The sequence below is a fragment of the Shewanella algae genome (assembly GCF_009183365.2).
GTDB lineage: Bacteria > Pseudomonadota > Gammaproteobacteria > Enterobacterales > Shewanellaceae > Shewanella > Shewanella algae.
In genome coordinates this window covers 2123203-2180873 of sequence record NZ_CP068230.1, presented here as the reverse complement: position 1 = coordinate 2180873, position 57671 = coordinate 2123203, and the positions used below count along the sequence as shown (strand labels likewise).

The 57671-nt window shown below is 53.0% G+C and carries 50 protein-coding genes (2 of these 50 only partly in view); 23 read left to right on the top strand and 27 right to left on the bottom strand.

Annotation, left to right across the window (positions count from 1 at the left end; all coding sequences use genetic code 11):
• Positions 1-270: the final stretch of a cytidine deaminase gene (gene cdd / locus E1N14_RS09655; RefSeq protein WP_025009553.1), read on the top strand. Its footprint begins 627 nt before the window's first position; 270 of the gene's 897 nt are visible here — the last part of the coding sequence; its start codon lies beyond the left edge, outside the window; its stop codon occupies positions 268-270.
• A gap of 64 nt (positions 271-334) precedes the next feature.
• On the opposite strand, the gene E1N14_RS09650 is transcribed toward cdd, so the two are convergent.
• From E1N14_RS09650 to yceD, 11 genes are all read right to left on the bottom strand, one after another.
• Positions 335-1213, bottom strand: coding sequence for an NAD(P)-dependent oxidoreductase (locus E1N14_RS09650; RefSeq protein ID WP_062793482.1), 879 nt, complete (start codon positions 1211-1213; stop codon positions 335-337).
• A gap of 254 nt (positions 1214-1467) precedes the next feature.
• The gene (locus E1N14_RS09645) at positions 1468-1947 is read right to left on the bottom strand and encodes an acyl-CoA thioesterase (RefSeq protein WP_025009552.1); all 480 of its coding nucleotides are present in this window, start codon (positions 1945-1947) and stop codon (positions 1468-1470) included.
• A gap of 70 nt (positions 1948-2017) precedes the next feature.
• The gene (locus E1N14_RS09640) at positions 2018-2386 is read right to left on the bottom strand and encodes a hypothetical protein (protein ID WP_025009551.1); all 369 of its coding nucleotides are present in this window, start codon (positions 2384-2386) and stop codon (positions 2018-2020) included.
• Between the two features lie 160 nt (positions 2387-2546).
• Positions 2547-3785, bottom strand: a complete 1239-nt coding sequence (gene fabF, locus E1N14_RS09635) for a beta-ketoacyl-ACP synthase II (protein WP_028779317.1) — start codon at positions 3783-3785, stop codon at positions 2547-2549.
• Between the two features lie 192 nt (positions 3786-3977).
• The gene (acpP, locus tag E1N14_RS09630; protein ID WP_006081231.1) at positions 3978-4211 is read right to left on the bottom strand and encodes an acyl carrier protein; all 234 of its coding nucleotides are present in this window, start codon (positions 4209-4211) and stop codon (positions 3978-3980) included.
• 163 nt (positions 4212-4374) lie between these two features.
• A complete protein-coding gene (gene fabG, locus E1N14_RS09625; protein ID WP_025009550.1) occupies positions 4375-5121 on the bottom strand; it encodes a 3-oxoacyl-ACP reductase FabG in 747 nt (248 codons plus the stop codon).
• A 10-nt stretch (positions 5122-5131) separates the two neighbouring features.
• On the bottom strand, positions 5132-6058 hold the full coding sequence (fabD, locus tag E1N14_RS09620; protein ID WP_025009549.1) for an ACP S-malonyltransferase: 927 nt from the start codon (positions 6056-6058) through the stop codon (positions 5132-5134).
• 129 nt (positions 6059-6187) lie between these two features.
• A complete protein-coding gene (locus E1N14_RS09615) occupies positions 6188-7147 on the bottom strand; it encodes a beta-ketoacyl-ACP synthase III (protein WP_025009548.1) in 960 nt (319 codons plus the stop codon).
• Positions 7148-7156: 9 nt separating this feature from the next.
• Positions 7157-8185, bottom strand: a complete 1029-nt coding sequence (plsX, locus tag E1N14_RS09610; RefSeq protein ID WP_025009547.1) for a phosphate acyltransferase PlsX — start codon at positions 8183-8185, stop codon at positions 7157-7159.
• Between the two features lie 15 nt (positions 8186-8200).
• A complete protein-coding gene (rpmF, locus tag E1N14_RS09605; RefSeq protein WP_025009546.1) occupies positions 8201-8371 on the bottom strand; it encodes a 50S ribosomal protein L32 in 171 nt (56 codons plus the stop codon).
• 16 nt (positions 8372-8387) lie between these two features.
• Positions 8388-8912, bottom strand: a complete 525-nt coding sequence (yceD, locus tag E1N14_RS09600) for a 23S rRNA accumulation protein YceD (protein WP_025009545.1) — start codon at positions 8910-8912, stop codon at positions 8388-8390.
• Positions 8913-9187: 275 nt separating this feature from the next.
• Between yceD and E1N14_RS09595 the strand changes: the two genes are divergently transcribed.
• Both E1N14_RS09595 and E1N14_RS09590 read left to right on the top strand, forming a co-directional pair.
• Entirely contained in the window at positions 9188-9835 is a 648-nt protein-coding gene (locus tag E1N14_RS09595; protein ID WP_025009544.1) for a Maf family protein, read from the top strand.
• Between the two features lie 211 nt (positions 9836-10046).
• On the top strand, positions 10047-11060 hold the full coding sequence (locus tag E1N14_RS09590; RefSeq protein WP_062793483.1) for a PAS domain-containing protein: 1014 nt from the start codon (positions 10047-10049) through the stop codon (positions 11058-11060).
• Between the two features lie 96 nt (positions 11061-11156).
• On the opposite strand, the gene E1N14_RS09585 is transcribed toward E1N14_RS09590, so the two are convergent.
• Both E1N14_RS09585 and rluC read right to left on the bottom strand, forming a co-directional pair.
• The gene (locus E1N14_RS09585; RefSeq protein WP_025888407.1) at positions 11157-11801 is read right to left on the bottom strand and encodes an HAD-IA family hydrolase; all 645 of its coding nucleotides are present in this window, start codon (positions 11799-11801) and stop codon (positions 11157-11159) included.
• 21 nt (positions 11802-11822) lie between these two features.
• A complete protein-coding gene (rluC, locus tag E1N14_RS09580) occupies positions 11823-12788 on the bottom strand; it encodes a 23S rRNA pseudouridine(955/2504/2580) synthase RluC (protein WP_025009543.1) in 966 nt (321 codons plus the stop codon).
• A 588-nt stretch (positions 12789-13376) separates the two neighbouring features.
• Between rluC and rne the strand changes: the two genes are divergently transcribed.
• Both rne and E1N14_RS09570 read left to right on the top strand, forming a co-directional pair.
• Complete coding sequence (gene rne, locus E1N14_RS09575) at positions 13377-16832, top strand: ribonuclease E (protein ID WP_025009542.1); 3456 nt, start codon at positions 13377-13379, stop codon at positions 16830-16832.
• Between the two features lie 138 nt (positions 16833-16970).
• A complete protein-coding gene (locus E1N14_RS09570; protein WP_025009541.1) occupies positions 16971-18530 on the top strand; it encodes a SulP family inorganic anion transporter in 1560 nt (519 codons plus the stop codon).
• 57 nt (positions 18531-18587) lie between these two features.
• On the opposite strand, the gene E1N14_RS09565 is transcribed toward E1N14_RS09570, so the two are convergent.
• The gene (locus E1N14_RS09565) at positions 18588-19505 is read right to left on the bottom strand and encodes a bifunctional methionine sulfoxide reductase B/A protein (RefSeq protein ID WP_025009540.1); all 918 of its coding nucleotides are present in this window, start codon (positions 19503-19505) and stop codon (positions 18588-18590) included.
• A gap of 217 nt (positions 19506-19722) precedes the next feature.
• Between E1N14_RS09565 and E1N14_RS09560 the strand changes: the two genes are divergently transcribed.
• Positions 19723-20562: an isopenicillin N synthase family dioxygenase gene (locus E1N14_RS09560; RefSeq protein WP_025009539.1), complete on the top strand. Its 840-nt coding sequence runs from the start codon at positions 19723-19725 to the stop codon at positions 20560-20562.
• A gap of 76 nt (positions 20563-20638) precedes the next feature.
• Positions 20639-21580: a ribosome biogenesis GTPase YlqF gene (gene ylqF, locus E1N14_RS09555; protein ID WP_025009538.1), complete on the top strand. Its 942-nt coding sequence runs from the start codon at positions 20639-20641 to the stop codon at positions 21578-21580.
• Between the two features lie 130 nt (positions 21581-21710).
• On the opposite strand, the gene E1N14_RS09550 is transcribed toward ylqF, so the two are convergent.
• Both E1N14_RS09550 and E1N14_RS09545 read right to left on the bottom strand, forming a co-directional pair.
• Positions 21711-22181, bottom strand: coding sequence for a low molecular weight protein-tyrosine-phosphatase (locus E1N14_RS09550; RefSeq protein ID WP_037436514.1), 471 nt, complete (start codon positions 22179-22181; stop codon positions 21711-21713).
• A 55-nt stretch (positions 22182-22236) separates the two neighbouring features.
• Positions 22237-23205: a DNA ligase gene (locus E1N14_RS09545; RefSeq protein WP_025009536.1), complete on the bottom strand. Its 969-nt coding sequence runs from the start codon at positions 23203-23205 to the stop codon at positions 22237-22239.
• A gap of 418 nt (positions 23206-23623) precedes the next feature.
• On the opposite strand from E1N14_RS09545, the gene E1N14_RS09540 reads away from it, so the two are divergent.
• The gene (locus E1N14_RS09540) at positions 23624-23995 is read left to right on the top strand and encodes a diacylglycerol kinase (RefSeq protein WP_025009535.1); all 372 of its coding nucleotides are present in this window, start codon (positions 23624-23626) and stop codon (positions 23993-23995) included.
• 97 nt (positions 23996-24092) lie between these two features.
• On the opposite strand, the gene hdfR is transcribed toward E1N14_RS09540, so the two are convergent.
• A complete protein-coding gene (hdfR, locus tag E1N14_RS09535) occupies positions 24093-24938 on the bottom strand; it encodes an HTH-type transcriptional regulator HdfR (protein WP_025009534.1) in 846 nt (281 codons plus the stop codon).
• 111 nt (positions 24939-25049) lie between these two features.
• Here hdfR and E1N14_RS09530 point away from each other — a divergent pair, with 111 nt between their 5' ends.
• The 4 genes from E1N14_RS09530 (at position 25050) to E1N14_RS09515 (ending at position 28768) form a co-directional block, all read left to right on the top strand.
• Positions 25050-25484, top strand: a complete 435-nt coding sequence (locus tag E1N14_RS09530; RefSeq protein WP_025009533.1) for a MaoP family protein — start codon at positions 25050-25052, stop codon at positions 25482-25484.
• 20 nt (positions 25485-25504) lie between these two features.
• Positions 25505-26452 (top strand): ATP-grasp domain-containing protein, encoded by a 948-nt coding sequence (locus E1N14_RS09525; RefSeq protein WP_025009532.1) that lies wholly within the window; start codon positions 25505-25507, stop codon positions 26450-26452.
• A 286-nt stretch (positions 26453-26738) separates the two neighbouring features.
• A complete protein-coding gene (locus E1N14_RS09520) occupies positions 26739-27632 on the top strand; it encodes a hypothetical protein (protein WP_370628788.1) in 894 nt (297 codons plus the stop codon).
• A gap of 284 nt (positions 27633-27916) precedes the next feature.
• The gene (locus E1N14_RS09515; RefSeq protein WP_025009530.1) at positions 27917-28768 is read left to right on the top strand and encodes a class I SAM-dependent methyltransferase; all 852 of its coding nucleotides are present in this window, start codon (positions 27917-27919) and stop codon (positions 28766-28768) included.
• An 88-nt stretch (positions 28769-28856) separates the two neighbouring features.
• Here the strand turns inward: E1N14_RS09515 and E1N14_RS09510 are convergent, their stop codons facing one another.
• On the bottom strand, positions 28857-30446 hold the full coding sequence (locus tag E1N14_RS09510) for a M28 family metallopeptidase (protein ID WP_062793671.1): 1590 nt from the start codon (positions 30444-30446) through the stop codon (positions 28857-28859).
• A gap of 162 nt (positions 30447-30608) precedes the next feature.
• On the opposite strand from E1N14_RS09510, the gene E1N14_RS09505 reads away from it, so the two are divergent.
• Positions 30609-31634 carry a GGDEF domain-containing protein gene (locus E1N14_RS09505; RefSeq protein ID WP_025009529.1) on the top strand — a complete coding sequence of 342 codons (1026 nt, stop codon included), beginning with the start codon at positions 30609-30611 and terminating at the stop codon, positions 31632-31634.
• Here E1N14_RS09505 and E1N14_RS09500 read toward each other — a convergent pair.
• Genes E1N14_RS09500 through pdsO form a run of 3 tightly spaced genes read right to left on the bottom strand, consistent with a single transcriptional unit; the run spans position 31626 to position 35367 of the window.
• Positions 31626-32234 carry a class GN sortase gene (locus E1N14_RS09500; RefSeq protein ID WP_037436504.1) on the bottom strand — a complete coding sequence of 203 codons (609 nt, stop codon included), beginning with the start codon at positions 32232-32234 and terminating at the stop codon, positions 31626-31628. The two genes, E1N14_RS09505 and E1N14_RS09500, sit on opposite strands and share 9 nt — an antisense overlap.
• Positions 32235-32266: 32 nt before the next feature.
• Positions 32267-34579, bottom strand: coding sequence for a marine proteobacterial sortase target protein (locus E1N14_RS09495; protein WP_062793670.1), 2313 nt, complete (start codon positions 34577-34579; stop codon positions 32267-32269).
• Positions 34580-34593: 14 nt separating this feature from the next.
• A complete protein-coding gene (pdsO, locus tag E1N14_RS09490; protein WP_306440234.1) occupies positions 34594-35367 on the bottom strand; it encodes a sortase-associated OmpA-like protein PdsO in 774 nt (257 codons plus the stop codon).
• A gap of 218 nt (positions 35368-35585) precedes the next feature.
• Here pdsO and pdsR point away from each other — a divergent pair, with 218 nt between their 5' ends.
• The 3 genes from pdsR to E1N14_RS09475 all read left to right on the top strand — a co-directional run bounded on the left by pdsR (position 35586) and on the right by E1N14_RS09475 (position 39738).
• Positions 35586-36278 (top strand): proteobacterial dedicated sortase system response regulator, encoded by a 693-nt coding sequence (gene pdsR / locus E1N14_RS09485; protein ID WP_025009526.1) that lies wholly within the window; start codon positions 35586-35588, stop codon positions 36276-36278.
• The gene (pdsS, locus tag E1N14_RS09480; protein WP_025009525.1) at positions 36275-38446 is read left to right on the top strand and encodes a proteobacterial dedicated sortase system histidine kinase; all 2172 of its coding nucleotides are present in this window, start codon (positions 36275-36277) and stop codon (positions 38444-38446) included. Before pdsR ends, pdsS begins: the two co-directional genes overlap by 4 nt.
• Before the next feature lie 113 nt (positions 38447-38559).
• Positions 38560-39738 carry a cystathionine beta-lyase gene (locus tag E1N14_RS09475; RefSeq protein WP_062793669.1) on the top strand — a complete coding sequence of 393 codons (1179 nt, stop codon included), beginning with the start codon at positions 38560-38562 and terminating at the stop codon, positions 39736-39738.
• A gap of 52 nt (positions 39739-39790) precedes the next feature.
• Here E1N14_RS09475 and E1N14_RS09470 read toward each other — a convergent pair whose 3' ends face one another.
• Entirely contained in the window at positions 39791-39988 is a 198-nt protein-coding gene (locus E1N14_RS09470; RefSeq protein WP_025009524.1) for a PA3496 family putative envelope integrity protein, read from the bottom strand.
• Between the two features lie 568 nt (positions 39989-40556).
• Between E1N14_RS09470 and E1N14_RS09465 the strand changes: the two genes are divergently transcribed.
• On the top strand, positions 40557-43391 hold the full coding sequence (locus E1N14_RS09465; RefSeq protein ID WP_025009523.1) for a TonB-dependent receptor plug domain-containing protein: 2835 nt from the start codon (positions 40557-40559) through the stop codon (positions 43389-43391).
• A 61-nt stretch (positions 43392-43452) separates the two neighbouring features.
• Here the strand turns inward: E1N14_RS09465 and E1N14_RS09460 are convergent, their stop codons facing one another.
• Together E1N14_RS09460 and yegD are read right to left on the bottom strand one after the other, a co-directional pair.
• Positions 43453-43941: a CreA family protein gene (locus tag E1N14_RS09460; RefSeq protein ID WP_051546839.1), complete on the bottom strand. Its 489-nt coding sequence runs from the start codon at positions 43939-43941 to the stop codon at positions 43453-43455.
• Between the two features lie 29 nt (positions 43942-43970).
• Complete coding sequence (yegD, locus tag E1N14_RS09455; RefSeq protein ID WP_025009521.1) at positions 43971-45344, bottom strand: molecular chaperone; 1374 nt, start codon at positions 45342-45344, stop codon at positions 43971-43973.
• 476 nt (positions 45345-45820) lie between these two features.
• Here yegD and ppk1 point away from each other — a divergent pair, with 476 nt between their 5' ends.
• Both ppk1 and ppx read left to right on the top strand, forming a co-directional pair.
• On the top strand, positions 45821-47956 hold the full coding sequence (gene ppk1 / locus E1N14_RS09450) for a polyphosphate kinase 1 (protein WP_174840002.1): 2136 nt from the start codon (positions 45821-45823) through the stop codon (positions 47954-47956).
• 16 nt (positions 47957-47972) lie between these two features.
• The gene (gene ppx / locus E1N14_RS09445) at positions 47973-49463 is read left to right on the top strand and encodes an exopolyphosphatase (protein ID WP_025009520.1); all 1491 of its coding nucleotides are present in this window, start codon (positions 47973-47975) and stop codon (positions 49461-49463) included.
• Positions 49464-49521: 58 nt separating this feature from the next.
• On the opposite strand, the gene E1N14_RS09440 is transcribed toward ppx, so the two are convergent.
• The 3 genes from E1N14_RS09440 to E1N14_RS09430 all read right to left on the bottom strand — a co-directional run bounded on the left by E1N14_RS09440 (position 49522) and on the right by E1N14_RS09430 (position 53857).
• Positions 49522-50451, bottom strand: coding sequence for a hypothetical protein (locus E1N14_RS09440; RefSeq protein ID WP_025009519.1), 930 nt, complete (start codon positions 50449-50451; stop codon positions 49522-49524).
• A 251-nt stretch (positions 50452-50702) separates the two neighbouring features.
• A complete protein-coding gene (locus E1N14_RS09435) occupies positions 50703-52340 on the bottom strand; it encodes an alkaline phosphatase family protein (RefSeq protein WP_062793668.1) in 1638 nt (545 codons plus the stop codon).
• A gap of 14 nt (positions 52341-52354) precedes the next feature.
• On the bottom strand, positions 52355-53857 hold the full coding sequence (locus E1N14_RS09430; RefSeq protein ID WP_025009518.1) for an alkaline phosphatase family protein: 1503 nt from the start codon (positions 53855-53857) through the stop codon (positions 52355-52357).
• A gap of 674 nt (positions 53858-54531) precedes the next feature.
• On the opposite strand from E1N14_RS09430, the gene E1N14_RS09425 reads away from it, so the two are divergent.
• The 4 genes from E1N14_RS09425 to E1N14_RS09410 all read left to right on the top strand — a co-directional run.
• Positions 54532-55446 carry an alpha/beta hydrolase gene (locus E1N14_RS09425; protein WP_025009517.1) on the top strand — a complete coding sequence of 305 codons (915 nt, stop codon included), beginning with the start codon at positions 54532-54534 and terminating at the stop codon, positions 55444-55446.
• Positions 55447-55503: 57 nt separating this feature from the next.
• A complete protein-coding gene (locus E1N14_RS09420; protein WP_247600882.1) occupies positions 55504-56445 on the top strand; it encodes an alpha/beta hydrolase in 942 nt (313 codons plus the stop codon).
• Positions 56446-56519: 74 nt separating this feature from the next.
• The gene (locus tag E1N14_RS09415) at positions 56520-57224 is read left to right on the top strand and encodes a flavodoxin family protein (protein WP_025009515.1); all 705 of its coding nucleotides are present in this window, start codon (positions 56520-56522) and stop codon (positions 57222-57224) included.
• Positions 57211-57671: the 5' portion of an AraC family transcriptional regulator gene (locus E1N14_RS09410; RefSeq protein WP_037436471.1), read on the top strand. Its footprint extends 430 nt past the window's final position; 461 of the gene's 891 nt are visible here — the first part of the coding sequence; it begins with the start codon at positions 57211-57213; the stop codon falls past the right edge of the window. The genes E1N14_RS09415 and E1N14_RS09410 overlap by 14 nt, the downstream gene beginning before the upstream one ends.

Here is a 57671-nt window from a genome sequence, read left to right as displayed (position 1 = left end):
CATTGTGCGGTAGTACTGGAAACGGCTGATGGCGCCACCTTCTGTGGCCGTTACGCCGAGAACGCCGCCTTTAACCCATCCATGATGCCAATGCAGATGGCACTGTCGACCCTGCTGCGCCATAACCGCAGCTTCAGTGAAATCAAACGGGCACTGCTGCTGGAATCGGCCGATGGCAAAATCTCTCTGGTGGGAGCCAGCATGGACGCCCTGCACGCTGTGGCGCCTGTAGAGCTGGAACATATAGTGGTCAGCCCCGAGCCCAACTGATAGCAGACTCAAAACCCAAAAAGGACAGCAGAAGCTGTCCTTTTGTTATCTCCAATCGCCTGCCTTACTTGCTACGGCACTTCTCTTGGCGAGCCATCAGACTGGAAGTATCCCAGCGGTTACCGCCCATGGCCTGTACTTCACCGTAAAATTGATCAACCATGGCGGTCAGCGGCAAATGCGAGCCATTGCGTCTGGCTTCATTGAGGGCTATGCCTAAGTCTTTGCGCATCCAGTCCACCGCAAATCCAAAATCATACTCACCCTTCAGCATGGTCTTGTGACGATTTTCCATTTGCCAGCTCTGGGCCGCGCCTTTGCTGATCACCTCAACTACCTTCTCGCCATCGAGCCCGGCGCTCTTGGCAAAATGCATGGCTTCGGCCAAACCTTGTACCACACCGGCAATGCAGATTTGATTGACCATCTTGGTCAACTGCCCGGCGCCAACATCTCCCAATAGTTCGGCGCAGCGGGCATAGGCAGCCATCACAGGTTTTACCCGCGCAAATACCGCCTCAGAGCCGCCGGCCATAATGGTCAATACCCCATTCTCGGCGCCGGCCTGACCGCCGGAAACCGGCGCGTCCATAAAAGCGATGTCCTTCTCGGCCAGCAAAACGGCCAACTCCCGCGCCACGTCGCATGAGGCAGTGGTGTGATCGACAAAGATACTTCCCGGAGCCATACTATGTACTGCGCCCTCTTCACCCAGTACGACCTGGCGTAAGTCATCATCATTGCCGACACAGGCAAAGACAATATCCTGTCCCTCGGCGGCTTGGGCCGGAGTCGCGCAGCAGCGCCCACCAAACTCTGCCGCCCAGGCTTCAGCCTTGGAGAAAGTACGGTTGTAAACAGTGACCTGGTGCCCCTGTTTTTGCAGATGCCCAGCCATGGGATACCCCATAACACCTAGACCGAGAAATGCGACATTCGCCATGATATTTCCTTGATTGTTTTAAGTGCGGGAACAGGCTGGCCCGATTGCCGACCATGCTTCAAAACGTTTGGCGTAAAGCCAAGGTTTTGGTTTAAAGCAAAATTCTTAGTTTAAACCAAAGCCGAGAGTGACAATTCGAGCCGATGTTTAAGCCGCATTTTGCCATGGGGCAGCGTAAAGGAGAAGTTGATACGGGCAAACTCAGCATCCCGCATACAGAAAAGAGCCACGAATGTGGCTCTTGAAATCAACACTTAAGGATGAACGTGCGCTTCCATTTCCGCGCCTATTTTCTTGCGCATCTCCATCAACTTGATTGCCGAATCCCTGAGCTCTATGTCTCTTGCCGATGTCGGCTGCCATTCAGGTACAGGCGTAGGTTTACCTTCATCGTCTACCGCCACCATGATGACGATACAGTGAGTGGTCAGATGGCGCTCCGAATCCTTGGGATCGCCGGCCTTTACGTCCAAACCTATGTGCATGGAGGTGCTGCCGGTATAGATCACCTTGGCGCTCACCTCCACTATATTGCCCACATGAATAGGTTTGACAAATCTGATCCCACCGGCATAAACCGTGATGCAGTATTTACCGCTCCAACCGGCCGCACAGGCATAGGCCGCCAAGTCAATCCACTTCATTACTGCGCCGCCGTGTACCTTGCCGCCAAAGTTGACGTCAGCGGGCTCGGCTAAAAACCTCAGGGTTATCTGTCTCTCTGTTCCTGCCATGGGATCCTCTCATCAGGCTTGGCGATCTGCTGACCGCACCTGGCTGAGAGTGTACGCGAAAATTTCGCAATCACCCAAACTTACATACCAGGAAACTTCCGCCAATCACCAGAGGTAAGGCCAGCCGATAGATCCAAAGCTGCAATTTGCTGCCGATAAAACGGGACAGATGAAACAGCGAGTAAATGCCCATCGCCAGCAGGAAGATGCCAAGCACCTCTACCCCGGCTATCACATCGGCATCGCCGCCGGCATAAACCGCTGCTGTCAGCAAGGCAAACCAGAGCACTGTATAGGCAGCTATGGCCAAACTAAAAGTGCGAACACCAATTTCCATCGCCGGTTGCCAGCGGCTGTTTTCGCCCCGCACCAACTCGGTTAAATTGGCAGCAATCGCTCCGACTACGGCCATAACAGGAAACATTGCAGGATTGAGCATAGTGAAAACTCCAGAATCATTTGGCGGGATTCTGGCGCTATATTCAGGGAATGCCAATAGAGATGAACAAAGGTTAATTCTGGGTTTAGCTTGAGAATATGACTAACTGATTTTAAAGATAAAAAAAGCGCCATCTGGCGCTTTTTCAAGAGGTTGAATCTTAAACTCGCTTCAGCAACAAAGAGCCATTGGTGCCACCGAACCCGAAAGAGTTACATAGCACATGCTCTACTTTGGTCTGACGTGCGGTATGGGCAACAAAGTCCAGATCGCAACCTTCGTCCGGATTGTCCAGGTTGATGGTAGGCGGAACTACCTGATCTTTAAGGGCCAACACAGAGAAAATGGTTTCCACTGCACCGGCAGCCCCGAGCAAATGACCCGTCATCGACTTGGTGGAGCTCACCATCAGCTTATAGGCATGATCGCCAAAGATGGACTTCACTGCCGCCGCTTCGGCCTTATCGCCTGCCGGCGTAGAAGTACCGTGAGCGTTAATATAATCTATGCTTTCGGGAGCCAGGCTTGCATCTCTCAGCGCATTTTTCATGGCTGCCGCAGCGCCGGCGCCATCGGCTGGCGGCGAGGTCATATGGAAGGCATCGCCGCTCATACCGAAACCAACCAGCTCGGCATAAATCTTGGCACCGCGAGCCTTGGCGCGCTCATACTCTTCCAGCACCAGTACCCCGGCGCCGTCGCCGATAACAAAACCGTCTCTGTCTTTATCCCATGGGCGGCTGGCCGCCTGAGGGTCATCATTACGGGTAGACAAGGCCTTGGCCGCGGCAAAGCCACCCACGCCCAGAGGACAAGTCACATCTTCTGCGCCACCGGCAACCATCACATCGGCATCGCCATAAGCTATGGTACGGGCTGCGAAACCTATGTTGTGAACCCCGGTGGTACAGGCAGTTGTCACCGCAAAGTTAGGGCCGGTCATGCCGTACATGATGGACAGATGACCGGCAATCATATTGATGATGGTGCTGGGCACAAAGAAAGGGGAAATTTTACGTGGGCCACCGGCCATCAAGGCGCTGTGGTTTTGCTCAATCAACCACATGCCGCCCATACCAGCGCCGATAGCGGTTCCGACTCGGGTCGGATCTTCTTTATCCATCTCCAATCCGGAATCACGCATGGCCTGAATGCCGGCAGCCATACCGTACTGAATAAAGAGGTCCATCTTGCGGGCGTCTTTACGGGACAGGTACTGCTCTACGTCAAAATCTTTGACTGAGCCTGAAAAACGGGTGCTGAATTCGCTGGCATCAAACTTGGTGATAGGCGCGATACCGCTCTGACCTGCCAGCAAGGCTTGCCAGGTGCTGTCCACTGTGTTGCCGACCGGGGTCACCAGACCCAGGCCAGTGATAACGACTCGACGTTTAGTCACTGTGTCCACCTTAGATTAACGGGTGAGTTACCATGATAGGCCAGGCTGTTGCAGCCTACCATTGCCGCCGGCCAGCAGCCGAATGGTCACAAGACACGATAATGCATCGGCTGATACTGGTACAACCAGAAACTGACGGGGCGAAAACAAAAACAGGCGGCAATTATGCCGCCTGTTTTCTGGAATTCTGGATTACTGATTCTTGGAAACGTAATCGATCGCTGCCTGAACGGTAGTGATTTTCTCAGCTTCCTCATCAGGGATCTCGGTATCAAACTCTTCTTCCAGAGCCATAACCAACTCAACAGTGTCCAGAGAATCTGCACCCAGATCGTCTACGAAAGAAGCTGCTGGCTTAACGTCTTCTTCTTTAACGCCCAGTTGCTCTACGATGATTTTCTTTACACGTTCTTCGATGTTGCTCATTAGTTTTCTTTCCTATTCAAATTACGCACTTGCGTAAGATTGCGAGTAGTTTATTAGATTTGACCAACATTGCAAGCCTAGAATTCGTGGTCTAACCACGATTTTAGGCCCTCAATTGCTGCAGATCACCACCCAATTGCGACAGTATCCCTGCCATTCGCCCTTAAACCATATACATCCCGCCATTTACATGCAAGGTTTCCCCTGTGATGTAAGCGGCGGCATCCGAGGCCAAAAAGAGCACGGCGTTGGCAATTTCCTGTGCCTGACCCAAGCGTCTCATTGGAACCTGGGACATGATGGCCTGTTGCTGATCTTCTGTCAGCTCATCCGTCATATCTGTCTGGATAAAACCAGGAGCAATAGCATTAACTGTAATTTGACGAGATGCAACCTCTCTGGCGAGAGATTTTGTAAATCCGATCAAACCCGCTTTGGCCGCAGAGTAGTTCACTTGGCCCGCATTGCCCATGGTACCTACCACAGAGCCGATATTGATGATACGACCATGACGTTTCTTCATCATTGAGCGCATCACTGGCTTGGATAACCTGAAAAGAGATGTCAGGTTGGTGTCCAGGATATCCTGCCACTCATCCTCTTTCATCAGCATCAATAAATTGTCACGGGTGATGCCAGCATTGTTTACCAGAATATCAACATCACCGGCTTTTTCTTTGATCGAGGCAAATAAATTTTCAACAGATTGTGGATCTGTGACATTCAGCACCAAACCATGGCCCTTATCGCCCAGATAAGCCGAGATGGCTTCAGCGCCACGCTCACTGGTTGCGGTACCGAATACTGTGGCACCGGCCTCGGCCAGAGTAGTGGCAATCGACTTGCCAATGCCACGACTGGCGCCGGTAACCAGGGCAATCTTGCCGCTTAAGTCTAATGTTACGCTCATGAAAAGCTCCTTATTCGATCAATGCAGCCAGAGAAGCGGCATCGTTGACTGCCTTGGCAGTAAGGGATTTATTAATGCGCTTGCAAAGCCCGGTCAAGACTTTACCCGGACCCACTTCATAGAGCTCAGTGACCCCCATGGCCGCCATGGCTTCAACGGTTTCAGTCCAGCGCACCGGGCTGTATAGCTGACGTACCAAGGCATCACGGATATCAGCGGCAGCTTGTGGCTGGGCGACATCCGCATTGTTAATCACGGGAATTTGCGGCTGGCTAAATTCGATGTTACCCAGTGCACTGGCCAGTTTATCGGCGGCAGGCTTCATCAAAGCGCAATGGGAAGGCACGCTCACAGGCAAGGCAACCGCCATTTTGGCGCCTGCTGCCTTACAGGCTGCGGCGGCGCGCTCAACCGCGGCTTTTTCACCGGCAATCACGACCTGGCCTGGGCTATTGTAGTTAACCGGGCTAACCACAGCGCCTTCGGCGCTGTCTTCACAGGCCTTGGCAATGGCGTCGTTATCCAGGCCTATGATGGCAAACATGGCGCCGGTTCCGGCAGGAACCGCTTGCTGCATCAATTGACCACGCAGTTCAACCAACTTAACTGCATCGGTAAACTTGAGCACCCCGGCACACACCAGCGCCGAGTATTCACCCAAACTGTGGCCTGCCATCATGCTGGGCGCGGATTTGCCGGCCGCTTGCCAGGCGCGATACAGGGCGACACTGGCGCTCAGCAAGGCAGGCTGGGTCTTGTCAGTCTCGTTAAGAGTTTCGGCCGGTCCCTGCTGCACCAGTTGCCACAAGTCGTAACCCAGTACTTCACTGGCTTCACGAAAAGTCTCGGTCACGACCGGATAGCCTTCGGCAAGATCGGCAAGCATGCCAACAGCCTGAGAACCTTGTCCCGGGAACACGAAAGCGAAGTTTTCCATATTCATTTACCTATGATTGCAGGCAGCAAAGCTGATGCCGCTGCCCGAGTCCACTGATCTGCCCGGCAGATCAACTTGTATGCATTGAGACGTCCCGCTCACTTACGCGAAGAAAGCAGGCACTGAATATCAGAAGCGAACCAAGGCGCTACCCCAGGCAAAACCGGCACCGAAGGCTTCAAGCAGCAAGAGTTGCCCGCGCTTGATGCGGCCATCGCGCACCGCTTCGTCCAGTGCAATCGGCACTGAGGCAGCTGAAGTATTGCCATGTTTGGCCAGCGTCAGCACCACTTTATCAAGACTCATGTCCAATTTCTTGGCTGTAGCATTAATAATGCGGAAATTGGCCTGATGTGGCACCAGCCAATCTATTTCTGACTTGTCGACGTTATTCAATCTCAGGGTTTCTGTCACCACATGGGACAACTGAGTCACGGCGACCTTGAAGACATCGTTGCCCTTCATGGTCATAAAGCCCACGGCTTCGGAGGTTTCTCCGGCTCTGGGTGGAAAGGCACATTTGAGCAGATCGCCCTGACGGCCATCGGCGTAGATATGGGTAGAGATGATCCCCGGCTCTTCACTGGCGCCCACCACGGCGGCACCGGCACCATCACCAAAGAGAATAATGGTGGTCCTGTCTTCCGGCTCACAGAGTCTGGAAAGCACATCGGCGCCTATTACCAGCACTTTCTTGGCCGCACCGGTTTTCACGAACTGATCGGCAACCGACAGCGCATAGACAAAGCCGGAACAAGCCGCAGCGACATCAAATGCCGGGATGGTATGAACCCCCAACATGGCCTGCACTTCACAAGCGGCTGCCGGAAAAGCGTTTGCCGCACTTGTGGTGCCGCAGATAATCATATCGAGTTCACCGGCTTCGATGCCTGCCATTTCAATGGCCTTCAGCGCCGCCTGATAACCCATAGTGGCAACCGTTTCACTGGCATCAGCGATCCGACGCTCAGAAATACCCGTGCGCTCAACAATCCACTGGTCACTGGTTTCCACCATTTTTTCCAGATCCTGATTGCTACGCACCTGCGCCGGCAGATAACTGCCAGTTCCAAGAATTTTTGTATGCATAAGGAGAAATCAGCTGTTTATATCTAAAAGTATCGACTCGAGACGCTGCTTGATCATCTCAGGGAGTCGACGTCTTGCTTCAGTGACTGCCAAGCTAATCGCTTGTAAATAGGCAGTTTCATCCGCATTCCCATGGCTCTTGACGACTATTCCGCGCAATCCTATCAGACTTGCTCCGTTATAGTGGTCGGGGTTCATCTGTTTGAGCACGCTTTGAATACTGGGAGCCAATAATTTGGCCAACATGCGTACAAAAAAGCCTCGGGTCAGCCCTTCCTTAAGCTGATGGATCAACAGTCTGGCAATGCCTTCTGAAGTTTTCAGGGTAATATTACCGACAAAACCGTCGCAGACAATCACATCGACTTTGCCTCGGTAAATCTCATCCCCTTCGATAAAACCTTGATAATTGATTTGAGGAGTATGTTGCAACAACTGGGCAGCCTGCTGCACCTGATCGTTGCCTTTGATCTCTTCGCTACCGACATTGAGCAGCGCAACCTTGGGTCTGGGTTGTTTGGTCACTGCTTCGCAGAGTACTGAACCCATGACGGAAAACTGGAACAGAGTATCTGAATCACAGGAAACATTAGCCCCGAGATCCAGCAGATAGACTGGCTTATGATTGATGGTGGGAAGACAACTGACCAAAGCGGGTCTGTCTATACCCGGCAGCGTCTTTAGTACAACCTTGGCCATCGCCATCAGCGCGCCGGTATTTCCCGCACTGACACACGCCTGGGCCTCGCCTCTATGCACAGCATCCAGCGCCTGACGCATTGAGCTGTCACGCCGGCAACGCAAAGCATGCACTGGCCTGTCGGACATACTGACCACTTCAGTGGTATGCCTGAGTTCTATTCTATCTGTAATGTCTTGCCCGGATTGGGCGAGATATGGCTGTATCTGGTCTTGGTCACCAACCAGAATAAACCTGAGATCTGGATATAATTTAAGTGCCTGCAGGGCTGCAGGCACAGTCACGTGGGGGCCATGGTCGCCACCCATCGCATCTAACGCAAGCGTCAGACTCGTCATAAGACAATCAACAACTTACTTGTTGATTACCTTTTTGCCACGGTAGAAACCGTCAGCAGTCACATTGTGACGACGATGCAGTTCACCGCTGGTAGCGTCTACAGACAGCTGAGCAGTGCTCAGTGCATCGTGTGAACGGCGCATACCGCGCTTTGAACGAGATTTTTTATTCTGTTGTACAGCCATTGATCTGTCTCCTGGATTACTTGCTCTTCAGTTTTTCTAACACTGCAAACGGATTTGGACGCTCCTCTTGAGCGGCTTCAATCTCGCCTATAGCCACATCCTTGGAACCTGTATGACATTCATCTACGTCATGAGTAGGTATCAAGGGCATAGCCAGTATCAATTCATCTTCAATCAATTGATGCAGACGAACTTCGCCAATTTCATTACACTCAATAGGGTCATACGCATCCGGGAGCTCATCGATTTCAGCTTCATTCCGGCAAGGACTGAAACTAAACTCGACCGTAACCTCTGTGGTAAATAGTGTCATGCAGCGTTGACATAGCAGAGTGAGCTCCGTCACAGCCTTCCCTTTCAGGTAGACTATCCCCTGTAAATCCACACCACACTCAATTGACACTGTCACATCGGAACAGTCGCCGGCACATAATTCATTCAATCGCTTCAGTTGCGTACCAGGAACAACACCTTGATAGCTAAGGCGGCTGGTAGCAGCACGAATGGGATCAATTGAAACCGGTATCTTTACTGTTTGCATAAGGCGCGCATATTATAGTTTGAAACCGCCGGAGTCAAAGGAAAAATGATGATGAGGCTCGCAAAGGAAACAAAACCTGTGCGCTCCCAGCCATCATAGGCCTGTTCCAACGGGTTCGAAATTGACGGACGCAGAATTCTACCCAAGCATAGGGCTCTTCACAAGCCGTTGCCGCGCAAAATAAAGCCAGTCATCTCATCCCAAAGCCACTCTTGCCAGGCATTGGCAAATTTGGCGACAATATCCGGCTCCCACATCGCTTTGGAACCCAAGATATGACCCACCAAGATGACAGCACCCAGGCTGCGGTATCAACCACAGAACCTCAGTTGATTTTAGCCTCAACCTCCAGCTATCGAAAGGCACTATTGGCAAAATTGGATTTGGCGTTTGAGTGTGTGGCTCCCGAAGTGGATGAAACGCCCCAGCCTGAAGAAACCGCCTTTGATTTGGTCAAGCGTCTGGCGGCAGCCAAAGCGCAGGCCGGGGCAAAGCAGCTATGCAACGCACTGGTGATAGGTTCTGATCAGGTCGCTGTGATTGATGGTCAAATCGTCGGCAAGCCACTGACTGAAGAGAAAGCCTGCAAACAATTACAGGCTGCCTCGGGGAAAAGCATCACCTTTTATACCGGGCTGGCGCTCTTTGACAGCCGCAGCGGCCAAACTCAGGTGGAAGTCGAACCCTTCACTGTGCATTTCAGAAACCTGAGCCAAGATGAAATCGCCGACTATGTTCGCCGCGAGCAACCGCTCTGGTGTGCCGGCAGCTTTAAGTGTGAAGGCTTGGGCATCGCCCTGTTTCGGGCCCTTGAAGGACGGGATCCCAACACACTAATAGGTTTACCCTTAATCCTGCTCATCGAAATGCTCTCCCGTCAAGGTATAAAAGTATTGGGAGATGCTGCGGCGCCAGGAAGATGAAGGCTCAGGCGCTGCCTCTTACCTGTACCTATTCTCTCCTACAGACTTGCCAAAGCACATGTGGCACTGTGATGCAAGATGATACGGGTGTCGGATGGGTCCGAATCTTATCTCAACAAGGTAAATTGAAGTGCGTCAGCGCGGCTTTCGCTCTACACTAATAACAATTAATCAACATATCTCTTTTGATGATCCCTTGTAGAGTGAAAAGATGACAGATACCGAAGAAGCCTTGGCTCTACTGGCTGCTCCCTGCACAGATAAACGCTTTTTTCAACGGGCACTGCGCGCACTCGCCTTGGTGACCCAATGTCGCTGGGCCGGCTTTGGCCGACTCAAAAACGATTCCCAAGGCGAGATCATCGCCTTTTGTGACAACAAACAGTCTCTGCCTGCTTTTGAGTTTGAATTGGCCGGCTCTCCCTGTGAGTCCCTCTATCAACAACAGGAAACCAGCACTCACATACTCCACGCCCGTGATCTGCAGAAACGATTTCCCCATTTTGCCATGATCCGCGAGATAGGCGCCCAGAGTTATCAGGCCGAGTTGATCCTCGGCAGTGATGGCAAACCGGTCGGCCATATTTTTGTACTCGACACCCTACCCCAGGCCGAAAGCGCCAAGTCAAAAGAGTTTTTCCGGATCTTGGCCCAGCGTATCGGTCTCGAATATCACAGAATGTTGGTCAGTCGCGAGCTCGCCATGCACAAGCAGATGATAGCCACCACAGATCATCTGTTGGCATTTATCGGTACCGATTACTGTTACCGTATGGTCTCCAAAGGGTATGAGCAGCTTTTCAACCGCGTTCAAGAGGAGATCATAGGTAAGCATATTGCTGAACTGCACGGTGTAAGCGCGTTTGAGAAGAAGATCCGGCCGCTACTTGAGCGGGCCTTTAACGGCGAAACGCTGGAAGCCAATCAGTGGTTGCATCCACCGCATCTGGCCGCGCCGATACTGATGAGTGTACGACATTCACCCTGCATCAATGATGCCGGCGAAATTTGCGGCGTCATAGTCTCATCGCACGACATCACCCGTCTGTCGGCGCTGGCCTTGTCCAGCCTGGGCACTGAGCCATTGGATCTTAATAGCGGGAGCCTTGGTGCAAAGGACTTGAGCACAAAGAACCTGAGCAAAGAGAACTTGAGCGCAGAGCCCCCAAACGCGAATAACCTGAGTCCCCAATTGGGCCAGGAGTTGAAAACCGCCAATTCCTGAACTTTCACTTCACTTTATTTAGTAGAATACAGAAAGTAAAAGGCCTGCAGATGCAGGCCTTTTCACTGTGCACTAGGGACTGTATTCCCGTAAGCATCATAGGTGATGTAAAAGCCCCAATGGCGTGTCGATAATAGCTTTGGGCGCTGCTTCATGTAAGCGTTCGCGACTATGGGCGCCATAACTGACCCCTATGGCATCCATACCGGCACTGGCAGCCATATTGAGATCGTGTACCGAATCACCCACCATCAAAGCTCTCTCAGGCGCTATCTTTAATTCAGCCAATAGCTGCTGCAGCATATCCGGGTGTGGTTTACTTCTCGCCTCATCGGCGCTGCGACTGGCATGAAAAAACTCTCCAAGCCCAGTTTCCCGCAGTACACGTTCAAGACCTGCCCTTGCCTTACCTGTCGCCACCGCCAGCAGATACTTCTCATTGCGCAGCTGTGACAGCAGTGCCGGAGTTTCACTGAAAAGTGGGCTAGGCGTGGTATCAAGCTGCAGGAACTGCTGCTTATATTCCTCCCTGAGCGCCTGATATTCGCCAACGCTTCCCGCTGGATAGAGGCATTGCAAGGCCTCTGTCATAGATAGGCCAATAATGTCACGTACTGCCTGCTCCGAGGGTATAGGCAAGGCCATTACCCTTGCCGTATTTTCCATACAGCGGACAATCTTGCCTATTGAGTCCATCAGGGTGCCGTCCCAATCGAATATCAGCAGCTCGTATGCCTTCATGGCCTGTTTCCTTATTCTTTGCTATACCCGAGTAAGTTTCTCCAACAACTCAAGTAACTCAGGATCCAAAGGAGCCTGCACTGTCATTTCAGTCTCTGTGTCAGGGTGAATGAACTTAAGTTGCGCCGCATGTAGAAACAGGCGATTCAACCCGAGTGCCCGCATACTGTCATCAAACTTTTGCTCACTGTACTTTTCGTCACAGGCAATAGGATGACCGGCATACTGGCAGTGTACCCGGATCTGATGAGTACGACCGGTAACCGGGCTGGCCTGCACCAGTGTGGCACCGTCATAACGCTGCAAAATTTTGAAGCGGGTTTCCGAGGCCTTGCCTTCGGTATTTACCCGCACAATGCGTTCACCCGATTTGAGCGTCAGCTTCAGCAATGGCGCCTTAACCACCTTGTCGTGCTTTTGCCACTCACCGCGAACCAGCGCCTGATAGTCTTTTTGCATCTGCTTGTGCCTGAGCTGGTCATGCAAGTGCTTTAGCGCGCTGCGCTTCTTGGCAACCAAAAGCACTCCGGAAGTATCTTTATCCAGACGGTGCACCAACTCGAGAAACTTTTGTTGCGGCCGCAGGGATCTCAGCGCTTCAATCACGCCGTAATCCACACCACTGCCACCGTGTACGGCGATGCCGGCCGGTTTGTTCAGTACCAGAATATGCTTGTCTTCAAAAAGAATTCTGTCTTCTAGGCGCGATACCCGCTCCAGGTTGGCGGAAGGCGCGGTGCGGTAGTTTTCTTCACTGACCCTAACCGGCGGAATGCGTACCTGGTCCCCTTCGGCCAACTTGTATTCAGGCTTTATCCTTTTCTTGTTGACCCTGACTTCGCCCTTGCGCACTATGCGATAGATCATGCTCTTGGGCACGCCTTTGAGCTTGCTGAGCAGAAAATTGTCAATGCGCTGGCCAACATTGTCTTCGTCAATGGTCACCAGGCGAACTTGCTGATTGGGTGATGGCGTCTCGGTATTCATAACACTTATGTTGCGGTTCGGGGCGCGCTATTGTACAACATGTTGAGGCTTTTGATTGCCGATTTTTTTGAATTCAGCTATATTTCAGCGGCGAACCCTGCGTATTGATGAGCCATTGCTCAATCTATGAACGGTTCGAACAGTGGAAAGCGCTTGAGCGATGTCTGACCTCCGAGGTCGCAAATAGTTGATTTGCAAACCGTACATAAAAGAACACTACTGAAAAAATTGTTTTTACGGTTAAACCTGGACGGAAACACGAAATTCAGACCACTTTCAAGCCGCCACTATGCTGTTTTCGAAAGTTAATGTTAACTCGTCATCAAACGACAAGGCTCGACTTCGGCATTACCGGATTATTATTGAAGAATTTATGGGGTTGGTTGATGTTTTACAACGAATTCCTTGTTTTTGTAATCATTGAAAAATAAGCCATAAATAGGATGCGACACGCAGCGAATGCGTCTAACAGCAATGCGCACCTCCCAGCCTGGAGGAACGCCGAGAGGCGTCGCCCGAATGAGACCAGGCCCGTAATGCAGCGACCAGTACGTTTGATGACCTCTTATTAAGAAGAATGACGTCATCATGAAACGGATGTTAATCAATGCGACTCAATCCGAGGAGTTGCGCGTTGCCCTGGTTGATGGGCAACAACTCTATGATCTGGATATCGAAAGCCCAGGCCATGAGCAGAAGAAAGCCAATATTTATAAAGGTAAAATCACCCGCGTAGAACCCTCTCTGGAAGCGGCTTTTGTTGACTATGGTGCCGAACGCCATGGCTTTCTGCCCCTGAAAGAGATCGCCCGCGAGTACTTCCCCAAAGGTTACTCCTTCCAGGGTCGTCCCAGCATTAAAGAAGTAGTCAGTGAAGGCCAGGAAGTCATAGTTCAGATAGATAAAGAAGAACGTGGTAACAAGGGCGCCGCCCTGACCACCTTTATCAGTCTGGCCGGCTCTTACCTGGTACTCATGCCCAACAACCCTCGCGCCGGTGGTATCTCCCGTCGGATAGAAGGTGATGAGCGCACTGAGCTGAAAGAGGCCATGGAAAACCTGGAAGTGCCCAACGGCATGGGGCTGATTGTCCGCACCGCAGGTGTTGGCAAGGCCGCCGCCGATCTGCAGTGGGACTTGAAGGTATTGCTGCACCATTGGACAGCGATTCAGGAAGCGGCCGAGAGTCGCCCTGCTCCTTTCCTGATTCATCAGGAAAGCAATGTTATCGTTCGCGCCATCCGTGATTACCTGCGCCGTGATGTAGGCGAAATTCTAATCGACCACCCACAAATTTATGCCGATGCCAAGCAGCATATCGCCCTGGTACGTCCTGATTTTGTCGACAGAGTCAAACCCTACTCATCTGAAGTGCCGCTCTTTACCCACTATCAGATTGAGTCACAGATAGAATCCGCATTCCAGCGCGAAGTTAGACTGCCTTCCGGCGGCTCTATCGTTATCGATCCCACCGAAGCACTGACCTCTATCGATATCAACTCCGCCAGAGCCACCAAGGGCGGCGATATCGAAGAAACCGCACTGAACACCAACCTGGAAGCCGCCGACGAGATTGCCCGTCAGTTGCGTCTGCGCGACTTGGGCGGCCTGGTGGTTATCGACTTCATCGATATGACTCCGGTCAGACACCAACGTGAAGTGGAAAACCGTCTGCGTGACGCAGTTCACCATGACCGTGCCCGTGTGCAATTGGGCCGTATTTCCCGCTTCGGTCTGATGGAAATGTCCCGTCAGCGTCTGCGTCCGTCTCTGGAAGAGTCCGCCGCTCACATCTGCCCACGCTGTAACGGCCAAGGCACCATTCGTGGTACCGAGTCGCTGGCACTGTCGATTCTGCGCCTGATGGAAGAAGAAGCCATCAAGGAAAACACCTCTCAGATTGAGGCCATAGTGCCTGTGGATGTCGCGGCTTACCTGCTGAACGAAAAGCGCAAGGCCATACGCATCACTGAGCAGCGCCATGATGTTGAAGTCTATGTGATCCCGGATCCACACATGATGACCCCGAACTACCGCGTGGTACGTCATCGCAAGGACGACCAGATCTCTGAAGTCAGCTACCAGCGTGTGGAAGAGCCGGAAAACAAACTGTATGAGCCACGTAAACTGGAACGTGCTGCTGCACCCAAGCCAGCCTTGAGTGGTTTTGCTACACCTCTCAAGCAGGAAACTGCCGAAGCACCACAGACAGCCAAACCGGCGGCCAAAGCCGCAACGACTGAAGCGGCCAAGCCCGGAATAATTTCCCGTTTCTTCGCCGCCCTGGGTGCCATCTTCTCCTCTTCCGAGCCACAAGCCGACAAGAAGCAGGAAAAGAGCACTAAAGACAATCAGGAAGGCAGCGGCCAGAACAACCGCCGTAACCGTCGCAATGACCGCAACGACAGACGTCGCAAGAGTGGTGATGACAAAGACGGTAACCGCGATTCACGCAGCCGCAACCGTAAATCGTCCGCCAATGAGCGCCCTGCCCGTGATAAAGACGAGCAAGGCAACAAGCGTCAGGCAAACGATACCGGCAAGCCAACCCGTGGTGACCGTAACGACAAGGCTCCCAAGTCTGAAGCTGTGGATGAACGCAAGAGCCGCAGCAAGGCCCGTGACGAAAGCGAGCAGGAACCAAAACAGGAAGCCGCCCGTGAGCGTCGCCAACGTCGCAACCTGCGTCGTAAGGTGCGCATTGAGGCCAGCGATGCACAGGAAACCGTTGACAATACAGCAGAGGCAACCAGCGCCGAAGTGAAAGCCAGCGCCCAGGCCAAATCTGAAGTAAAGGTTGAGGCAAAAACCGAGGCCAAGCCAACTCGCACCAAAGAGAGCGATGCCAAGGATAACGCCGAGCAAACTGACAAGCCGCGTCGCAGCCGTCGTAAGCCTGCCGCAACTCAGGCTGAGTCCAAGGAAATGGAAGTTCAGGCCGAAGTTGAAGCCAAGTCAGAAGCCAAGAGCGAAACCGCTGCCGAGCTGAAGGGTGAAGAGTCAACTCAGGTTGCCACTAAAGCCCAAGGTGCAGAGGTTTCACAAGACATTCAGGCAAGCGCCGAAGCCAGCCCTGTTGCCAATGCCGAGCAAATCGCTGAAACCAGTGTTCAAGCTAGTGGTGTTCAAAGTGATGCCGAAGCCATTGAGGGCGCTGAAGAAGACGACAAGCCCAAGCGCGAAGGCCAACGCCGTAGCCGCCGCAGCCCTCGTCATCTGCGCGCAGCCGGTCAGCGTCGCCGCCGTACTGAACAGGAAGGCGAAGAGTCTGAAAGCACTGAAAAGGCAAGCACTGAAAAAGCAGCCTCTGAAGTAGCAAATAACGCTAAAGAAGCGGTTGTCGCCGAGGCATCAGCGCCTGCCGCTGCCGTTGAAGTCGCCGCTGAGCAAGCAAAGCCTGCCGACAAAGCTCAAGAGCAAGCTGAACCTCAAGTTGTTGCCAAGCCGGCTCCTCAGGTTGAAGCCAAAGCTGAAGCAACAGCCGAAGCTCAGGTTGAGACCAAGCCTCAAGCCGAGGTCGCTGCCAAGGTAGAAGTCGTTGCCGATGCAAAAGCCGCCGAAGTCGAGGTAAAAACTGAGCCCAAAACAGCAGAAGCCGAGCCAGTGACAGCGCCTGAAGCCCAAGCTGAAAAAGCTGAAGTTGCAAAAGAAGCTGCGCCATCAAAAACGGCAGAGAAAGCGAGCGAAGCGCCCAAGGCAAAAGCTGCTGAAGAGATTGCATCCAAGCCCAAGGCAGAAACTGCATCGGCAAGCGTCGCCGCCTCTGCCCCTATGGCCAAGCCGGCTGCTATCAGCCGCCCTGCGCGTCAGGCAAGCAATGAAGCCAAGGAAAGCCCGGCAGCAACACCTGCAACAACCCAGGCAAGCGCCGCACCAAGAGTCAGTCGCTTCAGCACTATGGTTGGCTCAGATACAACCAAGCCACAGGTGGATCAACGTGCTCACGTTGAAGTGCCCAAAGGCCGTGAGTATCAGGCCAATGGCGAAAGCGCGCCACGCAAGAGCCATGGTAACAGCGCCGAGTCAGATATGGCCCGTCCCTGAACCTAAGTGTTGCTGAGAAAAAACCATGCCCTCGGGCATGGTTTTTTATTTTGATCTGCTTCACACTTCTGTCACAACAGAAATTTTGCTAGTATGCGCAACTTTGTTTTTAACCCTCAAGATGGGATCCCAAGCTGAATGTTTGAACTGATACGCCATAAAACCAGCAGTCACAAGGCGGATATACTCTCCGGCCTAACGGTTGCTATGGCGCTGGTGCCCGAAGCGGTAGCCTTTGCCTTCGTTGCTAAAGTAGAGCCTATGGTGGGCCTTTATGCCGCCTTTATTATGGGACTGATCACAGCCCTCATCGGCGGCCGTCCCGGCATGATCTCAGGCGCCACCGGCGCGATGGCCGTGGTCATGACCAGTCTGGTGGTGTCCCACGGAGTCAGCTATCTGTTTGCCGCCGTGGTGCTGGCCGGAATAATTCAAATTACCGCCGGAGCACTGCGTCTTGGTAAGTTCATTCGCATAGTGCCTTATCCTGTGATGATAGGCTTCGTCAACGGCCTGGCCATAGTAATATTCCTGGCGCAACTGGGGCAATTTCAAGTCAAAGTCGGCGAAGAGGAGATGGCCTGGCTACCCGGTGCAGATATCTGGCTGATGCTGGCGCTGATAGCCATGACCATGGCTATCATACATTTTCTGCCTAAGCTGACCACAGCCGTGCCTTCATCCCTGGTGGCCATACTGGCAGTAACCGCTCTGGTGGTGGGCCTGGATCTGGATACCCGCAACGTGCTCGATTATTTGCGCAATATGAGCGGTAATCCTGAGGCTACTATCGCCGGCACACTGCCAAGCTTTGCCATTCCGGCCGTGCCCTTCAATCTGGAAACCCTTTATATCATAGCGCCCTATGCCGTTATCCTGGCAGCTGTTGGCCTGATTGAATCTCTGCTGACCCTGACTGTGGTCGATGAGATGACCCAGACCCGCGGCCGTGGCAACAAGGAATGTGTCGGCCAAGGCGTGGGTAACGTCACCAGTGGCTTTTTCGGTGCCATGGGTGGCTGCGCCATGATTGGTCAGTCGATGATTAACATCAACTCAGGGGGCCGCGGTCGTCTTTCCGGGATCACCGCCGCCCTCACCTTGCTGTGCTTTATTCTGTTTGCCGCCGCCTTTATCGAGATGATCCCGCTGGCCGCCTTGGTCGGGGTCATGTTTATGGTGGTGCTGGGGACCTTTGAATGGGCCAGCTTTAAAGTGATGCGCAAGGTGCCCAAGCACGATGCCTTTGTTATCGTGCTGGTGACTGTGGTGACGGTATTTACCGATTTGGCGATTGCGGTATTTGTCGGGGTGATAGTATCTGCGCTGGTATTTGCCTGGGAGCATGCCAAACAGATCAGTGCTCAAAAGAGTATAGATGCCAACGGTTGGGCGGTTTACCGCCTCAATGGCCCACTGTTTTTCGGCTCGGCGGCTTCGTTCCTTGAGTTGTTTGATGCCAACAATGACCCCAAGGATGTCGTGGTCGACTTCCAGTCATCCCGGGTCTGTGACCACTCGGCTCTCGATGCCATAGACACCTTGGCCGAGCGCTATGTGAACCAAGGCAAACGCCTGCATCTTCGTCATCTTTCCAACGACTGCAAGCAGTTGCTGCACAAGGCCGGCGATCTGGTGGAAGTCAATCAGATTGAAGATCCCAGATACAAGATTGCCGACGACAAGTTAGACTCGTAAATTAACACTGTCCAGACCATAGAAAAACGGCAAGCTGAGGCTTGCCGTTTTTTTATTCTACTTCAGCTTGGCACTGAAACGCCGTCGCACCTTATCCAGCTTGGGTTTAATCACCAAGGCACAATAGGGCTGCTCACCATGGAGCGCAAAATAGTCGTTATGATAGTTCTCCGCCGGATAGAAACCATCAAAGGCGGTCAACTCTGTCACTATCGGCGCGCTAAAGACGCCTTCCTCATCCAGCGCCTTAATCATAGAGGACGCCGTCTCAATCTGCTTATCCGAGTGCGCGAAAATCACCGAACGATACTGAGGCCCCACATCGTTGCCTTGGCGATTCAAGGTGGTGGGATCATGACTGGCAAAAAATACCTCCAACAGCTCGGCATAGCTGATGACAGTGGGGTCAAAAACTATCTGCACCACTTCGGCATGGCCGGTTGCGCCGCTGCATACCGCCTTGTAGTTGGCATCTTTTGCCGCGCCGCCGGCATAGCCGGAAGTCACTTGCGTAACCCCGGCCAAACTTAAAAATACCGCTTCTGAGCACCAGAAACAGCCGCCGCCCAGGGTGGCCGTCTCCAAACGCTTTTCAGTTGCCGGCTGCTGAGCCTCGGCATCATCTATGGCCTCAAAGACCATGGAGACAGAATTGACGCAATGTCGCAAGTTCTTGGCCGTTAACCCCTCTCCTTCAAACACATGTCCCAGATGACCACCACATTGACTGCAAACGATTTCGGTTCTGCGACCATCGGCGTCGGGTATCCGGGTGACGGCACCAAAGATTTCATCGTCAAAGGCGGGCCAGCCACAATGGGCATTGAATTTATGCTCGGACAAATACAAGGGGGCACCGCATTTACGGCACAGATATCGCCCCTTGGCATTGTGTTGATACAGCTCTCCACTGAAAGGGCGCTCTGTGCCTTTTTCCTCTATGACATAACGCTCAAACTCGTTCAGGGGTTTCATTTAACGCTCCTCGATTGCTCTGCGTAACCCATAAGACCCGAATTGCAGTGGTTACCGTTCACTCTAGTTACACAGAGCCATAAAAGTGACTTGGATCACTTTACGTTGCCCCTATAAAGACATCAAGGTAGACTTGCGCCCGGGTCACCCGACTGCCAACAAAATGTCCTTAGAGACACGAGTATCGGGTCAATAAAAATAACCAAGAAAGATGATGATGAAACTGGAAACCATAGACTATCGCGCCGCAGATGCTGCCGAGCGCTTTGTAGAATCCCTGCGCAGCACCGGCTTTGGCGTGTTGCGCAACCACCCTATTTCACAACAGTTGGTGCAGGATATCTACCGCGACTGGCAGGAGTTCTTCAACAGTGAAGAAAAACAGGCCTTCATGTTCAAGCCGGAAACCCAGGATGGTTTCTTTCCTGCGAGCATTTCAGAAACCGCCAAAGGCCATACGGTCAAAGACATCAAAGAGTACTTTCATGTCTACCCCTGGGGCCGCATTCCAGAGCAATTGCAGGACAATATCCTCACCTACTACCAAGAAGCCAATGCGCTGGCCGCCGAGCTTCTGGACTGGGTCGAGGCGCACTCGCCTGCCGAGGTGGCAGCCAACTACCGCACTGCGCTGTCGCAAATGATAGCCAATAGCCACAAGACGCTGCTGCGGGTGCTGCATTATCCGCCAATGACAGGTGATGAGACCCCGGGCGCCATTCGCGCCGCCGCCCATGAAGATATCAACCTGCTTACCGTATTGCCCGCCGCCAACGAGCCCGGGCTGCAGGTGAAGAGCCTCGACGGGGAATGGCTGGATGTTCCCAGCGATTTTGGCAACCTTATCATTAACATAGGCGATATGCTCCAGGAGGCTTCCGCCGGTTACTTCCCATCGACCACTCATAGGGTGATCAACCCGGAAGGTGCCGATATGAGCAAGTCGCGGATCTCACTGCCGCTGTTCCTGCACCCTCGCCCCGACGTTGTGCTGTCAGAGCGCTATACCGCCGACAGCTACCTGATGGAGCGCCTGCGCGAACTTGGGGTTATCTAGCGCCTGCGGGCGCTTTTTTCAGTTCGGAATGTTACAATAGCGCTCTTTTTTCAGTTTTCAGCAGGATAAGAAATAGATGGCGATTCAATGGTATCCGGGACACATGCACAAGGCCCGCAAAGAGATAGAAGAGGTGATGCCTCAGATAGATCTGGTGATCGAAGTGCTGGACGCCCGAATACCCTACAGCAGTGAAAACCCCATGGTGGCCAAGCTGCGCCAGGACAAGCCTTGTATCAAGTTGCTGAATAAGTCTGATCTGGCCGATCCCGAGATAACCAATCGCTGGATTGAGTACCTGGAGCAGGAACAAGGAGTGCGGGCACAAGCCATCACTACCCTGCAACCTGCCATGGTCAGAAAGATCCCCGAGCTGTGCCGCAAACTGGTTCCCGTGAGCGAAGGTGCGCTCAAGGATATTCGCACCATGATCATGGGCATCCCCAATGTGGGCAAGTCCACCATCATCAACACCCTGGCCGGCCGGGTGATTGCCAAGACAGGTAATGAACCTGCGGTGACCAAGGCGCAACAAAGGATCAACCTTAAAAACGGCATAGTGCTGTCCGACACGCCGGGGATCCTTTGGCCCAAAGTGGACAATGAAGCCTCGGGTTATCGCCTGGCGGTCACAGGTGCCATCAAGGATACCGCCATGGAGTATGAGGATGTGGCCCTGTTTGCCGCAGCTTACTTCCTGCATGCCTACCCGGAGGCGATGATGGAGCGTTATAAGCTGACCTCCCTGCCCGCCACCGACATCGAACTGCTCGAAGAGATAGGCCGCAGGCGCGGCGCCCTCAGAAGCGGCGGTCATATCGATTTACACAAGGCCTCGGAACTGCTGTTACATGAGTTCCGCTCAGGGAAAATCGGCCAGCTGTCCCTGGAAACGCCGGAAATGGCCCAGGCAGAAGAGGTCGAAGTGGCCAAGCTGCTGGCGGAGAAAGAGGCCCTGAAGCAGGCAAAGAAAGAAGCCGACAGGCTGAAGCGCTCCGGCAAACGCCATCAGGGTTAAGTTTCCCTCAAGAAGCAAACTTAGCGAAAACAGGCCGCCATTGTGGTCTGTTTTTGTATGTCACTTATCCAACCAATTATCCAACTAAATCCCGCATAAGCTTTATGACTTAAGTCCTTTGCAGAACCGCTCACCGCGCCGGCGGGATACTCCTGGGCCTGGCGGCCTGGATCCTGGCAAACAGCCCGGCAATACTCAACTCCAACAGATCCAAAACCTGTTCAAATCCGCTGTCGCCACCATAGTAAGGATCCGGGACTTCCCTGATGGGAGTATCGGCAAAGTCCAGCATCAAGGCCAGCTTGTGTTTGTAAATCTGGGGACAAGCCTCATGTAGGGCCTGAAGATTCTCACGATCGGCCGCCAGAATAAGATCGAAATGGGCAAAGTCCCGCGTACACACCTGCCTGGCTTTGATCCCTGAAAAGTCCAGCCCGCGCCGCTCACCTGCGGCGCGGGCGCGCCTGTCCGGTGACTCCCCAGCGTGATAGCCTATGGTACCGGCAGAATCCAACTCCAGTGTCAGTCCCATGGCCTGAGCCTTGGCCCGGGCCACAGCTTCAGCGCTTGGTGAGCGGCAGATATTGCCCATACAAACCATCAAGATACGGTTGATTTCGCCCTCGCTGACACTTGGTACGCTTTGAAATTCCACCTTAAGGTTCCTCATTGGCTGACTCGGCAGGATTGCGTTCCGCAGCCGGGTCGGCGGCAGAGACTTTTGCCTCAATAGCCTCTGCCGGGAAACTGAGTCGATAGTCGGATCTTACCCTAAGGAAGCGGGCAAACCTAGGCTTGCCGCCCGAGGTCAGCCCGGAGAAAGCAAAGGTCACCCAGGTTCCGGGAAGTGGCGGTGAAGCCCTCTCGGCATCGGTGAAACCTGTTCCCAGACGAAAGCTTACCCCAGCCTCGGTTTCCACCAGCAAGGCGCCCATCATGCCTTGATACTTGCCCTTTCCCGGAAGTATCGCCAGTACTCGCGCCTCGGCATCTTCCACAGGTTTGAGTTTTAACAAGGCATCACTGCGCCCCGCCAGATACATGGCATCGATGCGGTGCGCCATCAGGCCTTCGCCCCCTTTGGCCACCACCTGTTGTAACCACAGATGTAACTCTTGCGTGCTGTTGAGACGCCGCTGCTCGATGACATAGAGATAAGGGGTCAGTTGGTGATACTGCTTGAACGCCTGATAACGTTCGGCAAAAGCCATTTTCAGCCCGGGGGCATCGAACAGATAAAAACCCAGCTGGCGCCAGGAGTCTGCTTCGCCTAAACCTCTGGCCAGCAGCGATGCAGTATCAAAGCTGTGATAGCCGCCCCAAAGCTCTCCTTCGAGTGCCACGGCAGGAAAGTCCTTCACAAACCAAATTGGTGCAGGAATCACTCTGCCCGAGCGGCTCAGCAAACGCCTGCCGTCCCATCTGGCGCGAACACCATCGAGTTTTTCACTGACAAGAAAATCCTTGATTTCGGCCTTCTGTTGTTGCCAACGACCGGCCAGCTCCGGGGCCGGTAATTCTCGTTCGGCGGCCGGAAACGAGAGCAGAAAAGTTTGCAGCAGTAACAGCATGGCCGGAAAACGCTTAAGATATGCTGTTGTCGGTAAAGATTGCGGATATTGCATAAGCCCTCCCTGGCTATCGACCAATTGCCTGCTACATCCTATAGCAGAGACCAAAACTACAAAGATCAAAACTACAAAGAGTATAGAAAGTCGTGGCGGTTATGGTGACAACTAGTGTAACGATTATTGAAACGGTCCTCCCCCTTTGCCAAACCTTCCGCCTTGGCATAATAACGGCCAAACACCCGTGGTAGGTGCAGTAACTGTTATATCAGCGGCAAGATGAGCTGCTATAATGCCGCCGCACCTTGGAAACCTCAGCGCCACTGCACTAATAGTCAAATTAGTCACTAGTGACCAACGCGAGGTCAATAAAGGAAGCGACAAGTTGCAACCCCATTAGCCCAGGAACCTTTCACGGTTCAGCGGGTCTTTATACAGCAACCGGCCATAGCCACAGATCAAGAATTGAGAGAATATGAAACCCGCCAACAATCACGGACTGAAACGCATTTTCCGCGCCACCGGCTTTTCCATCAAGGGCTTATGCTCAGCCTGGAAACATGAAGCCGCCTTTCGCCAGGAAGCCGTACTGGCATTGTTAATGATCCCGCTGGCGTTATATCTGGATGTGGCCAAGACAGAAAAATTACTGCTGATAGCGACGGTATTTATCGTCATTATTACCGAGCTGTTGAATTCGGCCATTGAAGCGGTGGTCGACAGAGTGGGCGATGAAATTCACCCCTTGAGCGGCCAGGCCAAAGATATTGCCTCGGCGGCAGTCTTTATCAGCCTGTGTTTATGCGGCCTGACCTGGGCCGTGGTTATCTGGCCTTTGGTGTTCTAAAGCGCTTTGGTATGTTGAATGCACGCTTTGGTATTTTGAATGCTTCAGTAGTAAGGCAACCGGGCATCAAGGCAAAACGCTCAATGCCCGGCCAAATTTAGAACTGACTTCTGAGGTAGTTGACCGCTTGCAGTATCTGCTCCAATCGGTCGTTGCCCGGTAAGTAGGCTACGTAAACATTGCGCCTGAGCGGTGTCTTATCATCAATCACAAACAGCTCCCCTTTCGCCAGATAAGGTTCAATCATGTTTTGCGGCAAAAATGCACTGCCACCATTATTGAGCAGAAAGTCCAGCGCAATACGAGCCGAGCCGGTATGCAGCACAGGAATGGGTAACTCGGCATAGTCTCTGGCATGTTGGATATTGAATGCCGTGCCCCAATCGACCTTGATGTAATGCCTGTCCGTTAGTTCATCGACGGAGGAAGCCGCCTCTGTGCTCACCAGATGCAGCGACACCTCTCCTATCTGCAACAACTCAAACTCTTCCAGCTTAGGGGGGTCAAAAGCAATGGCCAGATCCAGCGTCCGGTCCATCAACTGTTTGGTCATGGCCGCCGGTGCCAGAATTTCGGTGCGCAGCGCCACTCCGGCAAGCCCCTGATGTAAACCTTGCATATATCCCTGCAGATAAGCGTCCCAGATATTGGGCGCCGCGCCGATAACCAATTGCACCGATTGGTGTTCACTCAGGGAGATATCCTGTTTGGCCCGCTCCCAGGCGGTCAGTACCGCTTCGGCATGCGCCAGCATCCGCACCCCGGCCGGGGTCGGTTGTATGTTGTTTCGCTGCCGTTCAAACAGCTCGACCCCGAGAATGCTCTCCAGCTGCTTAACCCTGAAAGATACGGCACTGCGGGTCAGATAGAGGTTTTCAGCGGCCTTCCCAAAATGGCGGGTATGGGAAACTTCCAGAAATGTCTTGAGTAAATCCGTGTCCATAAAAAATTCTTTATCGTCATAGACAAATTTTTTTGATTTATAAATCAATCATACTAGCCAATACTCTGCTTGCAAATCTCCTCAAGAACCATTTTTGTAAGGAATATCGCCATGTTGACCACGACTCCTTCACCATCGGCACTGCAGAGTGCATCTGTGCAACAAGCCGCCAATGAGAGTTTCGTCAGCGAACGCCGTTTCTATGACGACAAGAACTTCCCCAAGGGCTTTCGCCGCAGCGGGGATTTTACTTACAACGAAGCAGAATTACTCGAAAAACATGGCGTTGCCATGCAGGCTCTGGCGGAGGGACGCCAAGCCCCCCGGAATCCGGAGGAGAGTCATTTTGTTGAAGTTGTCCGCGGAAATTCCGCTCCCGGTAGCTTGTTGGAAAAGATCTGGGTAAAGTATGTCAAGTTGGCTTCTGGGAAGCCTTTCTACGCAGTAGTCGGCACCACTTTAGTGAAAAAGGCCGATGCTGAGTATATCGACGATATGATAGATGACGATGTTCAGGATGAGCCTGAACTTGAGGATGACCAATGAAAATTAGGGTTTGCGACTAAATGCGTGGTTGGATTTTATATAAAGAGACCGCGACTCAGCTAAAACCTGAATTGTATGAAATAAACCGATTGTTGGAGGCCGCCAAGGCCGACAATATCGAACTTGAGGTCTATGCTCCCGATGAGTTTGACCTCACAGTGACCCGAGAGGACAACAAGAGTATTTTACTGAACGGGCAACCAGTAGAGTTGCCCGATTTTATTATTCCCCGTATGGGCTCGGGTACCACCTATTTTGCCTTGGCGATTATCCGCCACCTGGAACGTCTTGGTGTTTATTGCCTCAACTCTTCCAAGGCGATAGAAACCGTTAAGGACAAGCTGTTTTCCCAGCAACTGTTGGCCGAAAAGAATCTGCCAACACCCAAGACCATGCTGGTGAAATTCCCGGTTGATGTTGACCTGGTTGAACGTCACTTGGGTTTCCCTGTGGTGATCAAGACACTCTCCGGCTCACAAGGCAGCGGCGTGTTTCTGTCACACAAGGCACGTGAGTTCGATGATCTGATGCAACTTATCGAGGCCACCAACAAGAATGCCAACATCATTCTGCAGGAGTTTATCTCCAACAGCCATGGCCGGGACTTGCGAGTCTTCACCATAGGTGGCCGGGTAGCAGGTTGCTACGAGAGACGCGGCCAAGAGGACAGTTTCAAAGCCAATGTCAGCGCCGGTGGCTCAGCCAGCCCCTTTGCGGTCACACCTGAAATAGAGTGGCTGGCAACCCAGACAGCCAACATACTGGATCTGGATGTTGCCGGGATAGATCTGCTGTTTGACAACGGTCACTACAAGATTTGCGAGGCCAACTCCTCGCCGGGCTTTGAAGGACTGGAGTCCTGTCTCCACCTGGATATAGCAGCACAAATACTGCACTTTATCCGCATCCGTTTGGGCATGTTCAACAAGGATTCCAAGAAAAGCGACAGCAGCGAGTCCGAGGCCTGATCCGAACACGAGCTTTAATATCAGACTGAAGCGCTCCTTTATGGGGCGCTTTTTTGTGGTAGATCATAAAAAACCACACATTTGTAAACATTCTATTCACAAAAACCATCATTCTGGTTTAGACTCTTTGCAGTCGCGCGGATTTTCAGCATTCGAAAATACAAGAAGTGTCATCCTACAAACTAGAGCTGGCAAGCACTCAAACCGCGCACGTGCCGATTTATCCCGGAAAAGGAATCTCTGAGAAGGCACTTGGATTATCTGAGTAACGAAAAGAGATTACCCATTGTTGACACCACACTCTATTAACAATTCAGGTTTGAGACTGTCGCTGACACTCGCCCTGCTCTGCTGCGCCACTACCCAAGCCCAAGCCGGCGAGTGGAGCTTGAATATTGGTGGTTTCTACTCTCAGTCCGACACCAATATGCAAGTTACCGATCCCTTGGTCGGCAACGATTTCGATCTGGATTTTGAGTCTGATCTGCAGTTGGCGGAAAACGAGTTTCTGCCTCTGTTTGAATTGGGATACCGTTTCAACGATAGACACCACATCTATTTTGACTGGAAACAACTACACCGCAGCGCTGAAACTCAAGCGGTCAGTCGACCATTTCAGGTCCAGATTGACGATACCGTCTATGATGTCAAGGCCGGTGGCCAGCTGGGCACCACGCTCAATATCGATATCGCCCGCATCGGCTATGGCTATGATCTGTTTCAAGGCAACGGCTATAACATAGGGGTCAGTGTAGGGCTGCATACCATGTTCATTGAAAGCAGCTTCGAAGGTTCAATCGGGGCCTGTGCCACCTCAGAGCTCAGCGGCAATATCTGCAGCGCCCAGCCCATTCCCAGACTGGTGGATGAAAGCGTTACCGCACCTTTGCCGAATATTGGCCTCTTTGGTGACTATGAGCTGGCACCCGGTTGGCAATTTAATTTGCATGCCCAATATTTTTCCGTGCGCCTTGATGATCTCAAGGGCTCACTGGTCGATATCAGAGCCGGCATGAAAACCACCCTGAGTGATCGTTGGGACATCACCTTGGCCTATAACTATTACAAAGTGGATGTGGATGTGCGTCAGAGCGCATCGGACGCCGCGGTAAAAGTGGCCGACTACAACCTCTACTATAGTTTTATCGGCCCTATGTTATCGATCAGCTACCGTTTCTGAACTTGTTCTCCGCTTGACGGTACAATCACGCTTTTTCCTGACGCTTTTTCCTGACGCTTTTTCCTGACGCTTTTTCCTGCCCCCTTTCCCTGACCATAGTCGCTTATTGGCAGCTCGAGTCAAAGCTGTCATCCACTATCTTTTGCCGACAATCACCAAGTATTCCAGTCCTCTCGCCTGCCAAGCCTCTCAAAAAGTGAGTTTGATAAAAATCCACTCTTGCTCACAGTTACGCATTTGATAATGGTTATCATTTAACAGAAGGGATGAGGGAGGAGGCAAAGATGAGTAACAAGCTGGCAGTCACAGGGCTAAATGATCCTATCGCCCAAACACTTTTTATCCCGCTCTATATGAAATCGTGCCAATCCAAACTGAAAGATGCCTTCTTCTCAGATCCTTGGGCCTGCGCGCTTATCGAACAATTTGATTATGACTTCTCAAGTTTTGACCAATCTGTATTGAGCTCAGTAGGGGTCGCCATCCGCGCGGGTTACTTTGACAGACTCACGGCGGATATTATCGCTACGGCACAGTCCTGTGTTGTAGTCAACCTCGGAGCCGGGCTCGATGCCCGCTTTCAGAGGGTTCAAATGCTGATGGGAAACACGATGGAAGACAAGGCCTCGTTTTACAACCTGGATCTGCCTGAAGTGATTGCCCTCAGAGAGCAGCTCCTTCCTGCGGACAGTTGTGAGACATGCATCAGTGCTTCTGTATTTGATAGCGATTGGATGGATGAACTCAATGCCCGTCATCAGGGCGCAACCTTTGTTTTTATTGCTGAAGGCCTGCTGATATACTTCGACAATTGTCAGGTACAACAGTTGCTTCAAGAACTGGCCAGCCGCTTTCCTGGTTGCCATATTCTATTCGACGGTATCAGTCGCTGGATGAGGGACAATTCAGATAACCACGACAGCGTAAAATATGCCGGTGCCGGTTTTAAGTTGGCGCTCGACTCGCCACGGGAGATTGAGCAATGGCATGGAAAGCTAAAGGTGATTTCAGTCGCGCATTACGCCGATTTCAAAGAGTGGAAACGAGTAGGTTTCTTCAATTATCTGCTGTCCAAATACATACCCAAATACTTCCACTCCAGCTTTCTGGTGCATGCCTGTGTCGAGCAGCCATGAAAAACAAAGGCTTTCCATTAATTACGCTTTCAAGTGACAAGAAGCATGGACAGGTGTAACCCTTTTTGAGTCACACCTGCCACCAAACTCAGCGCTGATCCTGAGCCCGGCGCTTCTTGAAGTCCGAATCTTCAAGCCATTGGGGCCAGTCATTGTTATTGGCCAACCGCGCCAGGATATCGCTTATCAAGGCCAAGTCCTGCTGAACCCCATCCAGACTCCAGCTTGGGTCATAATCATCGGCTGCCTTATGATATTTGTGGGCAATATAATCCGGGTCTGTATCCCCCAAACTCATAAACAGCAAGCCGGGTACCCCTTCCTTGGCCAGAGCGAAATGGTCCGAGCGGAACATCAAGCCATTTTGCGGTCGGGGATCGGCCTTGACGCTGCGTCCCTGCCCTTTGGCGGCATCATTCAAATACTGCTCCAGCTCTGACACACCCTCACCATAACGCAGGATGTAATCCACGCCTTTACCCATATTCATGCCGTCTATATTGAGAAATGCCACCAGCTGCTTGGTGGGAACCGGGGGATTTTCGGCAAAGTACTGGGCGCCAATGAGTCCGGTTTCCTCGGCAGTAAAGGCGCTGAACAGAATCGAGCGTTTCGGGGCATCAATGCCCTTTTGCTGTTTGAAGTGCTTTGCCAGTGCCAGAACACCGGCCACACCTGAGGCGTTATCCACAGCGCCGTTGAGCACCACTTCCTTGCCATCTTCAATGGTCTTTCCCAGGTGATCCCAGTGAGCGTGCATCACCAAGTATTCATTTTTGTGCTCGGTTCCAGGCAACAAGGCCGCCACATTGTGGGATTGCGCCAGTTCTATCTTGTTGTTCAAGGTCAGATTGGCCTTGAGTTTCAACGGCACCGCCTCGAAGCCTTTATTGACCGCCTGTTGCTTCAAGATATCAAAGTCCAGACCCGCCTGGCTGAACAGCTTCTTGGCGCTATCATGCTGGATCCACCCCATCACGCCAACCGATGATGCGTTGTTATCTTTATCCACCAGGGTGTACTTGGTATTGGTGTTGCTGTTACGCACCACCCCCCAACCGTAAGCGGCGGGCGCAGTTTCATGCACAATAAACACGGCTTCGGCGCCCTGACGGGCCGCTTCTTCATATTTATAGGTCCAGCGACCGTAATAGGTCATGGCATTGCCCTTGAATACCTGGGGATCCTGAGTGGCAAAGCCGGGATCATTGACCAGTACAATCAGGGTCTTACCACGAACATCCAGGCCTTCAAAGTCATTCCAGCCGTATTCCGGGGCATTGATACCGTAGCCGACAAATACCACCTCGCTGTCTTGCAGCTGCACCTTGGGCGTCACTCTTTGAGTGCGGGCGGTGAACTCCTCGCCATTGCTGAAACTCATTGAGCCCAGCTTTAACTGCATATTCTGATCTGCAGTGATCCTGGCCATGGGAACGGCTTGCAGATAACTGTTGCCAAACCCGGGCTCAAGCCCCATCTCCTTGAAGGCCTCGGTAAGGTAATCCAAGGTCAGCTGTTCACCGGCCGACAGAGGCGCACGGCCTCCAAACGCGTCACTGGCAAGGGTTTTCACATCCTGGCGATAGCTGGATTCATCCAGTTCAAAGGGGGCAGCCAACGCCAGAGCGGGCGTTAACAGTGTGGCCAACAGGCCACAGACAGAGGTAAATTTCACGACTTCATTCCTTGCTATTATCTATTTTGTTCAGCCATTGTAACAGCGGGGCAGCATTCGGCAATCGGCGCAACAAGGTGACATTCTGTGAGCCTTTGGATCCACAAGCGGCTTAATTTATGTCAAGCTGAATAGGTAATTGCATTGACAATGAGTTCCCCTATGACCATGACTCTGCTTCAACAAGCCGCCCAATACCTGAAAAAAGCCTTGCCGTTGATGTTAAAACATCAGATACCGACAACGCCGGTCAACTATGCGCTCTGGTATGCCTATGTCAGCGAGCGCAACCCGGTACTCAATGCCAGCCTGGATGAAGCCGTCAGCCAGTACAACACCTGTCCGCCCTCAACGGCGGAACTCCTCTACCGTCATCATCTGGCCCCGGAAGATGAACTGGATGTCAGAGATATGCGCCAGAGTATGGAGGCGATAGCGACCGAGCTGTCTCAGTCACTCAAGGATACCAGCTGCGATGCCGACAGTTTTCGCGCCAAAATCGAGCGTAACTTTGGCCGTATCAGCCGCTTGGATCAGGACGCCATGGATCTTGAGCAAGTGATGGGCATGGTCCGAGCCCTGGTGAAAGACTCGGATGATATTCGCAGTAGCACGGATTATTTGAGCTCGCAACTGAGCAAGGCCCAGCAGGAGATAGACAGTCTGCGGCTACAGCTGCAAAACACCGAAAAAGACATATTGTTTGATGCCCTCACCGGCTGCCTTAACCGCCGTGCCTTCGATGCCGACTTCGATAGCTTGTTGAGTCAGTCGCCGAAGGGCTGCTGCCTTATTCTGGTGGATGTGGATCACTTCAAGCGTTTCAACGATGAATATGGGCATCTTTTGGGGGACCAGGTGCTCAAGGCGGTGGCCAAGCGTCTGCAGGATAGTTGCCGTGACGGCACCAAGTTGTATCGTTTCGGTGGTGAAGAGTTCGCTATTCTGGTGCCGACCAGTCAGCTGAGAGTAGCCCGCCAACTGGCCGAAGCCATGAGACGGGCACTGGAGAAGGTTAGCGTCAGAGACAGGCGCAAGGGCCAGCTCATCAGCAATATCAGCGCCTCCTTCGGGGTTGCAGAATGGCAGCAACTGGATACCCGCCAATCCCTTACCGAACGCGCCGACACCTTGCTCTATGAAGCCAAGCGTTTGGGCCGCAATCGGGTGATGCCGATATCAGGCTGAAACCGCCAGCGTTTGCAAGGCTTCTGCCTGCACCACAAATCTAAGCTCGGCGCCGCCGCTCAGGCTGTCGAAGGGATAACAGGTGATCAGCGTCAATAGCCGCTCATCACTGCCCATCAACCAACGTGTCTCAGATTCATGCACGACTGCGGTAGCACGTATTCGATAAAAATGGATCTGGCCATCCATTCCCTGCAAGCGGATCTCCTGCCCCACCCTGGCCCCGGCCAGGATCGCGAAATGGGTATCCCTGTGACCGGCAATCACTGTATTGCCTGTCTCTCCGGCGCCGGCTCCCGAAAGCATCTGCGCCGGTCCAAAGGCCAGGTTACGGCCACTGGCCCCGGCCAGCACATAGAGTGGCTCATGCTTGCCTATCCACAATTTGGCCGTGGGGTGGGTATCGGCCCAGGACCAGGGTTTGTGTGCCTGGCCGTCAGTCAGACTCTTGGCCCAGGCCTTTTCAATCAAAAACTGGGCGAACATGGCTTTGGCTTGCATATATCCTCCTTTAAACAGCATGGCCGAACCTGCCACAACCAGAACAACTATCACTATTGAGCAGATATCGCTAAAACGCCCCCTATTGACCGAGGGCATAGCGCCTGCTGTCAGGGCCTGCTCAGCCTGGCTCATCGCCCAGCCCCCTCACAAGCACGGCGGCCAAAAGCCCTGGGGAAAGCCGCCAGCATCAACGCCGCCAGCAAACTTGCCAACCCCAGCAGCAACATCAGCCGGCTGTCGGTGGCGGTCTGCGGCAACTTACCCTGCCAGCCCTTGGGCGCATGACTGGCCACTAGCCCTTCCCGGGTCGCCGCGGCGTCCGGATTGACCGGGGTGACATCCACTGCCACCAGGCTGGTGTACGGACTGACCAAGTGGTACTTCAGCGACAGCGCTGTGACCTGGCGTTCAATGCGTTCACTGTTGGCAGCATCTTTGGCCAGCTCCAGCGCGGCTATCTGTTTTCTGGCCCAGATAAGATCCAGCCCTTTGGGATCAGCCTTGGCATTGAGCGCCAGCTCCTGCTGCCAGAATTGGCCATCGATAAGACCGGATACGATAACTGCCTTGTGGGCATTGCTACGCTGTTTGATGCTCACCAATACCGGCTCACCCTGATAGAGATCCGGAATTTGTGCCGGCCAGTAATCCGGCACTGTGCCGTCAGGGTAGCGCAGCGACACATCTGTGATCCTGGGAGCGGAGATTTTTTCCAGCAAGGCAACCACCTTTTGCTCCACCTCCTGCATCTTGCCAATATAGGTAAAGCTGCCACGCCCCAGCTCTGCGGCGCGCTGCATAAAGTGGGAGTTGGGGGCACTGCCTATGCCTACGGTAAACAGGCGGTTTTCGCCGAGCCTGTCTTTAATCAGTTCAAATAGCGCCTGTTCATTGCCTACGGCGCCATCCGTCATGAAAATCACTTGCCTGAGCGCCTTAATCTCACCTTGCGTGCCGACTTTATTTTGAGCGGCAAAATCATTGTTCAATGCCAACTCAAGCGCCTTGGCCATCTCGGTACCACCGTTGGCTTCCAGGGCACGAATAAACTGCTGTGCCCGACCTATATTGTGGGCCGTCGCCGGCAAAGAGTTGGCCGCCATGGTCTGCACTGCAGAATTGAATTCAACAACATTGAAACTGTCCTCCGATTTGAGACTGCTCAATGCATACAGCAATGCCTGTTTGGCCTGAACTATTGCATCTCCCCCCATGGAGCCCGAAGTATCTATCACCAGAATAAGCTCCCTGGGCAAGGGCTTGGCCACCTCTTTGCTCTGTGGAGGCATCAACATCAATAGACTGTATTCATCCCTGGCAGCTTGGCCTTCGGCCTGCGCTAAAGAAGGTGCTGGGGTATGGGTCTGGCCTTGCTGGCTGAACAGCGCCGCTGCGGGCTTGGCGCCCGTATCCGCTTGCCATTGCAACACAAAGTCGCTGTCGGCCTTGGTATTGTCTTGTTGCAGCTGCACCCGAATACGGCCATCACTCAGGGTTTGTTGAGAAATAGCATGATAAGGGGATTCCAGCGACAGCAAGGGAAAACCAGCATCCAGGATAATATCCAAACTGAGACGATTCTCCTGGCCACCGCTTTGCGCTTGGGTGCTTATAGGCTCAGAGCTTTCGCTATCAGCGCCGGTGAACATCTTTTCAAGGCCCGCGGCTTCAATCACAGGGCTCAACAACCGCGCCGCCTCTTCCACGCCCTTGAAGCTTTGCAGCATGCTTTGAGGCAGATAACGGGGCGTGTGGGTCATGGGAAAGCGCAGGCTGAACTGACCATCACGGTAATCCAATGCTTGCTGGTAGCTGAAGCTGACTTTAAGGGTTTCCCCCGGGGCCAAATTAGCCACCTGAGTGGTGAACAGGTTGGGCCGCTCCTGACTCAGTAAACTGGCGCGCTTGCCCTGAGCCTTGGCCTGCTCAAAAGTGCGCTTGGCCTCTTCCTTTGGTTGAATAACCCCCTCGATGATCCGCTCACCTATTCTCAGCTGCATGCTGTCCACCGCCGCCTCATTGGGCAGCGGGAACAGGTAACGGCCGTGGATCCACTCCTGGCTATCATTGGTGAATGACTGGGTGACGCTGACTCTGTTACTCCAGCCACTGATGCTCATGCTGACTTCGGTTGCCAGTGCCGGGGCCTGGGTGTCGCCGAAGGCGAGCACCCCGGCACCTGGCCACTGCGGGTTATCAATCAGTTGAAGGGTACCTTCCTGAGCCTGGGCACTTGCAGGCTCTTCGGTAAGTTGGGGGCCATTCTCGGCCCAGGCTTCAACCGAGCTCACCAGGTTAAACACCAGCAGTGCCAGCAGGGCAAAGCCTGAAAATTGCAGGGCGTTAACGGCCCTGCATAAATAAGTATCAGAATCGCTGTGACTGGCGGCGGGCATTCTCTGAAACTGCTCGTTTTCCTGCCGAGGAATATCCATATTCATTTTGTCGCTCCCTCTCAATTACTGCTTTGTTGATTGGCTGCCAGAGCAGCTCCCTGAGTCTGCAATTTCAGCGTGACCCGACGGTCAAAGAAGTCGCTCTCGCGGCTCTGTTTGGCACTGAGGGGTGAACTGGCGCCAAAAGCCTGGGTTTGCAAACGCTCTTCGGCAACGCCTTGGCTAACCAAATAACTTTTCACCGCCTCGACCCGCTGCTCGGACAGCGTCTGGTTGTAATCAGAATTACCGCGGCGATCGGCGTAACCGGTCAGATCCAACATCAGCTCAGGCGACAGGCTCATGGCATAGGCCAAATCGTCCAGCTGGCGGGCAAAGTGGGGTTCGATTTCGGCGGTGCCGGTACGAAACTGCACATTCATACCCACTATCAACTCTTCGAGCTGAGCAGCCCGGTCGCGGGAAAGCGCATTGAGGCGACTCTGGGCATCGGCGTATTGCAACGATAACTCCTTCAGCGCTCGCTGCTTCTCACTGAGACTCGCCAGTTGTTCGGTTTGCTCGGCCAGCTGTTGCTGCTGACTCTTGAGCTGCTCGTCATCGCCCACAGACTTACCCACTATGCCGCCGGTGAAGGCACCGATAACGGCCCCCACAGGCCCCCCAACCACGGCGCCCAGCAGTGCGCCTGTGCCAAAGCCAACCAACTCTTCGTTGTGGTCTCTCTCCTGAGTCGGTAAGTTTGGCTGGCTGTCGGCGTGCGCCAGAGAAGAAGTCAGCAACAGTGATGCCATGATCAGGGGGGCTATGGGGGTGGGGGTCTTTTTCATCATCTCGATTCCTTTTGTCTTGTAGAGCCTGCTGCCCAGTTGGCAGCGTTCCTCGTCGTTGAGATGATTAAACCCCATTGAAATGGCAAGTCTGGGGAGCAAAAATGGCACTTTGGCTATCAATTGTGGCAACAAAATGGCAATTGGAAGCTATCGCTTTTTTCACGGCTAAAATCCTGTATAGTCACGGCTATTCACGGCTCGGCAGGAACAAGAGGCAGATGAAACGCATTGCCATAGTGGAAGATGAAGCTGCAATAAGAGAAAACTACAAAGATGTGCTGCAATCACAGGGTTACTCTGTGCAGACTTACGCCAACCGCCCCGAGGCCATGCAGGCCTTCAACACCCGCTTACCGGATTTGGCCATTATTGACATAGGTCTGGAGCATGAAATCGATGGTGGCTTTACCTTGTGCCAGTCGCTGCGAGCGATGTCGGGCACCCTGCCGATTATTTTTCTCACCGCCAGAGACAGCGACTTCGATACGGTTTGTGGCCTGCGTCTGGGTGCCGATGACTACCTGAGCAAAGATGTCAGTTTTCCCCATTTACTGGCGCGGTTGGCGGCGCTGTTTCGCCGCTGCGAACTCGCCGGCAGCAGCGCTCCGGCCGATACCCTGATGGAGCGCGGCGCCCTCACCATAGATGCCAACCGAATTCAGGTATACTGGCAACAGCAGCCGATTGAATTGACAGTGACCGAATTCTGGATGGTGTACGCCCTGGCCAAACATCCCGGCCATGTGCGCAGCCGCACCGAATTGATGCAGGAAGCCAAGATTTATGTCGATGACAGCACCATTACCTCCCATGTAAAGCGGATCAGGCGCAAGTTTATCGCCGCCGATCCGGCCTTTGACTGTATAGATACCGTCTATGGCATGGGTTATCGCTGGGATCCCGAATCTTGAAGTTTCCCTCCTATCACCCGCCAATAGGCCTCAGAACCAAGACTCTGGTACTGTCGCTGTTTTTGCTGTGCCTGCCCTGGCTTGGCTATCAGTATGTGTGGGAGATGGAGAAATATCTGCGTCACGGCCAGGAGAAAACCCTGGAAGGAACCACTCAGGCCCTGGCTACGGCGCTACATGAAAGACCCAGGCTGTTCGACAGCCAGGCCAGTTTCCTCAATCAAGTAGAAAAGGGCCGCGATCTCTACGCCTATCCGCTCAACGGCCCCATTCAGCTGGATGGCCGCCTCAATGATTGGGAGGCCTACCGCCATCGCGCCATGACCTATGGCGAAGAGCATACCCTGATGCGCTTGAGTGACAGCCAGTCAACGCTGAGCTTTACCCATATGGTAGGTAAATATGGCGGCTACCTTTACGGCTTTTTCGAGGTAACGGATCCAAAGGTGATTTACCGCGGCCGCAACAGCCTGAGTGTGGATCGCAACGACTATCTGGCTATCGCCACCCTGGCCCCGGATGGCCGTTTTCGCCGCTACACCATAGCCAACAAGCACGATGGCTGGCTCAGCGCCTTCGAGTTGCCTGAAAATCCGGCGCTCAGCGCCCCGGTGACACCAGAGGTCCGCATTCAGGGCCAGTGGTTGAAAACCGATAAGGGTTACAATATTGAACTCAGAATGCCGCTGGAGATGGTGGGCAGTAAACTCAGTTTTGCCATTCATGATGTCAACGACAAAAAGAGCCGCAGGCTGGAAGCCATAGTTGGTACCTCGGCCACTGACCGCGCCGATAAGCTGGGGACGGTTCTGGTACCATCACCGGAAATTGAAAGTATTATCAAAGGTATGGGGCATAACAGCTCGCGGATATGGGTGGTGGATGTCCATGGCCGGGTGCTGGCCAAGTCGGGCGATATTCGCGCCGATTCCAGTGTCTGGACCCGCTCGGTCGAGGAGGAGCGGCAACCGGAAAGCTTCTTTGGCAAACTGGAACACGACTATCTACACCCCATCTACTACACAGTGCTGACCAAGCCGCCTATGGATTTTATCGACTCACTGCAGGACTCGACCGAACTCGGCGGTAGCCATATTCGCCGGGCGCTGAATGGCCAGATGGCCTCCACCTGGCGCCTGACACCGGATAACAAGGCGGTGGTGTTGGCGGCGGCCAGCCCCATCTGGATTGACGATAAGGTGATGGGCGCCGTGGTTGCCGAGGAAACCACCCATGGTATCCGTACCCTGCGTAACCGGGCACTGGAGAAGCTGTTCAATGTGATCCTGACCGTGATGGCCATGGGAACCCTGGCACTGTTTGTGTTTGCCTCCGGGATCTCCAGCCGCATTCGCAAACTCAGGGATCAGGCCGAGCGCGCCATCGACAGCCAGGGGCGGGTTCGCGACACCATTCCACCTTCAAAAGTGCGCGATGAAATTGGCGATCTGTCGCGCAGTTTTGCCAATATCGTCAACCGATTGGGGCAATATACCCACTATCTGGAAAACATGTCCTCGCGGCTATCCCACGAATTGAGAACCCCGGTGGCCGTGGTACGCAGCTCATTGGAGCACTTGAGTCTGCAGCAACTGGACAAGGACACGGCCAAGTACGTCGACCGCGCCCAGGAAGGGGTCAATCGCTTGTGGCTGATCCTCGCCAACATGAGCGAAGCCACCCGGCTCGAGGAGTCCCTGTCCCAGGCCGAGATAGATGAATTCCCACTGACCAAGGTTGTGGCAGGCTGCGTCGCCGGGTATCAGATGACTTACAAGGAACAAGGTTTCGTGCTGGTGTTGCCGGATGAACCTTTGACCATGCGTGGCGTGCCTGAATATGTCGCCCAGCTGATGGATAAGCTGGTCACCAACGCCATTGAGTTCAGCAAAGCCGATACCGATATCCGCATCAGCCTCAAGGTGCAGGGCAAACAGGCCCTGCTCAGGGTGGAAAACCAAGGGCCACTGTTGCCGGAAAACATGACCGAGCAGATCTTCGAGTCCATGGTCTCAGTGCGGCCACAAACGATGCAGTCCAAACCTCATCTGGGACTGGGACTTTATATCGCCAGGCTTATCACCGCCTTCCATGGCGGCCATATCAGTGCCAGCAACCTGAGCGACGGCTCAGGTGTCGAAATTCGGGTCAGCCTGCCGCTGCTTTAAGCCGCGGACAACTTGAACAAGTCTCAAGCCCGCCGCACTGGCAATGACAAGATTCAATGTTAATATGCCTCAAAGGGGCGCTCGCCCCGCAATCACAGACAAGAGTTGCATCCATGAAGAAAGCCACCAAGCTGGTCTCGCTCGGCCGGGACAAAAAGTGGAGCAAGGGAGTGATCAATCCTCCCGTGTTTCGAGCATCAACCGTCGTATTTGACAGCATGGAACAGATGCGCCACGCCACGGCCAATCGCGCCAAAGGGGAGATGTTCTATGGCCGCCGCGGCACCCCGACTCACTTTGCCTTTCAGGCGGCCATTGCCGAACTCGAAGGTGGTGTTGGCACTGCGCTCTACCCTTCAGGCTCTGCGGCCATCAGTGGCGCCCTGCTGTCTTTTCTGAAGGCCGGTGATCACTTGCTGATGGTAGACAGTGTCTACGAGCCCACCCGGGATCTGTGCGACAAGCTGCTCAAGGGGCTGGGGATTGAAACCAGTTACTATGATCCCTTGATTGGCACCGGTATCCGCGAGCTTATCCGCCCCAATACCAAAGTGCTGTTTCTGGAATCTCCCGGCTCCATCACCATGGAAGTCCAGGATGTGCCGACCCTATGCCGCATCGCGCATGAGCATCAATTGGTCACCATGCTGGACAACACCTGGGCCTCCCCCATCAATTGTCGCCCGTTTGAGATGGGCGTCGATATCTCGATTCAGGCCGCTACCAAGTACATAGTGGGTCACTCGGATGTGATGCTGGGTACGGCGACCGCCAATGAAGCACACTGGGATACCCTGAGGGAGAACAGCTATCTCATGGGCCAATGCACCTCTGCAGACGATATCTTTCTGGCGGCCAGGGGGCTGAGAACCCTGGGGGTGAGAATGGCGCAACATGAAAAAAATGCTCTCAAAGTGGCCAATTTCCTGGCGCAGCGCCCGGAAGTGGATCACCTGCGCCACCCGGCGTTTGCCAGTTGCCCGGGTCACGAGTTTTTCCAGCGTGACTTCAGCGCCGCCAACGGCTTGTTTTCCTTTGTGCTCACGGAGGGTAACCGCCAGGCGATGACCGCCTTCGTCGAAGGGATGGAGCACTTCAAGATGGGATTTTCATGGGGTGGCTTCGAGAGCCTTATTCTGGCGATATCCGGTATAGAGAAATTGCGCACGGCAACCCAGTGGGACAGCAGCAAGCCCCTGGTAAGACTGCATATAGGTTTGGAAGATCCGGACGATTTGATTGCCGACCTCGAGCGAGCCTTCGAGCGTTATCACGCCGCGATGCAGGCTTAATCAGCAAAAAGCCCGCTTGAATGCGGGCTTTTTAAGCTTATCGCTGTTAGCGTCAGTCAAAGTCCAGCTCATCTGCCGACACTCCTACGCCCAATTCACGGGATAAGGCCATCTGCTCACGAATATCCTCTATTCGCCTGCGTGCAGCGCTTATCCGTATGTCTTTTTTACTGACCCGGTTATTGGATGTCAGTGTTCCCTCTTGGGCCGCTTCGCTCTTGCCTCTACTCACAGATTGATTAAATGACATGTTCTTCCCTTAACTTCACGCCGGTTCTCTCCAGCTGTCTCAAGAGCGCTTCCTGCTCACTTGGGGCAAAGCCGGTAACCCGGAGTTAAAAACGACACATCCGGTATTAAACACACCGGCAACCCTCACATCATGCCTTATTAAAGAGCCCGTTCCTATCGGAAAGTTCCCTTATTTTAATCCCGTTCAGCAAAAACTCAGGCGTATAAAAAACAAACAAGTGCAAACGCTCAATTAATTAACGCACGACACACCTTATAAATGCATAGAAACATTTGCTTACTATTATCGGTGATACAAATTTGTTTAAATAAAAACATATATTTAACAACGTGTTTTAAAGAGCAATAAGAGCAAAAATAACATATTGATTTTAAATAGATTAACTCTTCATCCTTAGTTGTTTTATAAATGTTAATTTTAAATTAATTTTAAATTAATAAATATAGACAAGTGTTGCCAAATCTAGGTTTAAATTGAATCATATCTTTGTCATTGAAACATTTGACAAACAAAATAAAAACATTGCCACGCAAGGCAATATACAATAATAATCAAGGAGAGAGATATGACATCCATATCTACAACAGCCAAGGCCGTTCGCTTCGGTCTTCTGGCTGCTGCAACCAGTATTGCTTGTACAGGTTTCAGTTATGCTGAAGATAAGCCTGAAACATTTGAACGTATTGAAGTCACAGGTTCAAAAATCAAGCGTATAGGGGAGATAGCACCAACACCCGTCACAGTGATCACAGGCGATGGCCTTATCGAAGCAGGTGTTACCAACGTAGCAGATCTGCTGCATAAGATGCCTAACACTCTGGTTGGTCTGTCACCGGAAACCACCAACAACACTGTTTTTGCCAGTGGTCTAAATAACACTGACCTGAGAGGACTGGGCTCCGACCGTACTCTGGTGCTGGTTAACGGCCGGCGCTTTGTAGCCGGCTCGCCAAGCTCAGGCGCCGTGGATTTAAACAACATCCCAACCGCCATGGTTGAGCGTATTGAAATCACTACAGGTGGCGCTTCTGCAGTTTATGGCTCTGATGCCATTGCCGGGGTGGTCAACATTGTGACCAAAACCAGTTTTGATGGCTTGGCTATCGATGCTTCTACCACCCGCCCTACCGAAGATGGCGGTGAAGAGGAATACGCCTCGCTGACTTTCGGCTCTGACTTGGGTAAAGCCAACTTTGTGACCAACATCAGTTGGTCACGCCAGGGGCAGATTTCATACATGGACAGAGAGTTCCTGCGTGAAGCGCCGATTGTGGTTCGCAATCAGAATGCCAATGGCCCGAATGATCCGCAGGCCGTAATGTGGGGCTATGGTCAACAGGTACTGGCTTCATACAGCAAGACAGGAACTTTTGTCTCCAACGGCACCCGTTATACCTTCAGCGATGACGGTCAAATTCGGCCAATGGATCTGGGTCAGCCACTGCCGCCGCTGACCAGCGGCCGGGTGGACTATCTCGGTGGTGAAGGCTACAACTTTGCCGAGAACTCTTTCATCAAGACACCACTGGACAGGATCAATTTCTTTACTGTCATGAACTATGACATCAATGATGATCATAAATTTACCATGGAGGCCAACTACACCAAGTCTGAAGCCTATGGTGAAAGTTCACCTGCATTCCTCAACTTCCGTCTGTACGATGACAATGCCCTGCTCTCACCCGAAGCAGCGGCTTTGGTGACGGCCGGCGAATCCAAGGCTGGCGCTGGGGTAAACGTAGGCTATCTGGCATCTGATTTCGGCAACCGTAAATACAGTCAGGACAGAACCACAGCGCGTTTGGCACTGGGTGTTGAAGGTGCGCTGTCCGATACCTGGTCCTATGATGTTTACGCCACCGTTGGCCATGTTCAAGCCGACACCGAATGGTACGGCGAAATGTTCGAGCAGCGCTTCTATGACGCTGTTGATGTGATTAAAGATACCGACGGTAATCTGGTATGTCGTGACGAATACGCCCGAGCCAATGGCTGTAAGCCACTGAACGTATTTGGCCGCGGCCAATACGATGAAGCCGCCTACAACTGGGTCAGCACAGATGCCATTCGCCGCTCATCGATAGATCAATACGTCGCCGGTGCCTCTGTCAGCGGCGATCTGTTTGAACTGCCTGCCGGCTTTATCGCTGCTGCATTCAGCGTTGAATACCGTAAGGAAACGGCTGAAACCCTGCCGGATCCGGCAATGCGTGAAGGTTTACTGTTCAACAACCAGTCTCAACCTCTTTATGGTGAGTTTGATGTGACCGAGGCATCAGCCGAATTGTCCATCCCGCTGCTGCAGGATGTGATGTTGGTGCAGGATCTGACGCTGGAAACCGCTTTCCGTTACATGGACTACTCCACCTCCGGCTCTGATACAGCCTGGAAAGTGGGTATCAACTGGGCGCTGAACGACGATCTGCGCATCCGTGCCAACCGTTCAAAGTCTGTACGGGCACCTAACATTGCCGAACTGTACAACCCATCCAGCCAAACCTTCCGCACGATCAACGATTATTGTGCTGCCAGCTTCAGGAACAGGATCAACCCTGATTACCTGGACAATGTGTTGGCCAACTGTGCGGCTCAAGGGATCCCGACCGACTTTGAACCTTCCCAGGACTGGTACGGTTCAACTCGTCCAGGCTTTATTGTGGGTAACCAGGACCTGAAAAACGAAGTTGCAGACGACATCACTCTGGGCTTTGTGTACACCCCGTCTTACCTGGAAAACTTCAGCCTGACGGTGGATTACTGGAAGTTCGACATGGAGAACGTGATCAACAGCTTCAGCGGTGCTGAAGTAGTCAAGTACTGCTATCAGTCCAGCAGCTTAGATAACGACTTCTGTCCTTTGCTTGAACGTGATCCCGATACCCATGAGATAGTTAACTACTATGAGAAGCCGGTTAACTCGGCATCCAGTATCACTTCAGGTTTCGATATTGAAGCCAACTATCGCCTTGAAACCAGCTTCGGTGACTGGGGCTTCCGCCTGTTCAGTACTTATCTGGAAGAGCGTTCATTCAACTCTACCGGATTCGCCGATGATGAAGTCAAGGAAGTGGGTGAGCAGGAGCGTCCACGCTGGCGTCACCGCTTCACCACAGACTACACCTACAATGACTTCTCTGCCGTGCTGACAGCCAACTATCGCAGCGGCACTGTGCTGGACAACGAATGGTCACCCAATCAAAACAACTATAACGACATCCCGTCTTATACCACTTTTGATTTGACCAGCCGTTACAACATCACTGATGCATTGCAGGTTCGCGCCGGCATACTCAACATGTTTGACCGCACCCCACCTCGCCAGCCAGGCGTATATAACCAAGGTGCTTACTACGACATGCTGGGTCAGCGCATCACCCTGGGTGTGAATTACAAGTTCTAATCCAGTAGCAACCCCAAAAAAGCCTCGATTTCGAGGCTTTTCTTTTTTATATCTTGACCTATCAGTTTACCGCCTGGGGCCTTGGCTCATAGGCATCGGTTCCCCACAGCGGCACAGTGGACAGGGCGTGCTTGTGGCTGCCGTTGGTTTCTTTGGTGGAATAGGACAGATACAGGAGTGTCTGGTGTTCGCTGTCATAGATACGTCTCACCTTGAGGCTCTTGAACAAGATGCTCAAGGACTCGGTAAACACTATCTCGCCCTTCTTCCCCAGTTCGATACTGGCCAGTTGCGCCTTGGTTATCGGTCCTGTCTGGCGACAGCTGATACTCATATCCGATGGGTCGGCAAAATCCAGATTGGCCTCTATGCGGCTGATATGACAGGTAACACCGGGCAGTTTGGGATCTGTCTTGGCATCTATGATCACATCTTTGGTGGTAAATACGCCCAGGCTGACCTTACCCACATCATCGCCGCACCCGGCGAGCAAGCCTGTTGCCGCAGTCACGACTAAGGCGGCCAAGAGTGGCGTTTTTTTCAGTGCCATGAAGAGTCCTCTTTCAATTAAAGTGCAATTTAACGGTACAGGCGCTCGGCCCAGCGGGTCAAGCCGGCCACCACAGAGCCGAAGTGATCGCCACTGACCAAAGCCACATCCGGGAAACGCGCGCGGATCTGCTCGGTAATATACGGGCTCTTGGCACTGCCACCTGTGAGATAAATGACATCCGGCTGACATCCTCCTTCCGCCAAAGCCTGGGTGATAAGCTTGTGCACCGTTTCGAGCGATTCATCGATGGCGGCCACAAAGGTGGCGGCATCGACATTCACAGTCAAGGGCTGCGGTTTGGGCGCTTCGACAAAACCTATATCCATAGCGGCTTGCTTACTGTCGCTCAGGGCGATTTTAAGCTGCTCTGCACTACGCACCAAACGATAACCCAGCTGATCTTTTTGCACCTTCAATAAGCGCGCAAGTTTCGCCTGCTCTTTGGCATCCCGCAGCAGCTCTTCAATCAGCTTGCGACTACTCAAGGCAGAGAATTCCCGCTGGGCACTGACATCGTTGACGGCGACCGCGTTCCAGAAGGGTTGCCTTGGCATAGGCTTACCTGTGATCAGCGCACTGCCGAGCCCCAAGTGCGGCATAAAACCGGCCATCGCCAAGGCGATATCCAGATCGTTGCCCCCTACCCTTTGACCACTGTGGCCCAGGCAGTCGTCACTGCGATCTTTCTTGTCTTTAAGCTCAGGCCCCATGCGCACAAAGGAGCAATCGCTGGTACCGCCGCCAATATCCACCACCAGCACCCGCTGCTCCCGGGTGAGTGTCGACTCAAACTCAAGGGCAGCCGCCATAGGCTCATACAGAAAAGCCACATCGGTGAACCCGGCGCGCCGGGCCCCCAGAGTCAAGATGGCCTCGGCTTGCTTGTTGCTCTGCTCGCCGCCAATGCCCTGAAAGTTAACCGGTCGCCCGATCACCACCTGGGAAATAGCCTGTTTCAGGCTCTGCTGCGCCCGGGTATGAATTTCCTGCATCATCAGGGTGACGATATCTTCAAACAGCGCCATCTGATTGCTGAGCAGGCCCGAAGCGCCGAGGAAGGACTTGGGCGAGCGAACATAGAAGCCCTCTTCCGGCATCTCCATATAGGTTTCAATCGCCTGATTGCCGATGAATACCGCTTGCTCGTTGGCAAGCAAATCCAGCTCCAAACGCGCCGTTCGGGCGCGACTCAGCTCGGCGGCGCGTTTGGGTTTGAAATCAGCCTGGGCCGCCAAAGGCAAGCGCTGCAGCACAGATTCGGAAATGAGTTCCCGCTCCATGGCATAAATGGTCGACGGCATATAGTTGCCATCCTCGGCCAGAGGCAAGAGCCGGGTCTGGCCCCCATCCATCACACCAATGGCGCAGTTGGCACTGCCATAGTCAAAACCTGCAAACATTCCGTCCTCCTGCTTTCGCTGGCTCGAAGTGGCCCGGGCGCCGCTTTTTGCTTTGAAGACAAAGCCTCAGCGCCCGCTCCCGGCCAGGAAACCGGCCGAGAAAAAAGAGCGCAACATAGCATAAGCCGGGCAGAAAGCCCAATCGCCAATATCGCTCTCTTTGACCAAAGTGGGGGCATTGTCATTCTTTCGACATAAATTCGCTCTACCTTTAGGGAATGCTTCTTGCGCTCTTGCGTTCTTGCAAAGGACAAAGGGTTAAGGCCATTTGCTGCAAACCGCGCCTTGCATCCAGGTCTATAAGCCGATGCAGAGCACACATGGGGCTTGTTCGCACCTTCCTTAGCGCCGGCGCAGCCCCGAATGCAAACCTGAGCCGGGCCGAAATAGCGTAAAACCAAGAAACTGCGCCCGCCTTTATTCTCTGATTACAAGCGGATATCGGAGTGTTATTGTATATCTGCCGGGCTTTTTCTATGTCCGGCGTCTGCTCACGAGGAGTCTTTGCCGTGTCACCGTCCGTCGAAAAATTTTCTCTGGATAAGGAGCTTTCCTGGCTGTCTTTCAATGAAAGAGTCTTGCAGGAAGCAGCCGACCCTCTGGTTCCACTGGTGGAACGGGTTCGCTTTCTGGGCATATTCTCCAACAATATGGATGAGTTCTTCCGGGTCAGGGTTGCTGCGGTGCGCCGCTCGATTCTGTTATCCAGCCTGCAGGAAGGTCGCAACTCCAGCCGCCATTTGATGGCCAAGATCCAGACCAAGGTATTGATACTGCAAGAGCGTTTCGACGCCATTTACGGCGAGTTAATGCGGGAACTGGCAAGACACAGCATCTTTCTCATCAATGAGAAACAGTTGAGCGATTTTCACAGCCAGTGGCTGAAAAAGCATTTCAAGGATCAGCTAAAGCGCCACATCACGCCGCTTATCCTCAGCAACCGCTCCGAGCTGTTCAAACAACTCAACGATGACACCACTTATCTGGCGGTGTGCCTCTACAGCCGGGAAAAGCGTCAGTACGCCCTGGTGGAAGTGCCCACCAAGAATGTGCCGCGTTTCATCCAACTGCCGGCAGAAACCTCAAAGCGCCGCAAGCATTTGATTTTGCTAGACAACATAATAAGGCACTGTGTCGATGAGCTATTCGCCCCCTTCTTCGAATATGAAGAGATTGAAGTCTTCTCCATGAAGCTGACCCGCGATGCCGACTTCGATCTCACCGATGAGCTGGAACAGAGCCAACTGGAAAAGCTCACCAAGGGCCTGAAAAAGCGCCTCACCGCCGAGCCTGTGCGTCTGGTGTATGACAAAGAGATGCCGGAGCATATGCTAAGCATGCTCACGGCGCAGCTGAATATCTCCAATACCGAGTGCCTGATCCCCGGCGGCCGTTACCACAGTTTCAAGGACTTTATCGGCTTTCCCAATCCGGGACGCAAATACCTGGAAAACGACAAGCTTCCGGCACTGGACTCGGCCGGATTCAGTGTCTGTGCCAACAAGTTTGACGCCATTCGCCGCGGCGACATCATGCTTTATTACCCCTATCACAAGTTTTCCCACTTTACCGAGCTGGTACGCCAAGCGGCCTATGATCCTGCCGTCAAGTTCATCAAAATCAGCCTCTATCGGGTGGCGAGAAAGTCCCATATCATCCAGTCGCTGATAGATGCAGTGAAAAACGGCAAACAGGTCACCACAGTGATTGAACTCAGGGCCCGTTTCGATGAGCAGGCCAATATCGAGTGGAGCCGGGTGCTCGCCGAGGCCGGTGTCAAGGTGCACCATGGGATCCCAAGCTTGAAGGTCCATGCCAAGATGTGCCTTATCGGCCGCGAGGAAGCCGGTGCAATGCGCCTCTATGGCCATATTGGCTCGGGCAACTTCAACGAGGGCACGGCCAGGGTGTACACCGACCTTTCGCTGTTTACCGCCAATCAGGAAATTGCCGCCGAGATAGAGCAGGTATTTGAGTTGATTGAGCACCCTTACAGACGGGATAACTTCCAGCATCTGATAGTTTCACCCTATGATGCGCGCCAGAAGCTGACCGGCCTTATCGAGCAAGAGATCATCAATGCCCAGAGCGGCATCAAGGCCGCCATCACCCTCAAGCTCAATAATCTGGTGGATGAGGCGATGATCCAAAAGCTGTATGAAGCTTCCAGCGCCGGCGTCAAAATCCGTCTGCTTATTCGCGGCATGTGCGCGCTTATTCCCGATATTCCCGGGATCAGCAACAATATTGAGGTCTTCAGCATAGTGGACCGATTCCTCGAGCACTCGCGGGTGATGCTGTTCCACTCAGGCGGTGAAAACAAACTCTTTCTCTGCTCCGCCGACTGGATGGGGCGTAATATCGATAACCGTATTGAAGTCAGCACCCCGGTATATGATCCTGGCTTGAAGCAGATGATCCTCGATACCCTGGCGCTGCAATTTACCGACAACATCAAGGCGCGGGTGATCAACAAAGATCAATCCAACCCCTACCGTAAGCGGGGCAACAAGCGTAAGGTAAGATCCCAGATAGCCATACATCAGTATCTGGGCAACTACGAAAAACAGCGGCAACTGGATCTGGCCAAGCCCCAGGAACCGACGCAATAGCAAAATGAGGACCACCTTGACTGCAACACCCAAGCATTTTGTCGCTGTGGATATGGGCTCCAACAGCTTTCATCTAGTGATAGCCCGCGAGCAGGATGGCAGCATTCAGATCCTGCATAAAGAGAAACGTCTGGTACAGTTGGCCGAGGGGCTGGATCAGGACAACAGGCTGGATAATGACGCCATAGCGCGCGGTCTCGCCTGCCTCAAGGATTTCAACCTCAGGTTTTCCACTCTGGATCAGGCCAGAGTCAGACTGGTGGCCACCCACACTCTGAGAGTCGCCCGTAACCGTGAGGCCTTTATCGAGGCTGCCAGGGCCATTATGCCCTACCCGGTCGAAGTGGTCTCCGGCCATGAAGAGGCGCGCCTTATCTACAAGGGCATAGCCCACAGCCAGGAGCTGGCAGAGCGCAACCTCATCATAGATATCGGCGGAGGCTCCACCGAAGTGGTGCTTGGCCACAAGACTCAGGCGCAGATACTCTCCAGCCTGCGCTGTGGCTGTGTCAGTTATAACCAGAAATACTTTGTCGACGGCAAGTTGACGCTGGAGAACTTTCGCGCCGCCCAGGCAGCGGCCGATAAACAGTTTGCCTCACTGGCCAAGGAATATTTCAGTGGCCAGTGGGATCTCACTCTCGGCAGCTCTGGCAGTGTCAAGGCCATCTGCGAGGCGATGCAGCACTTCTTCAACGATGAAACCATCACTCTGCCCAGGCTCAAGCAACTGAAACAGCAGTTGCTGGACTGGGGGCATGTGGATCAGATTGAACTGCCGCAGGTGGACAGCAAACGTGCGCCTTTGCTACCGGCGGGGCTGGCTATCCTGATCAGCTTCTTCAAGAGGCTGCCGGTCACCGAGTTGCAGTTTGCGCAAGGGGCTCTGCGCGAAGGCGTACTTTACGAACTTGCCGGGATCAGCCAATTCGGTGATGTCAGCGGCCGCACTGTCGAGAGCATGGCCAAACTCTATCATGTGGACTTGAACCATGCCGCCAAGGTGGCCACTTCCGCCAAACAGCTGTTTGATGCTGTTGCCGACTGTTGGCAACTCGAGCCCTGGCGCTCCCTGCTGGAACATGCGGTGAAACTGCATGAGATAGGGATCCATATCAATTCCCGCGCTCACCACAAACACGGCGCCTACATCATAGCCAATAGCGATCTGCCCGGTTTCAGCCAAGAGCAGCAACAGCTGCTGGCACTGCTGATTGGCAACCAGCGCAAGAAACCCAACCTGGAGGCGCTGGCACAACTGGAGCCCGCTCAGAAATTACCCCTAATCCGCCTAATGGCGCTGCTGCGGCTCGCCGTGTTGCTGAATCTCGGCCGTATCGCCCGCAGCTTGAAAATCACCCGGGTAAAACCCACGGCAACAGGTATGCAGATAAGCCTGCCCGAGCCACGTCAACGCATCAGCCTGTTTGCCAAAGACCTACAGCGGGAGCAAAAGCAGCTCGCCCAGTTGGGTTTTGAGCTGCAGATAAGTTATGCCGATAACTGACGTCCTGTGACTAGGCCCTTGTTATATCGGTAACTGGGGCTAATCAGTGGCTATGATGTCAGTGGCTGTGATGCCCGCCTTCAAGCTGCTGACCATCTGCCGAGTAGAAACCTGAGCTGCCATGTTGAATAAAGCCCTGAGTGATCATCTTGGCAATAAAAGGGTCAGACTCACTGTCGCCCACATCGGCAAAATCGAGGTCCTGGAAACCTGAGGTAAGCCGCTTGAAACCCTCCTGGCTCACAGGCGTCAGTTTGCTGAGCCGATAAACAATACGCTGCTCACCTTGAGTGATGGTCATCTCGGCCGGCAGTTCCAGCTCGCTTATCCAGCTCAGTTGCAAAGACTGCGACTCGGTGGCACTTTTGTTCGCGTGACTATGGTTTTCTTCATGACTTTCTTCATGACTTTCTTCATGACTTTCTTCATGACTTTCTTCATGACCTTCGTCATGACTATGGTTCTCTTCATGACCCTTGCTATTAAAGGAATAGCTCTGACGGGTGAAGCAGCTATCCTGCAGGCTTTGGCCCTTTTCAAATTGACTCAAGGCAGCAGGCGATATCAGGTGGAACTGCCTATCGAGATCGGTGTGAATATTCAGCGCCAAGAGATCGCCGCGGCGATAGCTGATAGAGCGTTTCTCCTGGGGGAAATAACGCACATACTCGCCATTTTTATGCCAAGCCTCATAGCTGACAGGGCTGCGCTGATAGATGATGGTATCGTCAAAGCGCGTCAGGGTCAGTTGCTGCTGCCTGGCCTGCTCACCGCTGCCAACGGTGATCTGATAGCTGGCTTGAAAACGACCGGGTTTGGCGGCACAAACATTAGTATCATCGCCAATTGAGCCGCCCGCTTTGACATGGGCGTGCTCCTGGCTGCCAGGCTGGTTGCTGACAGACTGGGTATTGGCCATGGCAAACTGCCCCAGAGAAGCTGTGATCCCCAAAGCGAGTGACAGCGTGAGTGACAATGTGATTGACAATGCGAGTGGGCGACCAAGAACGCGAGGGGCTGTGCAATGAGCTGTGCAAAGAGCTGTGCGAGGAGCGATATGAAGTGCTACGCGGGAAAAACAGGGTAACGCTGGCTTGAATGTTACACGGGACATAATAAACCTACTGATATGACTCTAAAACAAAAGACTAAAACCAAAGACCAAAACCAAAGAAGCAGCCTGACACCCTGCCTGAAACTAGGGGCAGGCAGGGGCATCAGGCTGCGAAACGCTAAACCTTATTGCGCCGCGGCGGCCTCGGCCTTATTGACCAAATCACCGGCAAAGTTCATCACATGGAAGATGTGGTTCTGCTCAACCGTACCCTGGACCAGGCTGGCACCCGGGCCGCGAGCGAAGATGGCCACATCTTCACCGGCATGGGTTTCACTTTCCAGCGGCACCAATGCCTCCTGATGGAACCCCACACTCTGGGTGTCTATGTAATTCAGATCCACCCGACCAGGCTCGGCGGCATAGTTGTAACGCTCATCGCCACCGGTCGCCAGCGAGCCAAAGCCCAGGCCATTGGCATAACCAACCGTGGTATAAGGCATGCCGTTGGCATCGGTAGAGTTGGTGACCGACGGCTGACCGTTGGCATCGTTACTCTTCACCAGGCCCAGGATAGGATTACCTCGGGTCGGATAGCCGGCGATGGTGAACACATGGCTGTGGTCGGCGGTAACCATCAGCAAGGTGTCATTGGCCGAAGTCTTCTCCATGGCGACACGTACCGCCTCAGACAAGGCTATGGTGTCGTGCAGGGCACGGGCCGCATTACCGGCATGGTGAGCATGGTCGATACGACCGGCTTCAACTATCAGGACAAAGCCTTTGTCGTTCTTTTTCAGAATATCGATACTCTTGGCCGTCATCTCTGCCAGAGAAGGCTCGCCGGTAACACCGGTCTCGACTCTGTCGTAGTCATATTCCATATGAGAGGAGTTAAACAGCCCCAGCGCATGCTCTGTGCTGCCGGTATCCATCGCCAGGAAGCTGTCACGGTCGGTAACGTAACTGGCGTTGGGGTACTGGGACAGCCACTCGGCGGTCAGATCGCGACCATCGTTACGCTTACCCGCTTTGCCTTCAGGATCGATAGTAGTGTTGGGAATAAACGCGCGGCGACCACCGCCCATAACCACATTGATCCCTTTGCCGTTATTGAAGTCCAGCATCTGGGCGGCAATGTCTTTACAGCCGTTGCTGACGGCTTCGGCCGGCAAGTTGCTGTCCGCTTCCCAGTCGCGATCCGGCACATGGGCATAAGTGGCAGCCGGGGTAGCGTGAGTGATACGTGCCGTTGAAACCACACCGGTAGCCATGCCCGCCATGGCGGCCAGCTCCAGCGAAGTCACCAGGTTTTGACCGCTGACGGAGGAACAAACACCGCGCTCGACACCTTCAGCCTGTGAGATCACGCCAACGTCCGTCTTCACCCCGGTGACCATGGCCGTCATGGTGCCGGCCGAATCCGGGGTTTGACCATCAACGTTATATGTCTTGGCCAGGCCAAGATAAGGCAGAGTCTCAAAGGAGAGTGAGTTTTCCTCTCCGGTTTGCCCCTTGAGCTGACCATCGAGGATCCGCGCCGCCGTCACAGTTGAAACGCCCATGCCATCGCCGACAAACAAGATGATGTTTTTCGCCGCCCCCGCCTGAGTGTTATTACTCATATTGGATGCCTTGGTGACGCGGTTTTGACCATCGACATACCATTGATTAACGGCGGTCCAGTCTTTTCCGTCACTGCCGTTGCTTCCATCCGTGCCCGGGGTACCTGCGGTGCCGTCCTTGCCGTTGTCACCGTCACTTCCACAGGCCGCCAAACCGAGAATCGCGGCCAAAGACAGTACCAGTAATTTCTTATTCATTTCCTTGCTCCCAATTAATACTTAGTACCGCCAAGCTCTTGGGCTTGATTGATAATGTGGAAAATCACGTTCTGCTCCATTACACCCTGCACCAGGTTGGCGCCGGGGCCTGTGGCATGCAAACTGATATCTTCACCGGCGTGGGTTTCACTTCCCATAGGAATCAGAGCTTGTTGCATAAAGTCTTTGTCTTGAGTGTCCACTGAGGTCAGGTCGTCACGGTTCCCCACAACTGCGCCCGGGCCATTGGTATAACCCAAGGTGGTGTATGGCTTACCGTCGAGGGCAGTAGAAAGGTTTCCATCTACGCCGTGCACCAGACCAAGAATGGGGTTACCCCGCTTCGGATAACCTGCGATGGTGAACACGTGGCTGTGGTCGGCGGTGACCAGAATGAGCGTCTCTTCCGGGTTGGTGTTTTCGACCGCCGCCTTAACGGCGTTGGAGAGTTCCACCGCATCGGCCAGGGCGCGCTTGGCGTTACCGGCGTGGTGACCATGGTCGATACGACCCGACTCGACAATCAGCAGATAGCCCTTGTCGTTCTTCTGCAAAATCTCGAGAGATTTTGCTGTCATCTGGGTCAATGAAGGTTCGCCGCCCACATCATCGGCGCGGTCCGCTTCATATTCCATATGGGAGGAGTTGAACAAGCCCAGCAGGTGATCTGTAGTGCCGGCATCTATGGCATCAAACTCTGCGCTATTCCATACATAGGCGGCGTTGTCCAGGTTGTCGACCCAAGCCTTGGTCAAGTCCAGGCCATCCTTACGCTGCCCTTTCTTGTTCTCGCCATCAGTCACTGTTTCAGGGATAAAGGCACGCCGACCGCCGCCCAGGGCGACTGACAGGGCATTGTCTTTATCGCGCATCACCATCTGGTAGGCGATATCTTTACACTCGTTGGCTACCGCCTCGGCAGGCAGGTTGGCGTCAGATTCCCAGTCGCGCTCCGGGCTATGGGCATAGGTTGCTGCCGGAGTGGCGTGGGTGATACGTGCAGTGCTCACCACACCGGTAGATAAGCCTTTGGCATTGGCCAGATCCACCAGAGTCACCAGCTCATTGCCTTTGGATGACAGGCAGTTGCCACGAAGGCTCTGTTCGGATACCGAAATCACCCCCGCTTTGGACTTTACCCCGGTCGCAATGGCCGTCATGGTGCCTGCGCTGTCCGGTGTTTGCTGGTTGGTGTTATAGGTCTTGATCAATGCGGTATGGTCAAACTTCTCAAAACTCAGGAAATTCTCTTCACCACCCTGGTTACCGGCCAGCTGCTGTCCTTGGTAGATACGCGCAGCAGTCAAGGTGGAGATCCCCATGCCGTCACCGACAAACAAAATGACGTTTTTGGCTTTTGCTTTTGATTCTAATGTAGCCTTGTCTGACACCCGCTGGGCGCTTTCCTTATACCAATGGCTGTCAGTTTGAACACTGGGTAACACGGCGCTATTGGCCGCCATGGTTACCAGGCTGCATGAGATCAACGCAGCTAATCTATTTTTCATCACTTTCATCATCCGTATTGGGTTGAAGTAAATTGTTCGCTATTAAAAATAAAGCGGCCTGATTGTCAGGGATCCAGATGACAGATTTGATTAATCAAGATTGCAGTTATGTGAAGCTCTGCGTTTAAACGACACAACTCAAAGGAAAAGCTGGCTTTTTGGCCAAGAAACCTGAATGGGGATTGGATAGGAAATATGTCAAAGGAGACACTTGTTTGTTCTGACTATCGAAAAACAGTGGTCGCAGCCACCAGACCATAGCTTGAATATCCACCAGAGAAGCACTGAAAAGCTCAGGAAAACTATGATAAAAGAGCCATTTGGTTCTTATGTGTTTGTCACCGACTGGTTGCAACTGTTTGGCAATTTGGGAAAACAATGACAGAGCAAGCACTTAACCAACACTAGAACCTGTTGGATCCCACAAAGGCACCCTCTTCAAATATATATAAATATGCCTTGTTTATCAGTGTATTAATAGATTTCATCATTAGGAAACGTTTCACAAAAGCATTTCAATTCGTTATTTCAGGCATTAAGGCAAATCAGGCAAGCAACTCGTCATTTTAGGCAAACTTACTCGGCATCCCCTGCCTATACTGGTGCTAATTCAGGAGCAAATGACAAACACTGTTTCAGCAATACTTCCTGATAACGACCAATTCTAGTTAGGAGCAACCCAAATGAACAAAGTCTACTTCCCCAATACCAACGGTCTGGACATTACGCTCGCTGGGCTGATCAACTTCCCAGACAATTTTGATGCGACCAAGCGTTACCCCGCGATTGTAGTGTCGCACCCAGGTGGTGGTGTGAAAGAGCAAACCGCGGGTACATACGCAAAAAAACTTGCAGAGCACGGGTTTGTTGCCATTGCTTATGATGCGTCTTATCAAGGTGAAAGTACCGGCAATCCGCGCCAGTTGGAAAACCCACACGTACGTTCGGAAGATGTGAGTGCCGTGATTGATTACCTCACCACACTGGATTACGTCGACAACGACCGCATTGGTGCGATGGGGATCTGTGCGGGTGCGGGTTATACCGCCAATGCCGCCATCAATGATCGTCGCATCAAAGCTGTGGGTACGGTCAGCATGGTGAACATCGGCCAAATGTTCCGCAACGGTTGGGACAACAACGTCAAAGACAGCGATGCGATTCCTTACCTTGAAGCCGGTTCTGGTGCGCGCACTGCTGATGCGAGTGGCGCGGAGCCTGCAACCATGCCAATGGCGCCGATGAAGGAAGAAGATGCACCGAATGAAGAGCTGCGTCAGGCTTGGGAGTATTACCATACCGATCGCGCGGCGTATTGCACCGCTCCGGGTTTTGCGACGGCTCGTAGCCTGACTCAAATCATCTCGTATGATGCATTCTTTAAAGCGGAAGCGTTCCTCACGCAGCCTCTTTTAACCGTGGTCGGCAGCAATGCGGGCAGCAAATGGATGAGTGATGATCTGATGGCGCGTGCGGCGAGCAACGACAAACAGATGTACATTGTCGATGGTGCCAACCACATGGACCTCTACGATGGCGAGTCACCGATTGCTGAAGCCATTGGCGTACTTGCACCATTCTTCCAACGCACGTTGTAACACGCACGATGAATATCGACGAAGGCTCAATGCGTTGAGCCTTCCACGAGGATAAAAATGATGGATATTAAAAAAGTCTCGTTCCGAAACGCCGATATGGCTTGGGATATGGCCGCATTCATCTTGTTGCCAGACGGCTTTGACGCAGCAAAACGCTATCCGACCATGGTTAGTGTTCACCCATTTGGGAGCTGCAAAGAGCAAACCTCCAGCGCAGTTTATGGTAAGGCGTTGACTGAATTAGGCTATGTTGTGATTGCCTTTGATGCGAGTTTTCAAGGTGAGTCGGGCGGCATGCCCCGTTATGTGGAAGATCCTACGCAACGCGTCGAAGACATCAGCCGCGTGATCGATTATGCCGTCACCTTGCCTTATGTGGATGAGACCCGCATTGGCGGATTGGGCATCTGTGGTGGTGGCGGTTACATTCTCAATTCTGCCCTGACCGAGAAACGTCTGAAAGCCGTTGTGGGTATTACACCGGTTAATGTGGGTCGTTTATTCCGCGAAGGGTTTAGCTTGTACAACCCCATCGGCACATTGGAAGCCATGGCAACGCAACGCACTGCTGAAGCTCGTGGTGCTGAGTTACAAGTGAATGAACTGTTGCCACCAAGCCTCGAATTTGCAAAAGAAAACGGTTTGACCGATCGCGATGTGTTTGAAGCCACAGAGTACTACAAAACACCGCGGGGGCAGTCGGAAGGCGGCGCAACGCGCATGGTCTTTTCTCACGCTCAAAAGACATTAAGCTGGGATGCCTTCGCATTTGCAGAAACCTTGATGACACAACCCATGATGGCGGTGGTTGGCCAGAAAGTGGGCGCGTTTGGCGCGTTCCGTGATGGGCAAGAAATTTATGGTCGAGCGGCGGCTTCGAAAGATCGTCAATTGGTGGATCTGGAGAATTGGTCGCACTACGAGCTGTATGACCATCCCGAGGCGGTGAGTTTGGCCATGGAACGCATGGCGCCATTCTTGGCGAAATATCTCCAATAAGTGACTTCAATGCGTTCTTCGCGTGAGTAAAGAACGCAACATTCACCTTTTTTAAATCGTAAGGGATGGCACTGATGATCCGTTTGTTCCTGATGTTGCTGTTGGCGCTCGCTCTCATCTTGTTCGTGGTTGCATTTGTGGTTACGCGTATTGAAAATGCACAAGATGCGGCCAATCAGGTGTTAAGAAATCACGCGTTAAAGCACAATGATTCCAAGCACGATGATTTAAAACATCACAGCGCTTCGGAAAAGCCTCGAAACGTGGCTGTTGTCGTCTTTTCTCGTTCAGGGAACACGGGCGTTTTAGCCGATCACATTGCTGAAACGTTGGATGCGGATGTCCATGAATTAGTGGCAAACGACTATCAGCTTGGAATGGTTGGCTGGATAAACGCATTGAGCGATGCTCGGAACGATTTCGCGGACATCACGCCGAATCATATCGATGTTTCGCACTATGACACCGTGTATCTGGGATCGCCCATCTGGCTATACAGCCCAGCGCCACCGATCTGGCAATTTGCGAACAATACCGATTTCACCAACAAACATGTGGTGTTGGTGAATACGTTTAACAGTCAATTTAAGCAGCATTTTATTGATGAATTTGAAGCACTCGTGCGTTCGAAAGGCGCGATCAGTTTTGCTCATCAATACGTGAAGCGGGGAAGAATGGGAAGCCAAATATCCTCGCAAGAGTTAACCCAACGATTCGATGAAAAATACAATATGAAAAGAATCAACGACAGAGCAGGTGAACGTGATGAACAGCAATAACGCCAATCAAGCGCTGGTGGATCAAGTGCGCGCCTACAGCAGTAAAGAGGGCAGCTACGTCACCGATATCCCCGGGCTTGAAGTGCATATTCGAAATACGCCGACAGCGCCGCTGCATTGCATTTATAGCCTTGGATTTTCGCTGATCTTACAAGGGAGCAAGCAACTGGCGATTGATGACAGGCAAGTCCCTGTCGAAGCCGGGCAATCAATGTTGACCACCTTTGACACACCGATTGTATCGCATGTGACGGAGGCGATGCGCCATCAGCCATTTTTGGCGCTCGCCCTGAAATTAGATTATGACCTGATCATGCAAACGTGCACGGAGTTGCAGCTCGACAAGCCGGATCGTCACTTTGAGTATCAATCGATTTCCATTCAGAACATGGACGATGGCATATACCGGACGATGAGCCGTCTGCTAGCGTTGGAGCAAGAGCCTGA

Bases quoted from the DNA above. Each gene is read 5' to 3' on its own strand.
- E1N14_RS09650 (WP_062793482.1), bottom strand. From the start codon at position 1,213: ATGGCGAATGTCGCATTTCTCGGTCTAGGTGTTATGGGGTATCCCATG.
- E1N14_RS09645 (WP_025009552.1), bottom strand. From the start codon at position 1,947: ATGGCAGGAACAGAGAGACAGATAACCCTGAGGTTTTTAGCCGAGCCC.
- E1N14_RS09640 (WP_025009551.1), bottom strand. From the start codon at position 2,386: ATGCTCAATCCTGCAATGTTTCCTGTTATGGCCGTAGTCGGAGCGATT.
- acpP (WP_006081231.1), bottom strand. From the start codon at position 4,211: ATGAGCAACATCGAAGAACGTGTAAAGAAAATCATCGTAGAGCAACTG.
- fabG (WP_025009550.1), bottom strand. From the start codon at position 5,121: ATGAGCGTAACATTAGACTTAAGCGGCAAGATTGCCCTGGTTACCGGC.
- fabD (WP_025009549.1), bottom strand. From the start codon at position 6,058: ATGGAAAACTTCGCTTTCGTGTTCCCGGGACAAGGTTCTCAGGCTGTT.
- E1N14_RS09615 (WP_025009548.1), bottom strand. From the start codon at position 7,147: ATGCATACAAAAATTCTTGGAACTGGCAGTTATCTGCCGGCGCAGGTG.
- plsX (WP_025009547.1), bottom strand. From the start codon at position 8,185: ATGACGAGTCTGACGCTTGCGTTAGATGCGATGGGTGGCGACCATGGC.
- rpmF (WP_025009546.1), bottom strand. From the start codon at position 8,371: ATGGCTGTACAACAGAATAAAAAATCTCGTTCAAAGCGCGGTATGCGC.
- yceD (WP_025009545.1), bottom strand. From the start codon at position 8,912: ATGCAAACAGTAAAGATACCGGTTTCAATTGATCCCATTCGTGCTGCT.
- E1N14_RS09595 (WP_025009544.1), top strand. From the start codon at position 9,188: ATGACCCACCAAGATGACAGCACCCAGGCTGCGGTATCAACCACAGAA.
- E1N14_RS09590 (WP_062793483.1), top strand. From the start codon at position 10,047: ATGACAGATACCGAAGAAGCCTTGGCTCTACTGGCTGCTCCCTGCACA.
- E1N14_RS09585 (WP_025888407.1), bottom strand. From the start codon at position 11,801: ATGAAGGCATACGAGCTGCTGATATTCGATTGGGACGGCACCCTGATG.
- rluC (WP_025009543.1), bottom strand. From the start codon at position 12,788: ATGAATACCGAGACGCCATCACCCAATCAGCAAGTTCGCCTGGTGACC.
- rne (WP_025009542.1), top strand. From the start codon at position 13,377: ATGAAACGGATGTTAATCAATGCGACTCAATCCGAGGAGTTGCGCGTT.
- E1N14_RS09570 (WP_025009541.1), top strand. From the start codon at position 16,971: ATGTTTGAACTGATACGCCATAAAACCAGCAGTCACAAGGCGGATATA.
- E1N14_RS09565 (WP_025009540.1), bottom strand. From the start codon at position 19,505: ATGAAACCCCTGAACGAGTTTGAGCGTTATGTCATAGAGGAAAAAGGC.
- E1N14_RS09560 (WP_025009539.1), top strand. From the start codon at position 19,723: ATGAAACTGGAAACCATAGACTATCGCGCCGCAGATGCTGCCGAGCGC.
- ylqF (WP_025009538.1), top strand. From the start codon at position 20,639: ATGGCGATTCAATGGTATCCGGGACACATGCACAAGGCCCGCAAAGAG.
- E1N14_RS09550 (WP_037436514.1), bottom strand. From the start codon at position 22,181: ATGGTTTGTATGGGCAATATCTGCCGCTCACCAAGCGCTGAAGCTGTG.
- E1N14_RS09545 (WP_025009536.1), bottom strand. From the start codon at position 23,205: ATGCAATATCCGCAATCTTTACCGACAACAGCATATCTTAAGCGTTTT.
- E1N14_RS09540 (WP_025009535.1), top strand. From the start codon at position 23,624: ATGAAACCCGCCAACAATCACGGACTGAAACGCATTTTCCGCGCCACC.
- hdfR (WP_025009534.1), bottom strand. From the start codon at position 24,938: ATGGACACGGATTTACTCAAGACATTTCTGGAAGTTTCCCATACCCGC.
- E1N14_RS09530 (WP_025009533.1), top strand. From the start codon at position 25,050: ATGTTGACCACGACTCCTTCACCATCGGCACTGCAGAGTGCATCTGTG.
- E1N14_RS09525 (WP_025009532.1), top strand. From the start codon at position 25,505: ATGCGTGGTTGGATTTTATATAAAGAGACCGCGACTCAGCTAAAACCT.
- E1N14_RS09515 (WP_025009530.1), top strand. From the start codon at position 27,917: ATGAGTAACAAGCTGGCAGTCACAGGGCTAAATGATCCTATCGCCCAA.
- E1N14_RS09505 (WP_025009529.1), top strand. From the start codon at position 30,609: ATGACCATGACTCTGCTTCAACAAGCCGCCCAATACCTGAAAAAAGCC.
- E1N14_RS09500 (WP_037436504.1), bottom strand. From the start codon at position 32,234: ATGCCCTCGGTCAATAGGGGGCGTTTTAGCGATATCTGCTCAATAGTG.
- E1N14_RS09495 (WP_062793670.1), bottom strand. From the start codon at position 34,579: ATGAATATGGATATTCCTCGGCAGGAAAACGAGCAGTTTCAGAGAATG.
- pdsO (WP_306440234.1), bottom strand. From the start codon at position 35,367: ATGATGAAAAAGACCCCCACCCCCATAGCCCCCCTGATCATGGCATCA.
- pdsR (WP_025009526.1), top strand. From the start codon at position 35,586: ATGAAACGCATTGCCATAGTGGAAGATGAAGCTGCAATAAGAGAAAAC.
- E1N14_RS09475 (WP_062793669.1), top strand. From the start codon at position 38,560: ATGAAGAAAGCCACCAAGCTGGTCTCGCTCGGCCGGGACAAAAAGTGG.
- E1N14_RS09470 (WP_025009524.1), bottom strand. From the start codon at position 39,988: ATGTCATTTAATCAATCTGTGAGTAGAGGCAAGAGCGAAGCGGCCCAA.
- E1N14_RS09465 (WP_025009523.1), top strand. From the start codon at position 40,557: ATGACATCCATATCTACAACAGCCAAGGCCGTTCGCTTCGGTCTTCTG.
- E1N14_RS09460 (WP_051546839.1), bottom strand. From the start codon at position 43,941: ATGGCACTGAAAAAAACGCCACTCTTGGCCGCCTTAGTCGTGACTGCG.
- yegD (WP_025009521.1), bottom strand. From the start codon at position 45,344: ATGTTTGCAGGTTTTGACTATGGCAGTGCCAACTGCGCCATTGGTGTG.
- ppk1 (WP_174840002.1), top strand. From the start codon at position 45,821: ATGTCCGGCGTCTGCTCACGAGGAGTCTTTGCCGTGTCACCGTCCGTC.
- E1N14_RS09435 (WP_062793668.1), bottom strand. From the start codon at position 52,340: ATGAATAAGAAATTACTGGTACTGTCTTTGGCCGCGATTCTCGGTTTG.
- E1N14_RS09430 (WP_025009518.1), bottom strand. From the start codon at position 53,857: ATGAAAGTGATGAAAAATAGATTAGCTGCGTTGATCTCATGCAGCCTG.
- E1N14_RS09425 (WP_025009517.1), top strand. From the start codon at position 54,532: ATGAACAAAGTCTACTTCCCCAATACCAACGGTCTGGACATTACGCTC.
- E1N14_RS09420 (WP_247600882.1), top strand. From the start codon at position 55,504: ATGATGGATATTAAAAAAGTCTCGTTCCGAAACGCCGATATGGCTTGG.
- E1N14_RS09415 (WP_025009515.1), top strand. From the start codon at position 56,520: ATGATCCGTTTGTTCCTGATGTTGCTGTTGGCGCTCGCTCTCATCTTG.